51 protein-coding genes (1 of these 51 running past the window's edge) are annotated in these 57,671 nt (G+C 37.9%); 30 read left to right on the forward strand and 21 right to left on the reverse strand.

All coding sequences use genetic code 11. The annotated features are described in order from the left end of the window. Positions 1-681: 681 nt before the first annotated feature. A complete protein-coding gene (locus AC07UV_RS12840; RefSeq protein ID WP_495184048.1) occupies positions 682-1,068 on the reverse strand; it encodes an SRPBCC domain-containing protein in 387 nt (128 codons plus the stop codon). Positions 1,069-1,156: 88 nt separating this feature from the next. Between AC07UV_RS12840 and AC07UV_RS12845 the strand changes: the two genes are divergently transcribed. Continuing rightward, positions 1,157-2,524: a methyltransferase RsmF C-terminal domain-like protein gene (locus tag AC07UV_RS12845; RefSeq protein WP_495184049.1), complete on the forward strand. Its 1,368-nt coding sequence runs from the start codon at positions 1,157-1,159 to the stop codon at positions 2,522-2,524. Positions 2,525-2,567: 43 nt separating this feature from the next. Here the strand turns inward: AC07UV_RS12845 and coaBC are convergent, their stop codons facing one another. Genes coaBC through AC07UV_RS12860 form a run of 3 tightly spaced genes read right to left on the reverse strand, consistent with a single transcriptional unit; the run spans position 2,568 to position 5,033 of the window. Continuing rightward, entirely contained in the window at positions 2,568-3,776 is a 1,209-nt protein-coding gene (coaBC, locus tag AC07UV_RS12850; protein WP_495184050.1) for a bifunctional phosphopantothenoylcysteine decarboxylase/phosphopantothenate--cysteine ligase CoaBC, read from the reverse strand. 14 nt (positions 3,777-3,790) lie between these two features. After that, on the reverse strand, positions 3,791-4,120 hold the full coding sequence (locus AC07UV_RS12855; RefSeq protein WP_075990346.1) for a DNA-directed RNA polymerase subunit omega: 330 nt from the start codon (positions 4,118-4,120) through the stop codon (positions 3,791-3,793). After that, positions 4,104-5,033: an outer membrane protein assembly factor BamD gene (locus AC07UV_RS12860; protein WP_282251540.1), complete on the reverse strand. Its 930-nt coding sequence runs from the start codon at positions 5,031-5,033 to the stop codon at positions 4,104-4,106. The genes AC07UV_RS12855 and AC07UV_RS12860 overlap by 17 nt, the downstream gene beginning before the upstream one ends. Before the next feature lie 241 nt (positions 5,034-5,274). Between AC07UV_RS12860 and AC07UV_RS12865 the strand changes: the two genes are divergently transcribed. Both AC07UV_RS12865 and AC07UV_RS12870 read left to right on the forward strand, forming a co-directional pair. Then, positions 5,275-5,550: a NifU family protein gene (locus AC07UV_RS12865; protein WP_028070934.1), complete on the forward strand. Its 276-nt coding sequence runs from the start codon at positions 5,275-5,277 to the stop codon at positions 5,548-5,550. Positions 5,551-5,607: 57 nt separating this feature from the next. Further along, complete coding sequence (locus AC07UV_RS12870; RefSeq protein ID WP_282251542.1) at positions 5,608-6,258, forward strand: hypothetical protein; 651 nt, start codon at positions 5,608-5,610, stop codon at positions 6,256-6,258. Here AC07UV_RS12870 and AC07UV_RS12875 read toward each other — a convergent pair. The 11 genes from AC07UV_RS12875 to polA form a co-directional block, all read right to left on the reverse strand. Then, the gene (locus AC07UV_RS12875) at positions 6,255-7,484 is read right to left on the reverse strand and encodes an FtsX-like permease family protein (RefSeq protein WP_495184051.1); all 1,230 of its coding nucleotides are present in this window, start codon (positions 7,482-7,484) and stop codon (positions 6,255-6,257) included. The genes AC07UV_RS12870 and AC07UV_RS12875 overlap by 4 nt on opposite strands. A gap of 3 nt (positions 7,485-7,487) precedes the next feature. Beyond that, the gene (locus AC07UV_RS12880) at positions 7,488-8,129 is read right to left on the reverse strand and encodes an MBL fold metallo-hydrolase (protein WP_282251544.1); all 642 of its coding nucleotides are present in this window, start codon (positions 8,127-8,129) and stop codon (positions 7,488-7,490) included. A 43-nt stretch (positions 8,130-8,172) separates the two neighbouring features. Then, entirely contained in the window at positions 8,173-8,916 is a 744-nt protein-coding gene (locus AC07UV_RS12885; protein ID WP_495184052.1) for a shikimate dehydrogenase family protein, read from the reverse strand. Positions 8,917-9,024: 108 nt separating this feature from the next. Next, entirely contained in the window at positions 9,025-10,437 is a 1,413-nt protein-coding gene (locus AC07UV_RS12890; RefSeq protein ID WP_495184053.1) for a tetratricopeptide repeat protein, read from the reverse strand. Positions 10,438-10,618: 181 nt separating this feature from the next. Next, complete coding sequence (locus AC07UV_RS12895) at positions 10,619-12,052, reverse strand: OmpA family protein (RefSeq protein ID WP_495184054.1); 1,434 nt, start codon at positions 12,050-12,052, stop codon at positions 10,619-10,621. 198 nt (positions 12,053-12,250) lie between these two features. Continuing rightward, positions 12,251-13,261 (reverse strand): inorganic phosphate transporter, encoded by a 1,011-nt coding sequence (locus tag AC07UV_RS12900; protein ID WP_282251549.1) that lies wholly within the window; start codon positions 13,259-13,261, stop codon positions 12,251-12,253. Positions 13,262-13,298: 37 nt separating this feature from the next. Further along, positions 13,299-13,946, reverse strand: a complete 648-nt coding sequence (locus tag AC07UV_RS12905) for a DUF47 domain-containing protein (RefSeq protein WP_104383452.1) — start codon at positions 13,944-13,946, stop codon at positions 13,299-13,301. Positions 13,947-14,036: 90 nt separating this feature from the next. Further along, positions 14,037-15,074, reverse strand: coding sequence for a sensor histidine kinase (locus AC07UV_RS12910; protein WP_495184055.1), 1,038 nt, complete (start codon positions 15,072-15,074; stop codon positions 14,037-14,039). A gap of 62 nt (positions 15,075-15,136) precedes the next feature. Next, on the reverse strand, positions 15,137-15,790 hold the full coding sequence (locus tag AC07UV_RS12915; RefSeq protein ID WP_257096212.1) for a phosphatidylserine decarboxylase family protein: 654 nt from the start codon (positions 15,788-15,790) through the stop codon (positions 15,137-15,139). A 24-nt stretch (positions 15,791-15,814) separates the two neighbouring features. Next, positions 15,815-16,945 carry a toxin-antitoxin system YwqK family antitoxin gene (locus AC07UV_RS12920; RefSeq protein WP_495184056.1) on the reverse strand — a complete coding sequence of 377 codons (1,131 nt, stop codon included), beginning with the start codon at positions 16,943-16,945 and terminating at the stop codon, positions 15,815-15,817. An 8-nt stretch (positions 16,946-16,953) separates the two neighbouring features. Further along, entirely contained in the window at positions 16,954-19,752 is a 2,799-nt protein-coding gene (gene polA / locus AC07UV_RS12925) for a DNA polymerase I (RefSeq protein ID WP_495184057.1), read from the reverse strand. Positions 19,753-19,858: 106 nt separating this feature from the next. Here polA and rsgA point away from each other — a divergent pair, with 106 nt between their 5' ends. After that, on the forward strand, positions 19,859-20,779 hold the full coding sequence (gene rsgA / locus AC07UV_RS12930) for a ribosome small subunit-dependent GTPase A (protein WP_282251563.1): 921 nt from the start codon (positions 19,859-19,861) through the stop codon (positions 20,777-20,779). Between the two features lie 55 nt (positions 20,780-20,834). On the opposite strand, the gene AC07UV_RS12935 is transcribed toward rsgA, so the two are convergent. Beyond that, on the reverse strand, positions 20,835-23,291 hold the full coding sequence (locus AC07UV_RS12935; RefSeq protein ID WP_495184058.1) for a hypothetical protein: 2,457 nt from the start codon (positions 23,289-23,291) through the stop codon (positions 20,835-20,837). Continuing rightward, positions 23,251-24,108 carry a hypothetical protein gene (locus tag AC07UV_RS12940; RefSeq protein WP_495184059.1) on the reverse strand — a complete coding sequence of 286 codons (858 nt, stop codon included), beginning with the start codon at positions 24,106-24,108 and terminating at the stop codon, positions 23,251-23,253. The genes AC07UV_RS12935 and AC07UV_RS12940 overlap by 41 nt, the downstream gene beginning before the upstream one ends. Before the next feature lie 275 nt (positions 24,109-24,383). Between AC07UV_RS12940 and AC07UV_RS12945 the strand changes: the two genes are divergently transcribed. The 5 genes from AC07UV_RS12945 (at position 24,384) to AC07UV_RS12965 (ending at position 32,042) form a co-directional block, all read left to right on the forward strand. Next, complete coding sequence (locus tag AC07UV_RS12945) at positions 24,384-26,279, forward strand: hypothetical protein (protein WP_495184060.1); 1,896 nt, start codon at positions 24,384-24,386, stop codon at positions 26,277-26,279. Between the two features lie 124 nt (positions 26,280-26,403). After that, a complete protein-coding gene (locus AC07UV_RS12950; RefSeq protein ID WP_495184061.1) occupies positions 26,404-28,194 on the forward strand; it encodes a TrkH family potassium uptake protein in 1,791 nt (596 codons plus the stop codon). 109 nt (positions 28,195-28,303) lie between these two features. Beyond that, a complete protein-coding gene (locus AC07UV_RS12955; protein WP_495184062.1) occupies positions 28,304-28,990 on the forward strand; it encodes a potassium channel family protein in 687 nt (228 codons plus the stop codon). Between the two features lie 4 nt (positions 28,991-28,994). After that, the gene (locus AC07UV_RS12960) at positions 28,995-29,312 is read left to right on the forward strand and encodes a YbjQ family protein (RefSeq protein ID WP_077437339.1); all 318 of its coding nucleotides are present in this window, start codon (positions 28,995-28,997) and stop codon (positions 29,310-29,312) included. Positions 29,313-29,561: 249 nt separating this feature from the next. After that, entirely contained in the window at positions 29,562-32,042 is a 2,481-nt protein-coding gene (locus AC07UV_RS12965) for a YfhO family protein (protein WP_495184063.1), read from the forward strand. A 30-nt stretch (positions 32,043-32,072) separates the two neighbouring features. Here the strand turns inward: AC07UV_RS12965 and rnhB are convergent, their stop codons facing one another. Beyond that, the gene (gene rnhB, locus AC07UV_RS12970; protein ID WP_282251575.1) at positions 32,073-32,669 is read right to left on the reverse strand and encodes a ribonuclease HII; all 597 of its coding nucleotides are present in this window, start codon (positions 32,667-32,669) and stop codon (positions 32,073-32,075) included. Positions 32,670-32,894: 225 nt separating this feature from the next. On the opposite strand from rnhB, the gene AC07UV_RS12975 reads away from it, so the two are divergent. The 3 genes from AC07UV_RS12975 to fabD all read left to right on the forward strand — a co-directional run bounded on the left by AC07UV_RS12975 (position 32,895) and on the right by fabD (position 38,235). Next, the gene (locus AC07UV_RS12975) at positions 32,895-35,732 is read left to right on the forward strand and encodes an outer membrane beta-barrel protein (RefSeq protein WP_495184064.1); all 2,838 of its coding nucleotides are present in this window, start codon (positions 32,895-32,897) and stop codon (positions 35,730-35,732) included. A 283-nt stretch (positions 35,733-36,015) separates the two neighbouring features. After that, entirely contained in the window at positions 36,016-37,245 is a 1,230-nt protein-coding gene (locus AC07UV_RS12980) for a M16 family metallopeptidase (protein ID WP_495184065.1), read from the forward strand. A 99-nt stretch (positions 37,246-37,344) separates the two neighbouring features. Next, entirely contained in the window at positions 37,345-38,235 is an 891-nt protein-coding gene (fabD, locus tag AC07UV_RS12985; RefSeq protein ID WP_495184066.1) for an ACP S-malonyltransferase, read from the forward strand. A gap of 221 nt (positions 38,236-38,456) precedes the next feature. Here fabD and AC07UV_RS12990 read toward each other — a convergent pair whose 3' ends face one another. Further along, on the reverse strand, positions 38,457-39,188 hold the full coding sequence (locus AC07UV_RS12990) for an RDD family protein (protein WP_282251579.1): 732 nt from the start codon (positions 39,186-39,188) through the stop codon (positions 38,457-38,459). A 29-nt stretch (positions 39,189-39,217) separates the two neighbouring features. On the opposite strand from AC07UV_RS12990, the gene AC07UV_RS12995 reads away from it, so the two are divergent. Genes AC07UV_RS12995 through AC07UV_RS13020 form a run of 6 tightly spaced genes read left to right on the forward strand, consistent with a single transcriptional unit; the run spans position 39,218 to position 45,460 of the window. Then, positions 39,218-40,180: a stage II sporulation protein M gene (locus tag AC07UV_RS12995; protein ID WP_495184067.1), complete on the forward strand. Its 963-nt coding sequence runs from the start codon at positions 39,218-39,220 to the stop codon at positions 40,178-40,180. Continuing rightward, positions 40,171-41,082, forward strand: a complete 912-nt coding sequence (locus tag AC07UV_RS13000) for an ABC transporter permease (RefSeq protein WP_495184068.1) — start codon at positions 40,171-40,173, stop codon at positions 41,080-41,082. The genes AC07UV_RS12995 and AC07UV_RS13000 overlap by 10 nt, the downstream gene beginning before the upstream one ends. Continuing rightward, positions 41,075-41,956: a DUF4129 domain-containing protein gene (locus AC07UV_RS13005; protein ID WP_495184069.1), complete on the forward strand. Its 882-nt coding sequence runs from the start codon at positions 41,075-41,077 to the stop codon at positions 41,954-41,956. Before AC07UV_RS13000 ends, AC07UV_RS13005 begins: the two co-directional genes overlap by 8 nt. Then, on the forward strand, positions 41,953-43,146 hold the full coding sequence (locus tag AC07UV_RS13010) for a DUF4350 domain-containing protein (protein ID WP_495184070.1): 1,194 nt from the start codon (positions 41,953-41,955) through the stop codon (positions 43,144-43,146). Before AC07UV_RS13005 ends, AC07UV_RS13010 begins: the two co-directional genes overlap by 4 nt. Then, on the forward strand, positions 43,143-44,132 hold the full coding sequence (locus AC07UV_RS13015; protein WP_495184071.1) for an AAA family ATPase: 990 nt from the start codon (positions 43,143-43,145) through the stop codon (positions 44,130-44,132). Before AC07UV_RS13010 ends, AC07UV_RS13015 begins: the two co-directional genes overlap by 4 nt. After that, positions 44,132-45,460, forward strand: a complete 1,329-nt coding sequence (locus AC07UV_RS13020) for a DUF58 domain-containing protein (protein ID WP_495184072.1) — start codon at positions 44,132-44,134, stop codon at positions 45,458-45,460. Before AC07UV_RS13015 ends, AC07UV_RS13020 begins: the two co-directional genes overlap by 1 nt. Here AC07UV_RS13020 and AC07UV_RS13025 read toward each other — a convergent pair. Together AC07UV_RS13025 and metK are read right to left on the reverse strand one after the other, a co-directional pair. Continuing rightward, the gene (locus tag AC07UV_RS13025; RefSeq protein WP_282251588.1) at positions 45,453-45,857 is read right to left on the reverse strand and encodes a Dabb family protein; all 405 of its coding nucleotides are present in this window, start codon (positions 45,855-45,857) and stop codon (positions 45,453-45,455) included. The genes AC07UV_RS13020 and AC07UV_RS13025 overlap by 8 nt on opposite strands. 85 nt (positions 45,858-45,942) lie before the next feature. Further along, complete coding sequence (metK, locus tag AC07UV_RS13030; RefSeq protein ID WP_282251589.1) at positions 45,943-47,196, reverse strand: methionine adenosyltransferase; 1,254 nt, start codon at positions 47,194-47,196, stop codon at positions 45,943-45,945. A gap of 307 nt (positions 47,197-47,503) precedes the next feature. Here metK and AC07UV_RS13035 point away from each other — a divergent pair, with 307 nt between their 5' ends. From AC07UV_RS13035 to AC07UV_RS13090, 12 genes are all read left to right on the forward strand, one after another. Continuing rightward, the gene (locus AC07UV_RS13035; protein ID WP_495184073.1) at positions 47,504-48,382 is read left to right on the forward strand and encodes a diacylglycerol/lipid kinase family protein; all 879 of its coding nucleotides are present in this window, start codon (positions 47,504-47,506) and stop codon (positions 48,380-48,382) included. Between the two features lie 5 nt (positions 48,383-48,387). After that, positions 48,388-48,738: a translation initiation factor gene (locus AC07UV_RS13040; protein ID WP_259179496.1), complete on the forward strand. Its 351-nt coding sequence runs from the start codon at positions 48,388-48,390 to the stop codon at positions 48,736-48,738. A gap of 432 nt (positions 48,739-49,170) precedes the next feature. Continuing rightward, the gene (locus tag AC07UV_RS13045) at positions 49,171-49,995 is read left to right on the forward strand and encodes a MotA/TolQ/ExbB proton channel family protein (RefSeq protein WP_223581285.1); all 825 of its coding nucleotides are present in this window, start codon (positions 49,171-49,173) and stop codon (positions 49,993-49,995) included. A gap of 101 nt (positions 49,996-50,096) precedes the next feature. After that, the gene (locus tag AC07UV_RS13050) at positions 50,097-50,759 is read left to right on the forward strand and encodes an ExbD/TolR family protein (protein WP_120260486.1); all 663 of its coding nucleotides are present in this window, start codon (positions 50,097-50,099) and stop codon (positions 50,757-50,759) included. Positions 50,760-50,783: 24 nt separating this feature from the next. Beyond that, positions 50,784-51,341: an ExbD/TolR family protein gene (locus AC07UV_RS13055; protein ID WP_120260485.1), complete on the forward strand. Its 558-nt coding sequence runs from the start codon at positions 50,784-50,786 to the stop codon at positions 51,339-51,341. Between the two features lie 33 nt (positions 51,342-51,374). Then, a complete protein-coding gene (locus AC07UV_RS13060) occupies positions 51,375-52,265 on the forward strand; it encodes an energy transducer TonB (protein WP_495184074.1) in 891 nt (296 codons plus the stop codon). 331 nt (positions 52,266-52,596) lie between these two features. Continuing rightward, a complete protein-coding gene (locus AC07UV_RS13065; RefSeq protein ID WP_282251592.1) occupies positions 52,597-53,523 on the forward strand; it encodes a PstS family phosphate ABC transporter substrate-binding protein in 927 nt (308 codons plus the stop codon). Positions 53,524-53,548: 25 nt separating this feature from the next. Beyond that, a complete protein-coding gene (locus AC07UV_RS13070; protein WP_495184075.1) occupies positions 53,549-55,372 on the forward strand; it encodes a tetratricopeptide repeat protein in 1,824 nt (607 codons plus the stop codon). 119 nt (positions 55,373-55,491) lie between these two features. Continuing rightward, the gene (locus tag AC07UV_RS13075) at positions 55,492-55,866 is read left to right on the forward strand and encodes an NADH-quinone oxidoreductase subunit A (protein WP_120260480.1); all 375 of its coding nucleotides are present in this window, start codon (positions 55,492-55,494) and stop codon (positions 55,864-55,866) included. Positions 55,867-55,927: 61 nt separating this feature from the next. Then, the gene (locus AC07UV_RS13080; protein WP_046673075.1) at positions 55,928-56,479 is read left to right on the forward strand and encodes an NADH-quinone oxidoreductase subunit B; all 552 of its coding nucleotides are present in this window, start codon (positions 55,928-55,930) and stop codon (positions 56,477-56,479) included. A 3-nt stretch (positions 56,480-56,482) separates the two neighbouring features. Further along, positions 56,483-56,977, forward strand: coding sequence for an NADH-quinone oxidoreductase subunit C (locus AC07UV_RS13085; protein WP_495184076.1), 495 nt, complete (start codon positions 56,483-56,485; stop codon positions 56,975-56,977). Between the two features lie 11 nt (positions 56,978-56,988). Further along, positions 56,989-57,671: the 5' portion of an NADH-quinone oxidoreductase subunit D gene (locus AC07UV_RS13090; protein WP_454881895.1), read on the forward strand. Its footprint extends 553 nt past the window's final position; only the first 683 of its 1,236 coding nucleotides appear in the window; the start codon lies at positions 56,989-56,991; its stop codon lies off the right edge, out of view.

Here is a 57,671-nt window from a genome sequence, read left to right on the forward strand (position 1 = left end):
GTTTATATATTTCCCAGGGATTACTGACTCCGTAGCGAAAATGCAGTTCTGGGATCGTGCTCTATGATGACGGTGTATACCTGCTTGCCGCCTAAGCCCTATCTTAGCCATTTTTATTGCAGCTTTTACCCTAGTGATCTTAAACCGAATATACCTGCTATTATGTGAATCTTTCCTGAATAGAAGTAAACTTAGAAGGCGTCTTATTTTCTATAATAGCTAATCTTGCTATAGGCTGGAAAATTTTTGGAGCACAACTTCGAATATATTCCCAGTCACATGCTATGCGAGGATAAGGTTATAGGATATATTGTTGAGGACTAAAGATATGAGATTAAAATAGGAAATTGATAAGAACCGATAAGATTTATTGTTACAAATTATTTCTTCGAGCTTAAACCAGGCAAAAAAAATGTAACACTTAAACAATGGAAATGCATTACATTATCATATGATGTGAGGATTACTCTGCCGATATATAAATGAAAAACAGCTTCTCTAAATTGTCGTTACGTCTGGAGAAGATTTAATAAAGTTCAAAAAATCTATCATGAAAAATCCCCGAATTTAAGATATGGAATGGTTAATTCAGGGATAATTTAGGAATTCTTTGTTAAATAGCATAACGATTAAGAGCCTAGTTTCTAAAAAACTAGGCTCTCTGTTGATCTTGTATAAAAATTAATCTTCTTCAGTATAAAAATCAATAAGAGAAGATATATAGGGATCTTCCCAACCTTCAGCAATATTTTCATAATCTTCATTTGGTATATTGGTCTGTCTAATCTCTAATGAAGTTCCTTTTTTGTGTTCATGTAGCTTTAATGTAACAATGGAAGGGCTGTCAGTTTCTCCAAAATACCATTCTTGCACAATTTTGGTTGAAGGTTCCAATTCCAAGAACCGACCAGTAATTGCACCATCCCACAAAGAAAATTCACCATTTACAGTTGCATCTATTGATACAAGATCGCCAGTCCAAAGGCGGGCCGTAATTTCGGTTGTTAAGGCGAGATACAGTTCTTCTGGTGTCGCCGGGATAATAGCGTATTTCTTGAGATCTTTCATAATGCAAATTTACTCTTTCCCGTAATTTACTAGTTATTTTGACTTCATTTTTATTTATATTATTTTTAGCACAAACTATTAGGACGACATGAGTAATTTTCTGCCAAATTCATTAGTGAAAAAATTAGGTGTAAACCCATTATTCGATACCGCTGAATTTATAAAAGTACATGAGGAAGGCAAGCGAGCAACAGCGATACGGTTAAACCCTCGCAAATTGAAGGAATGTCCATTTTCCAGCGGAGGAACGGTGCCATGGTGCGAGAGCGCTTTTTATCTCAAGGAACGCCCTGTATTCACGCTTGATCCTTTATTTCATGCTGGAGGCTATTATCCCCAAGATGCTTCTTCTATGTTTATAGATCACATTATCCATAAGCTGGAAATAGGATCTAAACCAGTTTATGCATTGGATCTCTGTGCAGCTCCTGGAGGAAAGTCTACTTTGCTAAACAGTAGCTTACATCCTGACAGTCTACTTGTCGCCAATGAGATAATCAAGACCCGCGTGAATATCTTACAAGATAATTTAACAAAATGGGGAAACGTAAATACGGTGGTGACAAATAATGATCCTTCGGCTTTTGACCGATTGCCAGGATATTTTGATATCATGGTGGTAGATGCACCTTGTTCTGGATCAGGTATGTTTAGAAAGGATTCAGATGCAATAGATGAATGGTCAGAAGCAAATGTCAAACTTTGTAGCGAAAGGCAACAAAGAATATTGGCAGAAAGTGTTGCTTCATTGAAAACAGGTGGATACCTCCTTTATTCAACCTGCTCATATTCGGAGGAGGAAAATGAAGATATTGCAGATTGGCTAATAGAAATGGGAGATTTTGAATCTATTGAAATTGCCGTTGATGATAATTGGGGGATTGAGCATACAAAGTCGGGTGGACATGCGGCACATGGCTACCGCTTCTATCCACATAAGTTAGGCGGGGAGGGTTTTTTTATTACAGTTTTAAGGAAAGTTGCAGAGCAAGGTACATTTAATAGAAAAAGGATAAAACCAGAGAAATCGGATGTGCCGAAGGGAATTCTGGACACTTGGATATTGAACGTTGATGAGTTTTTTCCATTTATCCATCATGATGACCTATATATATTCCCCAAAAAGTATGAAAATGATTTGAAATACCTTCAGAATGTACTGTATCTCAAAAATGCTGGAATCAATATTGGAAAACTTAATCGAAAGGAACTCATTCCAAGCCACGCATTGGCTTTAAGTAACGTATTGAATCCTAGCTTCCAAAGCCTTGAACTTTCGCTTGAGGAAGCTCAAAACTATCTTAGAAAGGAGAATGTAATACTAGAGACTATTCCTGCTGCTATCAAAGGTTGGACACTGGCGAGATATAAAGGGCTATCATTAGGCTGGATAAAGGTCTTACCAAATAGGATCAACAATTACTATCCCAAGGAACTAAGAATAGTGAATCTCTAAGAGGTAAGAGGAATTACATACCACTTCGAATTCCAAGAATAAATTATTTTTTCGAGGGAATATGCTGTAAGATAATCGAACAAATATCTTTTGCAACATCTCCCTTCGATTTCAAAGGGAATACGTTGCTTTCGCCCGAACGATTGATAATTGTGACTTTATTTGTATCGGTAGCAAATCCTGCTCCCTGATCCTGCATGGAATTGAGAATGATAAAATCAAGATTCTTTCGGACCAATTTGTCTTTCGCATTTTCGAGCTCGTTGTTTGTTTCTAAAGCAAAACCGATCAGTAATTGTTCTTTCTTCTTTTTGCTTCCTAAAGTGGCAAGAATATCTGTCGTTTTCTTTAACGCAATAGAAAATTCATCCTCTTTCTTCTTTATCTTCTGAGATGCGACTTCAATAGGGGTATAGTCTGCAACTGCAGCACTCATGACAATTATCGTAGCATGATCAAAGTATTTTTCACAAGCTTGAAGCATCTCGGCAGCTGAAGTGACAGGAACAACAGTTATTTGATCAGGATTCGCTAGTGCAGTAGGTCCGGAAACTAATGTTACATCCGCGCCAAGATCTTTTAATTGTCGGGCAATAGCATAGCCCATTTTTCCACTAGAATGATTTCCAATAAAACGTACAGGGTCTATTGCCTCGTAAGTGGGGCCTGCTGATACAAGCGCCTTTTTACCTAATAATGGGAGCTTTTGGTTGGAATAGTTTTCCAGGAAGTGGAAAATTTCCTCTGGTTCAGCGAGACGTCCTTCCCCTATTAATCCACTAGCCAATTCACCTTTTTCAGGAGGGATGATAATGTTACCATAAGCTCCTAGTTTAGCGATATTCGATTGCGAGGAGGGATGCTTCCACATATCCAAATCCATTGCAGGGGCAAAGAAGACGGGGCATTTTGCAGATAAATATACTGCCATCAGTAAGTTATCACAAAGACCATTTGCCATCTTGGCGATGGTGTTTGCTGTTGCTGGGGCTATAAGTATATAATCTGCATTTAAAGCTATTTCCACATGGTTATTCCATTCTCCTGTATCGGGTTGATAATAGTCAACCAAAACAGGGTTTTTGGAAAGTGTAGAAAGTGTAAGCGGTGTAATAAAGGCTGTAGCTTCCGTTGACATAATCACTTTAACCTGGGCATCCGCTTTTACGAGCAGACGAATTAAAGTTGCAATCTTGTATGCGGCGATACTACCGCATACAGCAATTACAATATTTTTCCCAGCTAAAGCCATCGTTTATTTTGCGATTAGTCTTGCTCTTTCGATGGATTTCTGTAGTACACTTTATCGTGTAAAAACTCATCGATTGCTACCAAAGTAGGTTTTGGCATACGCTCGTAGTGTTTAGAAATCTCTATTTGCTCGCGGTTTTCGAATACCTCTTCTAAGTTATCGTTATTACTTGCAAACTCAGCAAGTTTTCCGTTTAGTTCTTCCTTAATATCTACTGCAATTTGATTCGCGCGTTTAGAAATAACTACAATGGATTCATAGAGATTGTCAGTTCCTTTGTCCAATTGTCTTAAGTCACGTGTAACTGTAGAATTTGGAATTGAATTATTATTTTTTTGACTCATCTTTTTGGGTATTTTCTTTTTCTTTTTTCGCCTTTTGTTCTTTGATATATGCTTCTTGCTCAGCAAGAGCTTTATTATATTCTTTCATGTGCGAAACGGCCGTCTTAATTCCTTTTTCAGAATCTTGACGAATAGATTCCGCTTCTTTTATATGTTTGCTATTGGGATAGTTACTCGCAAAGCTACGGTAGTAATCCAATGTTTCGTCATATCTGCTTTCCTGCTTTTGCAAAATACTTTTTGAAGCAAATATATATTGTGCCTTTAGCGTCAAAAATTCAATTTCTTCAGCGTATTTGGTGTCGGGATATTCTTTCAGTACATTTTGCAACGCAATTACAGCCGCTCTATAATCATCATTCAACCCCATATCATAATAGAGTCTAGCATTGGCAAAAGCCTTAAGTTCAAGTTTATCTCTTAACTTTTGAATGAGGTCTGAGGCCTCTTTAGAACGTTCTGATTCTGGATAGAGATTGACAAAAAGCTGTAGGGCATCGATTGCTTTCTTTGTATTTGCCTGATCCAAAGTTGACCGAGGTGAATCCAAATAGTAACAATAAGCATGCATAAAACGACATTCTTCTGCCCGTGGACTGTTCGGATAAACATCTGCAAAGTCCTTAAAGTGATATGCTGCTGAAGTATAATCTTTCAAACGGTAATTGGCAAATGCCAAATAGTAGTAGATATTTTCTGCCTCAGCTTGTCCGCGGAATTTCGTCCGCAAGTCATCAAACAAAACTAATGCCTTTGTATATTTCTTTTTCTCATACAGCTTTACGGCTTCTTCGTACTTTTGAGCGATATTATTGCTTGCGCGCAATTTCTCAAATTTACTCTTGCAACCAGTAAACACCAATAGAAACATCATGCCGGCACAGATAGCCGCTATACGCCTATTTAAAAACATTTTACAAAGATAAGTGAATTTGTTATACTAATCAATTAAATTTTACTGCGCAATATAGTTTAATAATTATTTGATCCCAAAAACAACATTTTTTATTAACATTCTTTAACTCGTTGGATGCAATTTTGTGGCAGTATTGTCATGGACTTGTTGTTTTTCCATTACGCAAGGAGAGGAAAAATATAGATTTTAAAATATTTGATTATCTTTACATGTACAATCATTGAATTTAATAAAGAGTATGACTTTAAAAGAAAAAGTGGAGCAAGCATTGGATACCTTGAGACCTTATTTGGAAACTGATGGCGGAAATGTAAGTGTTGAAGAGATTACTGCAGATAATGTCGTGCGATTAAAACTATTGGGCGCTTGCGCTTCATGTTCAATGAGCATTATGACTTTTAAAGCAGGATTGGAACAAGCTATAAAAAAAGCTGTGCCAGAGGTAACAGCGGTTGAAGCAATTAATCTAACTGATCCAGATTCTCCTGATGCGACCTTGCCGTCGGCCAATTAGTTTATCTATTAACACAATTTAACGGCTAACCCAGCTGCTTTTGTGTAAATTTGTTCTATGAAGTTGCTGATCCCTATATTATTAGTTTTATCTGTATTTTTTGAGTCTTCGACTTTAAAGGCGCAAGAGAGGAAGATTGTCCAATATTCCGGTATTGTAACTACTGTGGGGTCTGGGCTTCCTGTTGGTTATGCTACAGTAACCAATTTATCTTTCCGTAACGAGGCCATTGCGGCGAATAATGAAGGCTATTTTTCTTTCGTAGCTCATGTGGGAGACACACTTCGTTTTTCCTCTATAGGATTCGATCCGCTCATTGTAACTGTACCTGAAGTTGCTGGCGACAAATTTACAGCTAGTATCGTAATGCAAAATTTGGTAACTGAACTGCCAATGGTGACTCCGTATCCCTGGGCAAGTATTGAGGAATTTAATATAGCATTTATGAATTTAGATGTATCTGAGGATCATATTGTACGGGCAAAAAGAACACTTTCCAACGAGTCTTTATCAGCAATGGCTGCCGTAGTACCTCGCGATGGCAACGAGATGCGTTCGATCAATAATGCACAAAGCTTCAATACAATGAATAATAAAGTCATTAACCAACGTTATGCAAATCCGCTATTAAATCCTTTTGCATGGGGAAGTTTAATACAGCAAATAACGAAGGGAAGTCAAAGCCGTTCCAAAAGCTCCCGCTATTAATCTGTTGCTTTGAGCTTGTTCAGCTCTTTTACACTTATCTTTGCTGAAAAATAAGATACTAATCCTGAAATACTGGTAACGGTCAGGAATACCAACATGTAATCGCTCCATCTGCTCACCATAGGATAGCTGTCTAAAATTGCATTTGCACCGTCTTCAACACGTATAATACCATAAGTGGATTGGACGTAATTGAATATAGCACCAATGAATAAACCTAAAATGCAACCAATAATTGCAATCATCAACCCCTCATAGAAGAAGATGCGTTGAATTAAGCTATTGTTACCACCTAAGCTTTTTAGGACTGTCATATCCTTTTGTTTATCCAATACTAACATCGTCAATGACCCTACTATATTAAAAATTGCGATGATACTAATCAATGTTAAAATAAAAAACACAACCCATCTCTCTACACGTACATTTCTGTATAAAGTTGGATTTTGCTCCTCTCTATTTTTAACAACGTAATCTGTGCCCAGCTTGTGTTGAAGATCTTTTTCAAATAGTTTAGCGTCAGTACCTTCCTTGAGATAGAATTCAATAGCAGAAACTCTGTCATATTCGCCGAGTACTTCTTTGGCAAATGAAATTGGTGTAATAACGAAATTGTCAAAGTCCTGTTGGTATCTGAGAACACCTCCTGGACTGATAGCTCTAATATTAAATTCTTCGGCAGGATTAGATGTGTTTTTGACGCCTTTTCTTGGTGAATAAACTTGGATTAAATCGGGGGTATTCTGCATAGAAATACCGAGATTAGCCTGGACACTTGCTCCAAGTATAGCGAGATTAGTTGAATCACGTGAGAGTTGATATACTCCATCCACAAGAATACTATCACCAATACTTTTATTAAGCGATTTGGGCTCGATTCCCTTGATAGTTGAAATATACTGTCGATTTGCATATTGAAGTAATACCTTCTCTTCTAGTACTTCTGTATAATGGATAACATTAGGATTTTTTCTCAACTCATTAAAGACTGATTTATTTGTTGTAAAGAGCTTGCCTTTTTGTGGCTCTATCTTTAGTTCAGGAGCAAATTTGCTATACATAGATATAATAAGCTCCTCCATCCCATTGAAAGAGGACAGGAGTATGATTAATGCGGCACTACTTACCATAACACCTATCACACTAATTGAGGAGATGATATTAATAGCGTTGACCGATTTTTTTGAAAACAGGTATCTCTTGGCAAATAGAAAAGGTAAGTTCATATCTTATCCTTGTATAAATGGATTGGAGTTTTTTTCAAAACCTATTGTCGTTGAAGGGCCATGACCTGGGTAGACAACGGTGTCATCTGGTAAGGTATAAAGTCTTTGCTTAATATTATCTAAAAGCTGCTGATGATTTCCTCCTGGTAGATCAGTGCGGCCAATACTGTTACGGAACAAGACATCTCCACCAATTAGGAATTTTTGAGAAGCGGAGTAAAAACAGATATGCGCCGGTGAGTGGCCGGGTGCCAATATCACTTCCAATTCGTCATTGTCTATTTGTATTTTGTCTCCATCTTTTAGAAATACTTCTCCAATAGGAGAGATGTCATAGCGGAATCCCATTTGCGGAGCATAGTTCTGAACTGCAACCAGCGTAGATAGTTCTCCTTCGTGAAATTGAGGAAGTAGATCAAATTTCTCATGAATAAAATAATTGCCCAAGACATGATCAATGTGACAATGGGTATTCAGTAACAATTGTGGAGTGAGATTATGAAGATCGACAAAGGTTAAAAACTCCACCTGCTCTTTTTCCCCATACATCCCTGGGTCGATAATTAAGGCATTTCCCTCTTCATTATACAACAAATAGGTGTTTTCTTGGTATGGATTGAAAGTGAATGTTCTGATCGTTAGCATAAGGTAAAATTACATTTTTTATTGTTCTCTAAATAGAGAAAGACTAGCTATTCCAAATTTCCCAATTCTTCTCTGCCTGAAGCAGCAACATTTCATACCCATTTTTAGTTCGAGCGCCTTTTTCTTTGCCTTTCTTTAGGAATGTTGTCTCTTCTGGATTATAAATAAGATCATAGAATAGGTGCTTGGCATTGATATGTTCGTACGGTAAAGCCGGAGACTCTGCTATATTGGGAAATGTTCCCACTGGTGAACAATTGATAATTAATGTATATTCAGCTAAAATCGTTTCATCTAATTCCTCATACGTGTAGTTGTCCGTTTGTTTGGTTCTGCTGACGAGCTTGTATTTTATCCCTAATTTATCTAATGTATAGATCACTGCTTTTGCTGCTCCTCCGTTTCCAAGGATTAAAGCGTTTTTGTCATTCTGGTTCAAAAGTGGTTTCAGTGATTCTTCAAATCCATATGCATCCGTGTTATAGCCTTTCAAGTATGAAACGCCGTTTGCTAGATGCGTAATGCGGATACAGTTTACAGCTTGTATTACTTTAGCTTCTTCCGATAGTTCGCTTAAATAATCCATGACCTCTATCTTATATGGAATGGTCACATTTACCCCATAAAAGTCCTTGTTCGTAAATATAGATGGAAAATCCGATATACGTTCAATTGGATATAGGTCATAATCTACATGTTGAATATTTTCTTTCTGAAACTTTTCTAAATAATATTTCTTGGAAAAGGAGTGTCCTAACGGAAATCCTATCAGACCTAATTTTTTCATTGAATGGTTTAATACTTCTTTGGGTGAAAAGGTAAGCTTAATCTAAATGCATTTTATACTCCCAGGCAAGTCTGAAAGATTGCCTGGGAGTATAAAATGCCGTCTACTTTAATTTTTTGGTTTGGTATATTTTTTTACAATTTCAGTGATAATTTGATTTCCTTGCAACTGAGGAAGGTAATCAAAGAGAATGTGATGTTTTTCCGGATTTGTAGCTAAGCCTAGTTCTAAGAAGTTTAAAGCTTCATTGTATTGTCCATTTGCAAATAGATAGGCCACTACACGATAATATAGTTCCGCCGCTTCAGGGTTTTGCGTAATTCCATCTGACATGACATTGATGGCTTCATCAATTTTGCTCTGCTCAAATAGGATTGAAGAGTAATCGAGCCAAGCATCTATATCTGATGGATTTAATGCCACTACTTTTTTATATGCTTCTTCAGCCTGATCAATTTGCTGTAACTTATATCGAGCATCTGCGATTGCAAACCAGTAATCCGGATTTGTGTCTTCTAGTTCCAAAGCCTTTTTATAGAAATGAAGCGACTCAAAGTAACGTTCTTCAAAATCCAATGTAACACCAATACCAAACCATGCGTCTGCAAGCTCGGCGTCTAACTTTACAGCCTTTTTATAGTAGTTTCGAGCTTCTTCCATTTGTTCAAGCTTCTCGTAACACTCACCTATAGCACAATAGGTATCCGCACTGGGTTGTTCGTATTCAAAGGTCTGTTTGTATACGTCCAATGCCTCCTGATAGCGATCTAAGTTGACCAGTGCATTTCCTTTATTGAAATAAGCAGATGAGAAGTCTTCCTTGATTAATATGGCATAGTCATATGCATCTAATGCTTCTTCGAATTTGCTTATTTTATGATAGGAATTACCTAGATTATACCAAGCATAATACGAATAAGGGTCTGAGTCAATATATTTTTTATAGAAAGATATACTTTCTTCTTGCCTGTCAAGTACATCATAGCAATAAGCTAGCTCATAGAGTGCTTCTTGATAGTCCATATTGAGTTCAAGCGCCTTCTTTAAATAGACAATAGCTTTATCATAGTTCATTTGCGCTTGAAAAATCATGGCAATATGAAAATAAACCTCATCTTTATTGTCTAATAAGAGCAATGCTTTGAATAATTGATCTAATGCTTCATCAAATTGTCCTATGCTCCCCAAAATACCGCCTCTAATTAAGAATATATCTCCTTCTGAAGCTTCCAGTAGTTCTGCTTTATCCAAGGCCGCTAAAGCATTCTGATACTGTTGAATTGTTGAAAACAATTGTGCTTGCTTCAACAAAAAAGTAATATCAAAGGGATGCTGGCTGATTGCAAATTCGGTCACTTGTAGTGCCTTTACAGGGTCATTTTTTTCAGCATAGTAGTCTATTATTCCTTCGAAAGCCTTGGAGTCAAAAAAATACTGATCCTCGTTTCGAAGCATTTCCTCATATCTGTCCACCGAGATTTTTCTTTCTTCGGGGTTTTCAAATTCAAAATCCTCTTCCATTCTCAAAAGTTTAAAACCAGTATTCTGTTCCTTAAATCAAAATACTAATTTCTTATCTAATTTGCTTGAATAAATTTTCCACAAATTGGATATCATCCACAAAGTTAAGGATAAATACTGTCAAAGTAAAAAAGCCGGCTCTAGAGCCGGCTTTTAATATAATGGTATAAGTTATATACAATTATTTTTTGATCTCAACACGACGGTTTTGAACACGACCTTCTTCAGTTGAATTAGACGCGATTGGGTTTTTCTCTCCGTAACCGTTAGCAGTGATGCTTGATGAAGAAACACCAGCATTTACCAAGTATTGTTTTACAGAGTTAGCACGGTCTTTAGACAAAGTCACGTTGTAAGCTTCAGAACCTTCTGCAGATGCATAACCGTCTAAAGTTACAGATGAATTATTGTCACGTACTTCTTTAGCCAATTTATCTAAAGTTGAGTAAGAAGAAGTTTTCAATACTGAGCTATCAAATTCGAATTGAATTGGAGCATAATAACCGTTGCTGTTGTTTTCAATAACTTGAGGCTCTGGGAATTTGATTGGACATCCTGAACCATCTACTGGAGTACCAGCTGGAGTACCAGGGCATTTGTCAAATTTGTCAGATACACCGTCACCGTCAGCATCAGCGCTTAATGTGTTAACAGTACCTTCTAAAGTGCTTACGCGTTGTTTCAATGCTTCAACTTCGTTTCTCAATGAAGGATCTTTCAACTCATCATACATTGTAGCTACTGGGTTAGCAAAAGTCAAGTTTTGTTTGTCTTTTGAACCTAAAGTGAATTCTAAACCACCGTATACGTTAGAGAAACGTTGTTTTGTAGTTCCGTTTCTACCAGGTCCATACAATAATGCCTCATCAGTGAAATTCATTGTGTAACCTAAGTTCAAGGCAACAACTTCAGATAATTTGAATTTAGCACCAACACCTACAGGAACGATCATACCTAAACGGTAATCTTTGTCGCGTGGGTTAGAAGGAGAACGGTCACCAAGGATATCTTCACCCCATTTTTGATCGTAAACAACAGTTCCACCGAACTCATTGTTAGAGAATTGAGTTGGGTTATAAGCGAAAGCACCAATACCTACTTTAGCGTAGAAATTAACAGCATTTTCTCTTCTTAAGAAATCGATTGTACCCAATTGGAATACACCGTTTAAGCTAGCAGCCCAGTTTACTTTTGTTTCAGCAGATTGAGCGCGACCTAAATTTGAACCAGAACCAGCTTCGAAAGCAGGACCAGACTCGTTGTGGTTGTAAGTTTTGATCTTACCACGGTTAGCTTCAACTTCTAAACCGAAAAGGTGAGAGAATTGTTTACGTACTGTTAAACCATAGTACTCACCAACTTTGTTTTGGAAATAACCAACTTTTTGACCAAAGTTATTGTTACCACCAATTAAAGCATTAGGCGTAGTGATACCACCTTGAACTCCGATAGACCAAGTTCTGTATTGTGATCTACCACCGAATACTTGTTGAGCTTGTGCTGTATCAGCGAAACCTAAAGCGGCAACTAATGTAGCAGCAACAGCTGTTTTTTTAATTGTAGAATAGTTCATACTCTTGTTTTTAAGGTTATTATTAATTTTAATTGTTTTCAAACTTTGTTGTCTTATTTAATATCTGGAACAGTACAATTGCCGTGCCAAAGTCTTAAAATTATGTTAAATTTTTAAATTTCTGATATTTCGTACTAAATTAAGTATTTAATGTGAAACAACAAAACAAAAATTCGGTACGAAAATACCAAATTTTTGTTTTGTTTCAATAGCTTTTAGAAAAAAATTAAGAAATTCTTTCTAAAGTAAATAATGTACAATGACTAAAGAGAGTCCTCCAAGCAGAGCCGATACTGGAATTGTCAATACCCAAGCCCATAATAAACTAATCGTTACCCCCCAGCGCACTGCTGAAACACGCTTAACAACTCCGACACCAATAATGGCTCCTGTAATGGTATGTGTTGTTGAAGCTGGGATTCCGAAATGCTCAGTTATACCTAATGTTACCGCTCCTGCAGATTCCGCACAAACTCCTTCTAATGGTGTCACTTTCGTAATTTTAGTACCCATTGTCTTAACAATTTTCCAGCCTCCACTCATTGTTCCAGCTGCAATAGCTGCGTAACACGTTAAGGGAATCCATTCGGGCATATGTTCGGTATTTTGCATGTAGCCACCAGCTACCATAGCTACAAGGATAATTCCCATTACTTTTTGTGCATCATTACCACCATGCGCAAAACTCAAGGCTGCAGATGAAACCAATTGTAATACTTTAAACCATTTTTCAGCAACACTAGGCCGTGAGTTTTTAGCTAAATTGATTACAATGAGTGTAATGATAATAGATATGGTCATACCGATGATCGGTGCAAAAACGATGAAAGCAATAATTTTTAATGTTGCATCGATATTGATTGCGTGTATAGGATCCGCGCCAAGAATAAAGGCATATGCCATTCCTGATCCAGCAAAGCCTCCAATCAAGGTGTGTGAGGAACTTGATGGTACTCCATAGTACCAAGTGAATAAGTTCCAGCCAATTGCTGCGAGCAAGCCCGCAAAGATAACCTCTAAGGTAATATATTCTTCCAATACCGTTTTGGCAATGGTGTTGGCTACTTTGTGATCTGTAAAGTAGAAATAAGCAGCAAAGTTGAATATGGCAGCCCATAATACAGCCATTGCTGGTGTTAGAACTTTTGTTGATACAACTGTCGCAATAGAGTTGGCTGCATCATGGAATCCATTGATGTAGTCAAATGCAATTGCTAAGACAATCACAACAACGAGTAATGTTGACATCATAATCTCGTAGAATTTTTATGCACTTATGATCGAATGATTATGCGTTTTTAACTAGAATACTTTCTAATACATTAGCAACATCCTCGCATTTGTCTGTTGCATCTTCCATTGCGGATAACACTTCTTTGTGTTTGATCAATGAAATAGCGTCTTTTTCAAATTCAAAAAGATCGGCTACTGCCTTATCAAAAATATAGTCTGCTTTATTTTCTACACTATTGATACGCACACAAGAATCTGTGATATTGCGAATGTTTTTTAAATCCCGAAGTTCGTGGATTGCTTTTGAAACATGTTCAGTAGCTTCCACCAGTAGATCCGCGATTTCTATCATTGGTTCTGTTGCTTTTTCTACCTTGTATAAGTCCATTCTATTAGCCGCACCGTGGATAAAATCGGCTACATCGTCCAAAGAACTTGCTAAGGAGTGTATATCTTCGCGGTCAAAAGGTGTAATGAAATTTTTACCTAGCTCCAAGTGAATTTGATGTGTGATGTTGTCGCCTTTGTGCTCCAAGTCTTCCATCTTACGTGTGAACTCTTTCTTCTTTTCTGGATTGTTTGAGTTAACAATATCTTTTAACAATTGAGACATTTCGATCAAATTGTTGCCGGCTTGTTCAAACAAAGGGAAGAATTTTTTGTCCTTTGGAACGAAGTATTGAAAAATGCTATTTAAAGACATATCTTAAATTTATTTTTGCAAAAATAACACCCTAATGTTAAGTTAATGTTAACATTGGTTTTGTTTAAACACAAAAGTGTCATCAATTGTTTAATCTCCGACCTGAACTTTTTGCAAAGTAAAGCCAAAAGTGGTTCCAATGCCCTCTGTACTACGGACATTAACATTCTGTTGATGCGCTTCAACAATATGTTTGACAATCGCAAGACCTAAGCCCGATCCGCCAATATCTCTTGAGCGACTTTTATCTGTGCGGAAGAATCGCTCGAATACCCGGCTCAGATTTTTTTCTTCGATACCATAACCGTCATCCGTGATTTCTATTAAGACCTGTTCAAAAAGTGGAAAAATTTTGATTTTGGTGGTACCTCCCTCTTTTCCGTATTTGAGTGAGTTATCGATAAGGTTATACAATACTTGATGTATTTTATTGCGATCTGCTTTAACCCAATGTGGCGTGCCGGTTTTAGGTTTGAACTCGATCTTAATATTATGATGTTTGGCTTTGTCTTCCAATGAATATGAGGTGTCTTTGATAAGATCTACAATGTCAAATTTTTCAATATTCAATACCATTTTACCTGATTCCAGTTTGGATATTTCATCTAAATCTTGAATGAGGTAATTCAATCTGTCAAGGTTTCGAGCAGCTTTGTCTAAGAAATTCTTTGCCATTTCCATGTCTTCTTCCATTAGCCCATCTTGTAATGTCTCGATATACCCTTGGGTAGCAAAGAGGGGTGTTTTGAATTCATGGGATATATTGGAAAGGAATTCACGCCTAAATTTTTCCTGCGATTTCAGTTGTTCAATTTCATTTTTTTTATCTTTTGCCCAAGCCTTTACGTCGTTTTCTGCATCTGTAATGGGATCTTCACTGACATGTTCACCAATCGCATCTTTAAGATCCTTACCGAGTTTTAGATTGTGAATCAATTTATACATGGTATTAAGACGGCGGTAGATGTATTTCTCGAACAGGTAGTTGAATAGAAGAAAACAAATGACCAAGGCTACAAAAAAAATAATCAGTGCAGTCTGAAGGTCATGTTTATAATAAAAGCTGATAGTGGATATTGCAATGCCAACACCAGCGGAGTTTGCTAATAATAATTGTCTAAAATTCATTTGTTGAATAAAAAAGGCCCCTAATTGGAGCCTAAGTTACTTATAATGATATTAATAAATTGTTAAAATTTTCCGATAACGGTTTTGGCTCCGGTAACTTTATCACCAATATTCACATTGATCTCTGTTCCCAGAGGCAGGAATAGATCCACACGTGAGCCAAATTTGATAAAGCCGAACTCGTTGCCCTGAACAACCTGATCATTTTCCTTTACATACCAAACAATACGACGGGCCAACGCGCCAGCAATTTGACGGAAAAGAACTTCCCTGCCTGTTTTGTCTTTTACGACAACAGTGGTTCTTTCATTGTCTGTCGATGATTTTGGATGCCAAGCAACCAAGAATTTCCCAGGATGATATTTGAAGAAAGTCACCAAACCACTGATTGGATTTCGGTTCACATGCACATTGATGGGTGACATGAAAATAGAGACCTGTATCCTTCTGTCATGAAAATATTCATTTTCTTCGGTTTCTTCGATGACTACAACTTTTCCGTCAGCAGGACATAAGATTGTGCCATCTTGTGGAATCACTACTTTCTTAGGACTTCTAAAAAACTGAACAACTGTAATGAATAGGAATGCTGAAAGGGCATAAATAAACCATTTTACAAACTGCGGTGCATCATAATAGTCCGCAACGGCATTGATGATAAAGATAAAAAGTACAGCAATCGCTAATGTGGTATATCCTTCTTTATGGAATTTCATATCTATTTATTTCTGCAAAGATAATTATTTACTCGAATTGTCTATTTGTCTTTCGATTTTAATTGAATGGGTATAGACTTTTCCATCACTTCCTGTGGCAATACTCCCAGAAACTTTAATCGTATCGTCTTGAGGTTGATCTTGTTTGTAGGTTGGAAAATAAAAATCTACACTTTTAGCAATTCGATTCAAAATGGTGAGATCATTTTCATTATTGGAGTCTACATTCAATTTAAGGCTTCGCAAATTGGCTAAGCCCGTTTTTTTGACTTCAACTTCATAGGAGAAATTTAGTTGAGTTGCGACTTCGAATCCGCTTTTATTGATCCTATCGGTAAACCGTTTAGCAAGAAACGCATAGAAGTTTGAAAAGTCATCAAAACTACAAGATTTGCTGTTTAATAGTTCAGCTCGGATAAAATAATCGTAGGGTAAAACGCTTAAAGCCTGAAAATCTTCACTTGGAAGCTCTCCATTATCATCATAAGTAGCAACGATTTTTCCATCAACAAAGCGTTGTGTCATCGCGTAAATGGGTTGCTGTCCAACATTGTAAAAGTAGGTGTTCCAGTTTCCCTGTGGTTTACCACTTTTTACTTTGCCTTTACGTAGATAAAAATCATACCCGAATTCTGTGAACCCTTCGAATGGAATAGCGAATTCATAGTTTCCTTCACCGCCAACGATTTCCTGTTTTCCTCGATTATCCCAATAATCTTTAATGAAATAACCGTAATCACCATAGGCCACCGTTAATAACGGTTTACCATCGGGATAATAATATTTGCAATCACCGACAGGATAGTTATCCTTAAAATTTATTTCCCATTTCAACACACCATTCGGATGAAAAGCTTGAAATAGACCTTCTTTTTTACCATCCTTATAATTGCCGACCAGTATACGATTGCCATTGGGCGCGAAATCACGAAACTCTCCTTCGAAAATTTGCTTTGTGAAATCAAATTTGCTTACACGTTCAATTGATTTGAATTCGCAATCTTTTGCCGCCAGATAATAATACTTATCAAAATAGAAACGAATTAAGCCTTGATCTAATTTCTCGTAAAATACAGGTTTACCGTCTTGTGCCTGAATAGATTGGCAGCAAAACGAGGATAACAACAACAGTATAGAAATGAATTTTTTAGTCATAACAAAAATTAATGTGCTTCAAGCCAGTTTTTACCTTCTCCGATTTCAACAACCAACGGAACATTTGTTTTTATAGCATTTGTCATTTTGTCCAGAATAATGGTTTTGAATGCTTCGACCTCTTGTTTCGGAACATCAAACACCAGCTCATCGTGTACTTGCATAATCATTTTACCTACCAATCCCTGATGCTCGATTTCCTTTTGTATTGCAATCATGGCAATCTTGATTAAATCAGCTGCCGAACCTTGAATAGGGGCATTGATCGCATTTCGTTCAGCAAATCCCCGAACAGTCATGTTTGCTGAATTAATGTCTCTCAAATAACGTCTACGCTTTAAAATTGTTTCAACGTAGCCTTTCTCTTTAGCAGATTCAACGGCGTCGCTCATATACTTCTTTATACCGGTATATTGGTTGAAATATTCGTTGATGATGTCAGCAGCTTCTTTACGCGAGATACCTAGATTTTGAGATAAACCAAAGGCGGATTGACCGTATATAATACCAAAATTTACTGCTTTCGCGTTGCGACGCTGTTCTGATGTAACCTCCTCAAAAGCCATATTATACACTTTGGCAGCGGTGGCACGATGAATATCATGTCCTTGAGTAAAGGCTTCTAACATATTTTGATCTTTGCTCAACTCCGCTATTAAGCGTAATTCGATCTGTGAATAATCGGCGGATAAGATCACATGATCTTTCGAACGTGGGATAAATGCTTTCCTCACTTCACGGCCTCTTTCCGTACGGATCGGAATATTCTGCAGATTAGGATTTGTAGAGCTCAAGCGGCCTGTTGCGGCGACAGCTTGATTATAGGAAGTATGGATCAACCCCGTTTCTGGATTGATCAATTCAGGTAATGAATCTACGTAAGTTGACTTTAATTTCTGTAACTGCCTAAAATTCAAGATGTCCTGGACAATATCTGATTTGTGCGCCAGCGCCAATAAAACATCTTCACCGGTTTTGTACTGCCCTGTTTTTGTTTTCTTTGCTTTCGGATCCAGTTGGAGCTTGTCGAATAAGACTTCGCCTAACTGTTTTGGTGAGGCAATATTAAAGTTCACTCCAGCTTTTTCAAATATGGCATTCTCTAGATCCTTGATGTCCTGTTCCAATGTTTTGGAAAATTCGCCAAGAGCGGGGACATCCACTTTTACTCCATTTCGTTCTATTTCAGCAAGTACATACACAAGTGGAAATTCGACCTCCTGGGCCAATTGTAATGTATCCGTTTCTACCAAAAGGGGGTGGAATATATTTTTTAGCTGTAATGTAATATCAGCATCTTCAGCAGCGTATTCTTTGATTTTTTCGAAATCAACATCCCGCATATTTCCTTGTTTTTTCCCTTTTTCTCCAATGAGTTCTGTAATGGAGACTGGCGTGTAATTCAGATAGTTCTCCGCAAGGACATCCATGCCATGTCGCGTATCAGGGTCAATGAGGTAATGCGCTAACATGGTATCGAATAAGGCTCCCTGCACCTTAACACCATATCTTGCCAATAAGAGGATATCGTACTTGATATTCTGACCGATCTTTTCAATTGCTGGATTTTCCAGTACAGACTTAAAGATATCGACGATGCGTTGGGCTTCTTCCCGATTTGCTGGTGTAGGGATATAGTATGCTTTCCCAGTTTCAAACGAAAATGAAAGTCCGACAATATCAGCAAGATTCGCGTCTAACCCTGTTGTTTCTGTGTCGAAACAAAAGCTGCGTTTTGAGTTGAGTTCCTTGGCGAGTTTTTCTTGTTCTTCGGTTGTATCTACCAGTGTGTATTCGTGTGTTGTATTTTGAATATTTTTTAGAACAATATTTTCATTTGAAACTTCTATTGCTGTACTTGTTGTATTTGCTGTTATCTCTGTAGCAAATAAATCCATCTGTCCATTTACAGGTGAATTCTTTTCAAGTATGGAGAAATCATCTCCAAAAACTCTTTTTCCCAATGTTCTAAATTCCAATTCAGCAAAGAGGGGTTCGAGCATGTCTTTATTTGGATCCTCAAGTTCTAGCGCTTTTTCGTTAAACTCAACGGGCACATCCAACAAAATTGTTGCTAATTTTTTTGAAATTAACCCCTGTTCTGCGAAATTTTCAACGTTTTCGCGCATTTTTCCTTTTAGCTGATCCGCATTGGCAATAATTCCTTCGACTGACCCAAATTCCTGAACAAGTTTTTTTGCGGTTTTCTCACCAATACCTGGAATTCCTGGGATATTATCTACAGCATCACCCCATAAGCCCAAAATATCGATGACCTGGCACACGTCTGTTACCTCCCACTTTTCGAGAATTTCTTTGACTCCTTGTACTTCAGCCCCATTACCCATACGGGCTGGTTTGTAAATAAAAATATTGTCTGAGACAAGCTGACCAAAATCTTTATCCGGTGTCATACAATAGACTTGGAAGTTTTCTTGTTCTGCTTTTTTCGCTAATGTTCCGATGATATCATCCGCTTCATAACCGTCCATTGTAATAATAGGGATATTGAATCCCTCAATCAGACGGTAGATATATGGAATAGAAGCAGAAAGGTCTTCGGGCATTTTTTCACGATGTGCTTTATAGGCTTCAAATTCAATATGGCGTGCTGTAGGAGCTGCCGTGTCGAACACTACTGCTATATGAGAAGGTTGTTGATTTTTCAATACCTCCAACAATGTATTGGTAAAACCCATGATTGCCCCAGTATTCAACCCTGTCGAGGTGATCCTTGGGGTCTTGCTCAAAGCAAAATATGCTCTATATATGAGAGCCATGCCATCTAAAAGAAATAGTTTTTTCACAAAATTGAATTTTAGTCTCCTTACAAAGGTAAGAAATTCATCAAACCGTAAGTTTAATAAATTTTTCCGATTTTTGTGCTATGACACATTTAATGCAACAGGTTCTATGAGAGGATTGGTAACAAAGTCCACAGGTAGTTGGTATCAGGTTTTGGGCGAAGATGACAAGAGATATGATTGCCGGATCAAAGGAAAATTTCGTACCAAGGGAATTAAAACGACCAACCCGGTGGCTGTAGGAGACTGGGTGCATTTTGATGTGGAGCCGGATCTTGAAAGTGCTGTCATTCGTGAATTGGAACCGCGTCGTAATTATATTATTCGAAAGTCGGTAAACCTCTCCAAACAAACACAGATTATCGGGGCAAACCTAGATCAGGCTTTTTTGGTGGTTACGTTGGCTTCTCCGCCAACATCTTTGGGTTTTATTGACCGTTTTTTGGTGACGACCGAAGCTTATGGAATACCTGCGGTACTTATTTTTAATAAACTCGATCTTTTCAGTGATGAAGGTTTGGAAATATTGGCCGACTATAAGGCCATTTATGAACGAATCGGCTATCCATGCTATGAGGTATCGGCTTTGACGGGAAAGAATATAGATGTTGTCAAGGAGCTACTTCAGGATAAAATTACATTAGTGTCAGGTCATTCTGGTGTTGGTAAATCTACTTTGATTAATGCTATTGTACCTGAATATGGTTTGAAGACAGGAGAAATTTCGGATTGGTCAGATAAGGGGAAGCACACCACTACATTTGCAGAGATGTTTGACTTACCTTTTGCGGGTAAACTGATTGATACACCCGGTATTCGCGAGTTGGGAATTGTGGATATTGAAAAACAGGAACTGTCCCACTTTTTCCCTGAGATGCGTGCATTGATGAACCAATGCCGGTTCAATAATTGTCGGCATATCAACGAGCCCGGGTGTGTGATTATGGAAGCCGTTGAGGAGGGAGAAATTGAATCTTCACGTTACGATAGTTATCTCAGTATGTATCATAATGAAGATAGCAGAGCTTAATACAGAAAGGCCTCCATTTATGGAAGCCTTTCTGTATTTAAAAGGAAGAGAGCGTTTATTTTATGGCTTGTGTTAGATTCATGTAGTCCCTTAGATAGGTACATTCCTTTGAAGCCATATTGAAAAAAGGCGTGTCCTTATATTGTGTATTTAGTTCTTTAAAGTACCTATTCTGCAGCGAAAAGCGGTAGAACGGATTTTTCAAGGGGGAATCATAATATTGCCAGCGAGTGTCCTCAGTATAAACAAAGTCTTTCTGTTCACATTTTGCGAGCATGAAGGTACATTTGGCCTTAAACTCTTTATCTGAACTTAGTGACCGGGCTTTGTTATACCATTCTTTTGCTGATTTTGTCTGTACGTAATTCCGTTGCCAGTGAATTGTTGTGCCAGCATGATTGTCTGAGGATGACCAATCGTACGACACCAAAGACCAGGCGTTTCCGTAGGTGCTGGTCTGATAAATGCCTGTGGCCATCTGAAAGTAATAGTCGGCTTTTTTCTGATTGTTTTTTTCGCTTTTTATGGCATTCTCCAATCGGGCCATGCGTTCTGCATATTTTAGTTTGGTCGTATTCTCTTTTCCGTATTTCTTTGGATAGTCATTGATGGTGACGATAAACGGACTGGGGATAATATCCGTTTCATCTTCATTGTACGAATTCCTTATTTCTTTTATTTTGTGATCTTTAGGAAGTGCCTGTAATGTTGTCGCCGCTTTTTGAAAATCAAGCTCCCGTAGATATGCTGTGCCTAGCAGTTCTGTCAAATAATCTCTATTGAAATGCTTGATATCTTGCAATAAAAAACGGGATAATGTATTTTGTTGCGTGTTGTCAGACAGTAGTGCCCTTATTTTTAATAATGTTTTAGGTGTGAGACTATTTTCCCAAAAATGCATGGTGGACCATTGCATGTTGTCTTCAAGAGAATCCTTGGCGATACCGTAATTATAGAAGATATCGGCTTTTACAGCGGCTAAACTCGCCATAGCTGTATCTTGTGTGCTGAGGTAATGTTTGACGACAAGGTTCTGGAGGATATTTCTAGCAATCAGACTGTAATTGCTATATTCAAAAGCACTATAGCTCCATTCCTTTTTGTTACTTGAATTTTTGCCATCCTGTTTGGCTTTCTGCTCCAGCCACGCTAATGTTTTGACCAGCTTGGGCTGATCAATCTGTTTACTGGTTTGCCAATCGGCTAATTGCGTAAGCAGCACTGTAATCTGATATTGATCGCCCAACCTAGGATTCAATTCATTTTCTTTTACCTGGGCAAGATATTTTTTTGCTAGATCATTTTCTCTATTCATCCAGCTTAAATAAGCTGCTGTAATCAAACCAAGCCGTGGCTGAACGTATTTTTTGTCTTGATAGAGGTTTAATGCGAAATCGCGAAGGGAATCCAAATGTTGTTTAATGGTGCTTTTGTCTTCGTTTCTAGCGTAATAGTTGTAGTTCTCGCCATAACCAATATAAAAAGACTCATTCATATCGCCTTCTATTTTGTTGACTTCCCTTCCCAACAAAACTGCATTTACGGTATTGGCTGGATCAAGCTTGTAACAGGCGTTTAGATATTTCATAGTACGGTCTCCAGTGCCGAATCCAATAATGGCATTAATGTTAAAGTTGTCTGCATCAGTGCTGGCATATTGAAAAATCTCTGTGTCAGAAGCTGTGATATAATGAAAATTAGCGTACGCCAAAACCCGTCTTTCGGGGCTTGCTGTAAATAACCTGGAGAAAAGGTATGCCGCTTTAGCCCCATCACCATTTTTACGGACAGCACCAGCGTAGTTGGAAAGTGCCCAATTTAAAATAGCTTCATTCCCTTTTATAGGCTGTAAGTATTTCTCATAGACAGCAATACTTTTGGCATATTCCTGACCGAATAGATATAAGCGTGCGGCCTGATAAGCGTAACGGACAAAAAGGAAACTGTTTTTTTTATGCTTGTTGATCTGTGCTTCGGCCAGTTCGGCATATTGTACAATCTCTTTAAAATTCCGCGTATTGGGATCCCAATAATTGTGTTGAACATTTGTAATGGGCTCTTGCTTTTTTGTGAAAATAAAGTAAGCTCGCTCAGGTTCATGTTTACCATCAATTAAGGTTTGTAAAAATGTATTTCCTTTGATGGAATCCGGAAGATTGCTCCAGGATGATTTTTTTTGGTTACTGACCAAATCAGACGTCGCCGAGTCGCTGTAGTACATCAATTGTTCGATATCTTTTATATTTACATCCGACCCTAGGTGTTTTGCCCAAGCTTCACTGTTGACAATGCTTTCCTTGACTGGAGCTTCTTCGGTATAAAGAAATTGATAGGGGATGTATTGAAATGCAGAAAACCCGTTGTCTTCGAGATTCGGAAGATAGTAAGTTGTTTGGTTGTCATAGGGATCCATTTCGGGTCCACAAGCGATATTTGTTGCAATCTCTCCAAAAAAGAAAGCGATCGTGGTGCTAGAAAGCACGAATAATTTCTTGTAACTCAGCATTGTCATGATTTGCTAATGTAGCTTGATCTAAATGATAAAAAATAATCTGATGTTTTTTTCCGTTCAGTTCTCCCCTCAAAAATTTTGCCGTTTGCAAAAGATCATCGTGAGTCACCTGCTCAAATCGGATAACATCTCCTTTTTTGAGATTTGCTTTTGGAAGATCGGTAATTAAAATGTATAAGTTACTTTTTGGGTTGCGTGTAAATAGGGCTTTATTATTGATATCCTGTTCACTAATATATTTCGAAATACCAATGTAACTATTGTTTCTAAAAACCACAAACCATTGAAATAAAGGAAGTGCAATATCCATTTGCATTGGATAATTGCGTAATGTACCACCTAAATAGACCTTTAGATCCTGTTGATTCAGAATGGAATTCTGGTTTCCAAACTGGCGTAAATTGCCCATGTTGTAGCACATTAAAGTCACTTTTTTTACGGGTGGAATACCGCTTGTAACAGTATTCTTAACTTGATGTAATCTTAAGGTTGAGCTAATAATAACATCTTTTAAATCAGGTAATTCTTGTAGGTAATTGAGCAAGTAGAAGAATTTGTCGCGTGATGTCTGTGTCCAGTCACAGTCCAATTGCAATTCGTTGAATTTTTCTTTACCAGCCTGCTTAATTTTTGCAGAGACAAATGGAACAATCTTATTGGCTAATGCTCTTATTTGTAAACTGTCCATTTCTGAAAAGATACGCTGATTGATAAATACGACTGGTATTAAAGTCTGTTCTTTAGGTACAGGCTGGGAGAAGGTAATGGGGCTAATGGGGACAGCCTGAACACCCGAGGGATCAAAGTCTATATCCATAATTCGTGTATATATGGACTTAGCAGCCACTTCTTTTAAAGCACGATGTTCTATAGTATCGAGTTGAAAGACTGTTTTCCAAAAATAGAAGCCTGTTTCGGGTTTGGAATTTGAACAAGAATTGAATATAAGTAGCCAAAACGGTACAAGAAATAAAAAAAGTCGTATTCGGAGCTGCATATTTTCTTTATTTAGTAGTATTTGAAACAAAAGGGGAATTGATCTTGTTTGCTATTCAATAAATAAAGACTAAATTACAAAGAGATTGTGACTTTATGAAGCCTATTTTTAAGTGGATCATTGGGATTGTTGTGTTTATTCTCCTGGCTTTGACTGGGGGCATTATGTATTTTAGCAATAAATTGAAACCGCTGTTGGATACCAAAATAAAACAGCTGGTTTTGCAGGCGACAGATAGTCTGTACACTGTTCACTACGATGATATTCATGTTAATCTTGCACTGGGAAATCTAACCATAGATAATCTTCATTTAATTCCGGATAGTGTTGTGTATAAAAAATTAGAGCTTATGAAAAAGGCTCCAGACAATCGATATGCAATAATCATCAACAAGCTTAAGATTAAAAGCTTTGGCATTCGTAAGGTACTAATGGATAAAGAGCTTTTCCTACACGATGTCACCGTAAATACGCCAATGATACATGTTATCAATGAGGTGCATAGTTATAACGATACTGTAAGCCAAGGGCCTAAGAAACCCTTGTACGAAAAAATAAAAGATAATTTAAAGAAGATTCATGTTGAAGCTGTCAATTTGAATAATATTGATTTTAAATATACGCAGGTACAAAAGGGTGTACATCAGGATTTTGAGATAAAAAAAGTGAAAGTGCGGATTGATGATGTCTTTATTGATTCGACTTCGGAGCAAGACAGACAACGTTTTTATCATACGAAGATGATCGATATCGAAGTGCCGGGCTTTACTTATAAAACTCCGGATGGTTTTTATAAAATCAATTTTGATAAACTTAAGATCAATAGTAAAGACAGGAATGTCCTCCTGACCAAGATCGCTTATCAGCCGACTTTAAACAAAGCCGCCTATTATAAGAAAAAAAGGGAAGGCGGAAGTTATGTTGTCTTTAAAATGGACACCTTGCAACTGACTGGGTTCAATTTTGGGCAACTTTCCAGAGATAAAAAGGTTTATGCACAAAAAGCATTCTTAAAAAACGGGCAACTTTCCATCTATAGCGATAAGTACTATAAGAGTCCTGCTACCCGACAAATTGGAAATGCACCGCACATGAAATTGATGCAAATGTCAACTAGAATGGGAATTGATTCGCTGATTCTGGATAATATTGGTATTGCTTATTCGGAGATGAGTGATCAATATAGCCAGATAGGAACCATTACTTTTGATCATACCTATGGTACCATATTGAATGTGACAAATGATTCGACAAAGTTACTCAAGCAAAAGCTTATGCGTGCTAATCTGAGCACTAATTTTATGAACTCAGGAAAGCTATTGACTAACTTTGTCTTTGATATGACCTCCAAAGTTGGGGCTTATACCTATAAGGGTAGTCTTGGACAGATGGATTTAACCGCTGTCAATAAAATGATTCGGCCATTGCTGAATGTTGAGGTTAAATCCGGTAATCTAAAACAAATCGTATTTGATGTCTGGGCTAATGACTACAGGAGTAAGGGGACGTTTAAAATGGATTACAACGATTTGAAAGTTAACATACTCTCTGAAACAGGTGAGGACGGACGTCGAGAAAAGAAGGGCTTCCTTTCATTTATGGTCAATCAGGTTTTATTTAATCCTGGAAACCCAGACCTTTATGGTAAATATACTGTGGGGCATATCAACAAGCATCGAGACCCCTATCATCCTTTCTTTAAGGCAATGTGGCAAAGTTTGCTGATGGGAATTAAACAATGTGTCGGTTTAGGGCCAGAGCGCGAGGCAAAATTGATGAATACAGCAGATCGTGTTGAGAAGGTCGTGAGTGGAGTGGAGAAAGCGAAGAAATTATTCTCAGGGATATTCAAAAAACATAAAACCGCTGAAGAGCTGCTAAAAGAAGAGAAGGAGGAAGAGGCAAAAGCGGCTGCCAAAATAGAGGAAAAGCGAAAACGGGATCGAGAGAAGGCTGAAAAGGAATTAGAGAAAGAAAAACCTGGGGATTAAAAAAGTGGAGATGTAGCGAAAGACACTGGTAGATTCCGTTTCACGTGAAAATAAAGTGCTTTTAGGGGATAGATGTTGGTAGATTTTTGAATAAAGGCAAATTTACCTTAGTTTGCGGTTTATAATGGTAGATTCTATATTAAGTTTTATTCGATTTGTTTTCAAATATAAAAACGGTCTTGTAGATAAGATCATGTTCTATGCGAGCATGATTTGTGCTGCGATAGTTATTTTCAATGTTGGTTATGTAACAGATCCAACTTTGGGTATTTTGCTAGGTAAAACAATCCACTACCTATTTTTCGTGCTTTTCTTTATGATCGCATTGCGGGAATCTTCATCTATCTATGCACTGAAGAAGATTGCTGTTGAACATTATTCAGGCTTGTTTATCCTGATTTATTTTATTTTTATTTTGATTGCTCGTTTCGCTGGGATTGATGCGCTATCGGTCTTTTCACGCGAACAGTGGATTTATTTAGGGATTTATATTATTTTTATCGCCGAATTATCGAAAAGCACGCTCTTTTTCGATAATTTTTATTTTAATCCCACCATACTATTTGTTATCAGCTTTCTTGTGCTTATCCTGATAGGGACAGTCCTATTGATGCTTCCGCGAACAACGATTGAAGCTCCGCTCAGTTTTGTTGATGCCTTGTTTATGGCTACTAGTGCTGTTTGTATAACAGGACTGTCCGTATCAGATATTTCAACCAACTTTAGCATGTTTGGTCAGACCGTTATTATTGTATTGATACAGGTCGGTGGATTGGGAATTATGACATTTACAGGGTTTTTTGGATATTTTTTCTCCGGTGGATTTTCATTCAAAAACCAACTGATGTTTGGTGAGATATTGGGTGAAAATAAAGTGGCTTCAGTCATTAAGACATTGTTGACCATGATATTTATTACACTGTTGTTTGAATTTCTTGGTGCATTATTGATTTTTAGTACCTTGGAAAGGACTAACTTCCCGAATATGGGGAGTATGATTTTCTTCTCAATTTTTCATTCCATTTCTTCTTTCTGTAATGCCGGATTTTCTATTTTGTCTGGGGGTATCACCAATGAGGCATATAAGTTCAACTATCCATTTCAATTGGCTCTTTCCTCATTGTTTATTCTTGGGGGATTAGGTTTTGGAATTGTGCTCAACTTTTATACCTACATAAAGGAGTCTATATTACTGTGGTACCACCGTTTGATCACGAAGAAAAATTACAAACATAAAGCTTGGAGTTTTAGCTTCAACTCCAAGTTAGTTCTACTTTGTAATGCGATTATTATTGTTGCGGCAACACTTTTCTTTTACTTTTTGGAACGGAAGAATACGCTTTCTTTAGAAAAAGGCTTAGATGGCGAATGGGCCACGTCTTTTTTTATGGCAAATGCTGCGCGTTCTGCAGGTTACAATAGTATTGATTTAAGTTTCGTCGGAGCCCCAACTATTTTTCTGATCATGTTGCTGATGTGGATAGGGGCCTCCCCAGGGTCTACTGGAGGCGGAGTTAAAGTGACAACAGTAGCACTTTCTTTTATAAATATTATTTCTTTAGCAAAGGGTAAGGAATATATTGAAATTTTTAAACGAAGAATAGCAAGTGAATCCGTCAATAAAGCTTTTGCAATCATTTTATTGTCGTTTATAGTCGTTGGGCTCAGTTTTTTTGTCCTTATTTTTACTGATCCAGATAAAAGTATGAAAGATTTGTTGTTTGAATCGTTATCGGCATATACGACCTGCGGCTTGAGTTTGGGTATTACCCCTTCCTTAAGTATGGGTGGAAAACTGATCATTGTGGTGACCATGCTGGTCGGTCGTGTGGGTATGTTAACATTATTGGTTGCGTTTATCAAAAATACGACACGCCGGAATATTATATTTCCGGAGGAAAAGATCTTGTTTTAAATGCATTCTTTTTTACACGTGAATTTGGAAATGAAGAGAAAAAAGGTTGATTAATAGTATAGGGTGTAATTATGCTTGTAAATACAATAAATTTATCTTAGTTTGAGTTATGAAGTATATTGTTTTAGGGTTAGGACATTTTGGGCGTTCATTGGGTGTTCATCTTACTGAACTCGGTCATGAAGTGATTGGAGCAGATAAAAGTCTAACTATAGTGGAGCAGCTCAAAGATAAGATCACGCATACCGTATGTTTGGATACAACAGATCGGGAGGCTGTATCTTCACTACCTTTGAAAGATGCGCATGCTGTAATTGTAGCTATTGGGGAAGATGAAGGAGCGTCTCTTATGACTGTAGCACTCCTAAAACAATTAAAAGTAAAGCGTATAATCGGCCGTATCGTATCTGATTTGCAGAAGACAGTTTTGGAAGCGATGGAGATCAATGAGTATATTATGCCAGAAGAAGAGGCGGCTGAGCGCTTGGCGATGCGGTTGGACAATATCGATATCGTTGATTCCTTTAAGGTTTCAGATCGGTATTCTATTGTCGAAACAAAGGTTCCACAGCGTTATGTTGGTATGACGCTACGCGAGGCTAATCTGACGAATCTATATAAAATTATTGTATTGACGACAGTAAAAATTACAGAAACGAAAAAAGACGGAATTACCAAAGAACAAAAGGAAGCATCTGGTATCGCCACGTCTGAAACAGTCATGGCGGAAGGGGATATCTTAGTTGTTTTTGGCGAATTATCCGACATCAATAAGTTAATTCAAAAAGGAGAATAAAATTATGTTATTAACAACAACAAGTGTTATCGAGGGACACCAGATCGATCGTTATTTGGGGATTGTTTCTTCAGAGGTTGTTTTGGGAGCGAATGCCATTAAGGATATGATGGCTGGATTTAGAGATTTTTTTGGTGGTCGATCCAATTCCTACGAGCGGGCGTTTCAGGAGACTCGTGAGGCTGCATTGCGTGAGCTAGAAGATCGCGCGAAAGCATTGGGAGCTGACGCAGTCGTTGGTGTACGATTGGATTTCCAAACTGTTGGAACAGGGGGAATGATGATGGTAGGAGCAACGGGGACAGCCGTTAAAATGAAATAAACTCAAGATAGCCCTAATTATAATTAGGGCATTTTTTTTATAAATAAGACGGGAGTGAATCCATCATTATTCATTTCCCCTGCATTTTTAGGCTAAACTGTCTTTGATGAATCATAGCAATTTGAGGTTTATTTCTTTTCATCATCTAAGAGAACTGTATTTAATAGATTGCGCATAATTATAATTGTATATAAAAACAAATTTATCTAAGTTTGGCTTTTAAGACTTTTAAACAACCTAAGAGGATAAATGAAAAATTGGTTTAAGGCGAATTCAGCACATTTGATCGTTATTGCGGTATTTATTGCGCTCGTATTTTTTTATTTCACACCTGTTTGGCAGGGAAAGACACTTGCCCAATCAGATGTTGTACAGGCGCAAGCTGGACAAAAGGAATTATTTGATTATAAAGCCAAAGATGGAAAGGCACCTTTATGGACGAATTCTATGTTTGGAGGAATGCCTACCTATCAAATCTGGCAGGCAAATGAAAATAATATAGGTACCTACTTGTTGAAAGCGGTGAAATTTGCCTTTCCAAGTCCGATGGATACAGTGTTGTTTTATCTATTGGGGGCCTACTTTCTTTTTAGCGTATTACGCATCAAACCCTGGCTTGCTGCGGTGGGCGCAGTTGCAATAGCCTTTACTTCCTACAACTTTATTTATATTGAAGCTGGACATATTACCAGGGCAAATGCAATCGCCTTTATACCGCCTGTTATTGCTGCGGTGATTATGTGTTATCGTGGGAGTAAGTTATGGGGGCCAGTACTGCTGGCGTTATTTCTTTCCTTGGAAATACGTGTCAATCACCTACAGACGACTTATTACTTGTTAATGGCGTTGATGGTATACGTTATTTTTACCTTAGTCGATGCGATCAAACAAAAACAATTAAAGGAATTCTTTATCGCCTCCGGCAGACAGGTGATTGCGGTTATCATTGCTTTAATGGTCAATGCATCCATTTTATTGCCTACTTGGGAGTACAGTAAGCTAAGTACACGTGGCCATGCTAATATTACGAAGGTTGACAATAATAACACAAAAGCAAAAGGACTTGATAAAGAATATGCTTATGAATGGAGCCAAGGTGTTGGCGAGACCATGACCTTTATGATTCCTAATGCTTATGGCGGAGCTAGTGGTGGTCAATTGGACGAAAAATCGCATGTTGCCAAATTCTTTATGGAAAAAGGAAGAGTGTCTGAAGTTCAAGCAGGGCAGATGGCACAAGGTATGCCAACCTATTGGGGGGACAAACGCTTTACATCAGGACCATGGTATTTTGGGGCCGGTGTTTTCTTCTTGTTTATATTGGGACTTGTCATTGTCAAAAACCGTTTCAAATGGTGGATATTGACGACTACTATATTAGCATTGCTTTTGTCATTTGGAAAGAATTTCACATTGGTTTCTGATTTATTCTTTGATTATTTTCCGATGTACAACAAGTTTAGGGCTGTTGAATCCATCTTGGTTCTTGTTTCAATCACAGTGCCTCTGTTGGCTATTATGACGGTGAATGAATTGCTGACACGGGCCAAAGAAATTCCAAACCTGGATAAGAAAGTGCTTTATACTTTTGCCGGTGTGGGGGGCGTTTGCCTACTGATTGGTTTAATGCCTGATCTATTCTTGAATTTTAGAAATGGGGAACATAATAATTTAATAGAATCGTTCACACAGCAAATTGGTGATAAATCTTTTGCTACGGAACTGGCAAATCAACTGGTTTTGGATCGTAAGGATATCGCGAGTAAAGATGCTTACCGCTCCTTTTTGATTGTCTTGCTTACATTCGGACTGGTTTGGTTTTACCTTAAGAAAAAGCTTAATGAAGGTGTTTTATTGGGGACCTTGCTTATCTTGTTTTTATTCGATTTGTGGAGTGTAGATAAACGCTTTTTGAATGATAAATCTTTTATGGAGAAAGGTGCGACTGCACAGCAGGTGTTTCAGCAACGCGAAGTTGATCAATTGATTTTGATGGATAAGGATCCAAGTTATCGCGTCCTTGATTTGACGACTGATCCATTCTCTGATGCCCATCCTTCGTATTTTCATAAATCGTTAGGAGGCTACCATGCTGCTAAATTAATGCGTTTTCAGGAGATTTTAGAGAACCAATTCAATGGAGCGCTTAATGAAGATGTATTGGATATGTTCAATGTGCGTTATTTAATTACAACAGATCCGCAGAATCAATCGCAGCGTATTGTGAGACGGAGTACTGCCGCTGGAAATGCTTGGTTTGTAGACAAGGTGACTTTTGTAAAAGGAAACGCGGAGGAAATGCAGGCGATCAGCTCTTTTGATCCACTTAAAGAAGCATTTGTGAATCAACAGTACCAGAATGAAATCAAAGCAAAAACTTCGAGCGCGACTACAACAGGAGAAATTAAATTGACTTCCTATCATCCTGATAAAATGCAGTACGAATATACTACTGCTAATGACGCTTTTGCGGTATTCTCCGAGATATTCTACGATAAGGGCTGGAAGGCTTATGTTGATGGAAAGGAAACGCCAATTATCCGTGCAGATTATTTGCTGAGAGCGTTGCAGTTGCCAGCGGGAACACATAAAGTCGAATTTATCTTTGATCCAGAATCACATAAGATGGGTAATTTACTGACTTTAATAGCGTCGATTATCCTTGGATTAGGAGTAGCGGCTGCTGCATATTTCTCATTACGGGATACAAAAAAAGAAACAGTTGCATAGCAAGCTGTTTCTTTTTTAAAGGTTGAAGCTTTAGAATAATTTGAGCTGTGGGTCAGTTATTCTAAAGCTTTTTCTATGATGCGGTGTAGAACCATATTCTAGCACTGCAGTCCGATGCTTTACGGTCGGATAGCCTTTATTATTAAGCCAATCATAAGCGGGGTAATCCGAAGCCAGATTGTCCATGTATTCGTCACGGTAGGTTTTGGCCAAGATGGAGGCTGCTGCGATAGAAAGGTATTTTCCATCACCTTTTATGATGCACGAATGGGGAGTTTCTTGGTAAGGAATAAATCTGTTCCCGTCCACAATGATATATTCCGCTTTTATTTGTAGCATATCTAAGGCTTTATGCATGGCAAGATAACTGGCATTGTGAATATTTATGCGGTCAATTTCTTCCGCTGAAACACTCGCTACAGCATAGGCAAGTGCTTCCCGTTCAATTATCGGCCGTAATGCCATCCTTTTTTTTTCGCTTAATTTTTTCGAATCGTTGAGCAGCTCATGATGATAATCAGCGGGGAAAATTACCGCTGCTGCAAAGACTGGTCCTGCCAAACAACCTCTGCCAGCCTCGTCACATCCCGCTTCAACCTGTTGATCTTGATAATATGATAATAGCATTTTTCTAGTTCTGTAAATGAACGAAAGTACAAATAAAATTAGAGTTATGCATTGTAACTTCTGTGTGAATAATGCCCTTTTACATTAATTAACACTAATAATGTCTTCTTTTGTAAAGATTTAGAATGCGCTGTTGTGAATAGAAAAGAGAGGAGTTGGTTAAACTTAAACGGGGGCATTCGGTCAAAAATTTGTCAATTATAGAGATATAAAAAAATAGGTATTATGAGAGGCTTCATGCTTTTTTTATTGAGTATGTTAACAGGATGGACAGTATATGGCCAGACGAGAAGCGTACAAGGAATGTTAAAGGACGACAAGAACCGAGTTGTCGCAGGAGCAACTGTTAAGTTGACTTCAAAATTGGATTCTATGGTAGCAGGTTCAAATATGGCCGGTATTTTTATATTTGATAGGATCAAGGCGGATACGTTTAAGATTACCGTTTCTAATTTAGGGTTTGAACGTTTTGAAAAGGAGTTTGATTTTCCTAAGGGAGAGGTAAAATACATTATCCCAAGTTTGACCTTGCAACAGAATTCGCAGATGCTTGAGGAGGTTGTTGTGGATGGGGTACCTACCGTGGTTGTGAAAAGTGATACGCTGGAGTACACTATGAAGGATCTGAAGTTACGTGATGGGGCTGTAGCGGAGGATGCGTTGAAAAAATTACAAGGCGTTGAAGTGGATAAAGATGGGAATGTTACCGCGCAGGGTGAATCTGTAAAAAGGGTCAGAATTAATGGCAAAGACTTCTTTGGAGGCGATGTTAAGACAGCAACTCAGAATCTTCCAGCCAATATTGTGCAAAAAATGCAGATTATTGATGATTATGGGGACATGGCTAACATTACAGGTAACAAGAACGGTGATTCCGAAAAAGTACTGAACATTCAGATCGATCCCAAATATAACCAAGGTCATATGACAACGCTCCGTGCTGGCTATGGAACAGAGGATCGTTATCAGGCAACAGGAATGTGGATGGGGATGCGCGAAGGAGAGCAGATTTCTGTACTAGGAAACTTAAACAATACCAATGCACCCTTGTTTGATTTCAATACAACAGGTGGTGGCGCCCGACGTGGTCAAGGTGGTGGTGGACGCCGTGGTGGCGGTATGTTTGGTGGTTCAGATGGCCTTACTAAGATAGGTTCCATTGGTCTTAATTTTCGCAAGGATTTTTCTGATAAGCTGACTGCTTATGGTAGCTATAGTTATAGCCATAGTAACAATACGACATTATCACAGCGATTTCAGGAAAACACGCTTCCCAATATCATGCAAACGGATAGTGTTACATCTAATAGCAACACGATTGGCGGTAGTCATCGCTTCGAGGCAAATGTGGAGTGGAAACCCTCAGCCAATGACTATATTAAAATCTCACCACAATTTGGTTATGATAAAAGTGATGTAACAACATTTTCGGAATCAACTACCTATCGCAACAACGCATTTAACAATTCACAAAAACAGGATATAATCGCTAATTCGACAGCTCCTCGATTTGGTGTCAGCGGATTATACAATCGTAAATTGAATGATAAAGGCAGAAATGTTTTTGTAAACATGAACTTCAATAATGCAAAAACAGAAAAGGACCAAAACGCAATCTTGGATAGGTTATTGGCAGATCCTAATAATGCAGATGCTCCTTTAAGTTCGATTTATGAGAAAACGATTTTAGAGGCCAGTAATAAAAGCTGGAACGCAGGTGCTTCATTGAACTATACAGAGCCACTTTCAGAAAAAGGAAGATTAGAGTTTACCTATGATTTCAACAAGAATAAATATGATAATTCCAATAGACAGGAAGGTCGTAATATGGCTGGGGAGCTGATTGCTGATGATCCTAAATTGAATTTTGACTATAATTATGATTATTCTTTCTCAACACATAAAGTAGGTGCTAATTATCTATATAATGGCGATAAAATCACCTATTCTATTGGGGCAGCTGCACAACCGTCTCAATTGCGGGGAGATGCAATCAGTTCGGGATTAATTGTTCCGATACATCGAAACAATATGAATTGGATGCCAATTGCGCGATTTGAGTATAAGTTCTCCCGCCAATCCAATATTTCTGTGAACTATTCCGGCACGCCAAATGAACCGTCAGTTACCCAGATTCTACCCTTTGATATGAGTACAAATCGTACGAGTATAGTAATCGGTAATGCAAATCTAAATCCCGAGTTTAGCCACCAATTGAATATGCGTTTTCGCAAAAATGATTTTCAGAAAGGAAATAACTTCTTCGCTTTTGTCAATGCTGGCCTGACAAATAATAAAATTGTGAGCCTTAGCAAGAGTTATTTTGATGATTTAATAGATTATCAGACAGGACAAACAAATTCCACCTTAATTTCCGAAACACGGTATTTGAATGAAACTAATGACAAACCATTTAATGTTAGTTCTTTTTATCATTATGGGAAATCACTGAAAGAAAAAACCTACAATATTATGTTGATGGGAGGAGTTTCTTATAACAAAAACATAGGTTATGTTTCTACGGAGAAAGATGATAATATTGGTCAAAAAAATATTGCCAGTAATATTGTATTTAATCAGGGCTTGATGTTTAGGTATAACCCTTCCGAAAATCTAGAAATAAATCCTGGTGTTCGTTATCAATACAATCATACGGAAAATTCATTGACAAATCGAACAACCAATGTTTCTTCTTGGACACCGACTTTGATTGGTTCAATAAATATTACACCGACAACAATTTTTGGGGCAGATCTTTCAAAACAGTTTAATAGTGGTTATGGTGCGGGAATTAATGCAAATCCGTTTGTTATCAATACTTATGTTGAGCAAAAGTTCTTAAAGGAACAACGTGCTACTATACGCCTACAGGCATTTGATTTGTTGAACGAACAGACCAATGTATCTAGAACAGTGAACGAATCTATGATCATGGATAGTCGTACAAATCGCCTCGGGCGCTATTTTATGCTTTTATTCACCTATAAATTCCAGAAGTTTGCAATGGGGACCCCACAGGGGGGAGATGACTTTCATGGAGGTATGAGAAGACCTCGTATGTAAGCCGAACAAAAAAGCTAGCTAAAAAACGGTTATAGTGATTTCGCTATGACCGTTTTGCGTTTAAAAATCCCTAGTTTTGCTGAAAATGCACCAAAATGGTTAAGTTTGATCGGTGGTATTCAATATGTTCGAGCTATTGTTGCAATAATGGCTGGACTGTAAAACATATATTTTGGCGATCTTTTCGCTAATTATCGTAAATAAAGGAAGCTTGGTCGGTTTGTGAGGAGGAAATGCGTTAGGGAAGTGAGAATAGATCAATTAAAGAAATTTCATAAACTGAATGGAGTACGAAATCATTAGACTTTCAAATGGAATCCGTGTGGTATTCCAATATCAAAATTTGCCAATAACCCATGTGTGTATGGTTATTAATGCTGGGTCACGGGACGAATCCGAGGGTAAGTTTGGTGTCGCTCATTTTATTGAACATCTTTTATTTAAACGAACCGAGAAACGTTCAACGCAACAGATTATTGATTATCTGGAGTCTGTCGGAGGAGACCTAAACGCTTATACAACAAAAGAGTATACTTGTGTTCATGCCTCTATACTACAGCCTTATCTCAATCGAGCGCTAGATCTATTTGAGGATATTTTCTTTCATTCTACTTTTCCTGAGGTGGAAATGGACAAGGAAAAATCGGTTATTGTTGATGAAATGGCATCTTACCTGGATAGCCCAGAAGAATCTATCGTCGATGATTTCGAAGATCTTATATTTAAAGGATCGGGGTTGGGGCATAACATCCTAGGGCTTGAAGATCAGCTTTTAGCATTGCAAAAAAACGATATTACGGATTTTATGCAATCTAATTATGATACTCACGAAATGGTTATCGGTATTACAGGTAATTATAAGTTGAAAGAGGTCGAAAAGTTGCTGTATAAAGTCTTTGGAGGAATAACACAAAATACTATTTCGCGTACGAGAAATGATGTTAGTCCAATTATAGAACAACATATTGAGATTCCCAAACCAATCAATCAAGTGCACTATATGCTCGGCTCATTGGCCTATGATTATCGTGACGAGCGTAAAACAGGATTGTTGCTTCTGAATAATATGTTGGGAGGAATGGGTATGGGATCTATCCTTAATCTATCCATCCGGGAAAAATATGGAATTGCCTATACCATCGAATCTAATTACACGATCTTTTCGGATACAGGGTTATTTAGCATCTATCTCGGAACTGATGAAGAAAAGGTTGAAAAAGCAAAAAAGTTGGTGTTTAAAGAGCTATCTAAAATGTGCGATCAATCCCTATCCGATATCAAGTTGAAGAAAGCAAAACAGAAGTTTGTTGGTCAAATTGCTTTAACTGAAGAGAATCGGATGAGTATGATTATTTCAGCAGCTAAAAATGTGATGGATTACGATCGTGTTATATTATTGGATGAAGTGATCGAAAAAATCCAGCATTTAAATAACACTAATCTCCTGGCCATTGCGCAGGATGTATTTGACCCTAGGAAGATGCTGTCGTTGAGTTTTGTTCCAGAAGATTAATATTTGATAGAATTCTATATATTTGTGGTTACAGTAATTCTTAAATATGAAACCGAGCTTGCGAGCTCTCATCAGCCATTAAAGAAAAAAATATAACAGATGAAAACAGCATATGTATTTCCTGGTCAGGGAGCCCAATTTGTTGGGATGGGACAAGACCTGTATAACTTAAATGAAGAAACAAAAGCTTTGTTTGAAAAGGCTAATGATATTTTAGGATTTCGTATCACGGATATTATGTTTTCCGGTACGGACGAGGAGTTGAAACAAACTAATGTAACACAGCCTGCAATTTTTCTGCATTCTGTTATTTTGGCTAAAGCTTTAGGGGACTCATTTCAGCCAGATATGGTGGCTGGGCACTCCTTAGGTGAGTTTTCAGCATTGGTTGCAGCGGGAGCTTTGAGTTTCGAAGATGGACTGAAATTGGTATCCCAACGCGCGAATGCCATGCAAAAAGCATGTGAATTGCAACCTTCAACAATGGCCGCAATTTTGGGCTTAGAAGATGCTGTTGTAGAAGAAATTTGCGCTAAAGTGGATGAAGTGGTTGTAGCGGCGAATTACAATTGTCCGGGACAATTAGTTATTTCGGGATCAATAGAAGGTGTAGATAAAGCCTGTGCTTTGTTGACTGAGGCTGGAGCGAAAAGAGCTTTAAAATTAAATGTTGGCGGTGCATTCCATTCGCCATTGATGGAATCTGCTAAAGTTGAATTACAAGCTGCCATTGAAGCGACTGATATTTTATCTCCAAGATGCCTTATTTATCAAAATATTGATGCACAACCACAAACGGAACCCGCTATTATTAAGCAAAATCTGATTGCACAATTGACCGGGGCTGTGCGTTGGACACAGACTGTACAAAATATGCTTGCGGATGGTGCTACTGCATTTGTAGAGGTTGGGCCAGGAAATGTCTTGCAAGGTTTAGTTAAGAAAGTAGATCGTCAGGTACAAACTTCAGCGGCTTCGGTAACAGCTTAAGAATTGTCTTAACTACAAGAGATCAAGGGCCGATTATTCGGCCCTTTTCTTATACATAAAATCTCATGGTATCTTCTTTACAAAACGCGAATTTAGGGCATATAAACCTTTTGCCTTCTAACGGTGCTGATTCGGTTGCTAGCGTTTAAAAGCTGTAACACTTCTGGCTGATATCCATTGCTTAACCAAATAAATGCAAGGCCTAATAGCGAATTATTAGTCTATTTGTCCTTAAACATGCTATAATGATCTTTCATGACCTGTAAAACGAAATCATTAGGTGTCATTTTTTCAGGGTGTTTAACTTCCATAACCGCCTCGAGACGTTGCACCAAGGCTGTCAGTATTCCTACATCTCTCCTGTCAAATGCCGTTTGATAAACCTCTTTGATCGCATTTGCATCTTTGTCGCTCAACTTAATGACTTGGGGGAATAAAATGGGATGATTTTCAAAGGTCTCTTCATAAATCGTATCACTGAGCTTCAAACTAGGTTTCAAACTAATGACAGATGTTTCTCCGGCGATATCTCCAATGCGTTGACCATTTTTGGATAGAACAATAGCGGTAATCGCAATACCACCCATGGTCATCCATATATCTACTATTGATAATGTCCATCGTGATAGATACTGATAAAAGTCGGCACGAGAGCCATCGAGCTTTACTACTTTTATTTTCATGATCTTTTTACCAATGGTCTGACCACCAAATGCCGTTTCGGTAATCAAGGTATAAAAAAATGCAGGTAACGTCATCCCCATAATAATACCGTAGAAAAGATAAGGGTCTCTACTCGTGATATCTAATGCATCCAACAGAAACATACAAAAGAAAAAGTAACACACGATAATAAAATAGTCTATTGCAAATGCGATCATCCTCGAACCTAGGCTAGCAAGATTATACTGGATTTTTACATTTTGTGCTGTGTTTATCTCAAGCTTATTCATATATTTGGTTTAGCCAGTTAAAAAAATTAATGAGAGAAGCATCATTTGTAGAACGAAATAAAGAAAAATGGACGTTAATTGAAAATAATTTGTCAATTAATATGCAGGTTGATCCGGACGAACTGGCTTCAAATTATATTGAGCTGACAAATGATCTGGCTTACGCACAAACATTTTATCCAGATAGTAAGGTTCGCAGTTACTTAAATGAACTTGCAGTAACCGCGCATCAAAAAATCTATAAAGATCGAAAAGCCTCTAACAATAAATTCAAATCTTTTATTAACGAAGAGATTCCGCAGGCTATTTGGTCAATCCGTCGGCAACTTTTTTATTCGCTCTTGATTTTTGTACTTGCCTCGGCTATTGGCTTTCTTTCGGCGGTGTATGATATAGATTTCATTCGGCTTATCTTAGGCGATTTTTATGTTGATTCAACAATAGAGAGCATTAAAGCCGGTGATCCTGCTGCGGTCTATGGAAAAGGAAGTAATTTTGGTTCGGCGATCTGGATTACGATCAATAATGTTCGGGTGGCTTTTATGGCTTTTGCATTTGGATTGTTTCTGAGTATTGGCACGGGTTATATATTGTTTAGCAATGGTATTATGCTGGGTGCTTTTCATCAGATGTTCTTCCAATATGGTGTAATGGGAAAAGCGATGTCGGCTATTTGGATCCATGGAACTATCGAAATCTCGGTGATCATTGTTGCGGGAGGCTGTGGACTTGCGATCGGAAATAGCATCTTGTTCCCAAGATCTTATACCCGGATGGCTTCTTTTGTTCAGACAGCAAAGATTGCCATGAAAGTACTGGTTAGTACAATACCATTTTTTATTGTCGCAGGTACATTGGAGGGCTTTGTAACTAGATATTATGATGTGTCGATATGGCTTAGTCTATTCATCATACTCCTATCGTTGGCCGCCATCTTATTTTTTTATGTTATTAACCCCTATCGATTAGCAAAACGGTTTCAATGGAAGTAGAATTTGAATTTCAGAAAGAGCGAAAAATAGGGGATTTTGTCCAGAACTTTATAGACCTTTTCAAACTGATCTATAAACATTTTGTGACAACAATATTTGGGCTGTCGGCATTACCGCTAGCTGGAATAGCATTAGTATATTATTTCCTCTCAACAAAAATCACCTTTTCTGCAAGCAGTAGCTCATTCGAAGATATTGATGGATTCACTTGGGCCGGATTACTGATTTTAGCATTAATTGGACTAGGTTTATATGTTTATGGTATTTCGATTGAGTATTTTCTTCTTCTGAAAGAACGTAAAAACACACTATTTACAGGAAAAGAAGTCCTACAAAATTTTAGAGCAAATATAGGTCGCTATTTTATGTTCTTATTTGCGATGGTTCTGGCGTTAATCGTTGTTTTTATACCCCTTGCGATTGTTGCTGCCCTCTCCGTCTTTATTCCGTTTATTGGAAGTTTTGCGATTGGTATACTGATGTCAATCGTGGGAATTTGGTTATTTAGTTCATTCTTATTCTACCGTGAGGGGTATTCCGATCTGGGAAGTTGTTTTACTGATTCCTATGTTATGCTAAGCAAAAAATTGATCCAATATGGTATTGCAACGTATATCGTCAATTTTATCTTCCAAATGGCCGTTATGATGATCTCGATAATTCCCATAATAATTATTTCCCTTATATCTTACAATTTTTTGGGATTGGACGCAGCTTTCTTTGATTCATCCTGGGGAAAATTGTTAATGACTTTGGGAGGGATGTTTATTACATTGTTTACCCTTTTCTTATATATGGCAGGTGTACTGGCCAATGGTATAATTTATGAAACGGCAAAGGATCTCAAGTTTGGTGAACGCATTTATGGTATAATTGATCAGATTGGAGGCAAGAATGAATAGAATATTATTCGTTGTTTCTTTTGTATTTATGCTGTCACTAAGCGCCTGCGATCCGAAACCGCGAACCGAAGATGCGGAAACCTATAGTGCGGACTCAGTAGCAGTTGACTCTATTGCCCCCTTGTTGGATTCTGTGGGTCTTGCCGTAGATTCTGCCGCAATGGATTCTGTTGCAATGACAAAAGCTGACAATAGTGACAATGCACTTTGGGATCCCTACTTATTTGATTCTATTCCTAAATATAGCCAGAAACGAGTGTTTAAGATGGATCCCTATCCAGAAATTATCAAACGATATGAACGGGATGATTTTGTGTATTCCGAGAATATCAAAAATAAGATAAGTGTATTGCAACGTATTTTATCCCGCATTTCGGAATGGGTGGGTGATATAATGCCTGATAATCCGTATAAATTTAACGAAGAATTTGGTTATGTGTTTGCTTTTTTGGCGTTAATCGCGTTGGCTTTTATTCTCTATAAAGTGCTATATAATAAAAATCAATATTTCATTAAACATGAGCGGGAAGAAGATGCCTTGGATACATTGGCTTATGTCGAGAGAAACTTGATGAACAGCGATATCAGACAATATATTAATGATGCTGTTGAACGGAAAAATTATGCTCTGGGCGTTCGCTATCTACAATTATTGAATATTCAAAAACTAGCGCAAACAGGTCACATAAAGTGGAAGCACAGTAAAACAAATGCTGAATTTGCTAATGAGATACAGAATAATATCCTACGTGAAGGATTCGAGGAATGTACCAGAATATTTGACTATGTCTGGTTTGGGCAATTTGAATTAAATGCATCAGATTTTGGTCAGTATGAACAATTGTTTAACCAATATCAAAATCAAATTACATGAAGGGATCAGTAAAATTTGGGTTGATATTATTGGGAATCGTCCTGTTACTGATTGGTATCATCGACATGACGAGCAAGAAACCGATTATTTGGGATCGGACTTTCGATGTGAAAGATAAAAATCCTTTTGGAGCTTACGTGGTCAGAAATGAATTAAAACATATTATTGATAGGCATAATGAGGATGTCAAGCGTCCATTATACCAATATCTGGATAGTATGAAAGGAACGGATAAGAACCTTCTATTTTACACGTCGTATTTTTCCTTGGGTGAAGCAGCGGAAAATAAATTACTTGACTATGTGTCTCGAGGAGGAAAGGCGATGATTATTGCCGAAACGATTGATTATTATCTTTTGGATTCCTTGGCCATTAAGGTATTTGATTTCTATGGTTATAAAAAGGGCGTTGATATTAAAAGCCATTTAAGAGTCAAGCTGACTAACGATAATAGTAAAATTCATTATGCGAAATCAGATTTAAGTACAGTCTTTAGTAAGCTGCCTAAGAATGCTACTATTTTGGGAGGGATCACTTATCAGGAATATTTACTACCTAATTTTGTTGAGGTACAGATTGGCAAGGGCAGACTTTATTTGCACCTGACCCCCGATTTATTTGGAAATTATTACCTGCTGAATTCAGCCTCTCAATATGCCTATGCTGCAAAATCATTATCTTATTTAAATGATAAACCTATTGCATGGTATGATTTTAAGGCAAACACTGCTCAGTACAGTACCCCATTACGGGTTCTGTTGACCAATTCGGGATTAAGGCAAGCATGGTATGTACTTTTGGGGGGACTTGTTCTTTTGCTTGTGTTTAAGAGTAAAAGGGAGCAGCGTGCAATGGAAATTGCTAAACCGGAACCCAATCTTTCCAAAGAATTTTGTGAGACAATTGCAACATTATATTACGAAAACGGCACACCAGGTAATATGGTTGATAAGAAAATAGACTATTTCTTGCACGATATACGAAACCGTTTTCATATGGATACCTTAGCGTTAAGAGAAGAGAACTTTTGTGAAGAATTGGCAGAAAGGTCTGGTGTCTCACTGGCTGAAACGCAACAGCTAATCAGATTAATAATTCGAATGCAAGGAACACAGCAGAATGATGTGGCCGGATTAAGGCAGATTAATGAAACTATAGAAGATTTTAAACATAAAGCAAAAATGATATGAGTGACTTCGATAAATATATATCTTTTGAAAACCGAATTGATATTTCGGTTTTGTATGATAAAATGGCTCAAGTAAAGTCGGAGGTAAAAAAGGTTATTGTCGGACAGGATCAATTGATTGATATGTTACTGATTTCGATTTTAGCTTCTGGACACTCGCTAATAGAAGGGTTACCTGGTGTTGCGAAGACCTTATCAGCAAAATTGATAGCCAAGACAATTAGCAGTGACTTTAAACGAATTCAGTTCACCCCAGATTTGATGCCTTCAGATGTGACGGGATCATCTATCTTGGATCTAAAAAGCAACGAATTTGAATTTCGAAAAGGGCCTATTTTTGCCAATATTGTTTTGATAGACGAGATCAATCGTGCTCCTGCAAAAACACAGGCTGCACTTTTTGAAAGTATGGCTGAGCATCAAGTTTCTGTTGATGGAAATACCTATATTTTGCCAGTTCCATTTATTGTGTTTGCTACGCAGAACCCGATCGAACATGAAGGAACCTATCGATTACCTGAAGCACAACTAGATCGTTTTCTTTTTAAGATCAATGTGAATTATCCAGAACTTGAGCAAGAGTTAGAGATTTTGAAAGAGCATCATGCACAGAAAGCATCGAATAAAGAGGATCAAGTAAACAGTGTGGTTTCAGCGGAAGAAATTTTTTCATTTCAGCGACTTATCAAATCAATTTTTGTACACGAAGAATTGTTAAGCTATATCGCTCAAGTGATCATAAAGACGCGTACCAATCCAAGCTTAACTTTAGGGGCCTCACCGCGGGCTTCTATTGCATTATTGGAATCTGCCAAAGCGTCTGCAGCATTGAGTGGAAGAGATTTTGTAACACCTGAAGATATTAGAAGGATTGCTTCTGCGGTCTTGGGACATCGTGTCATGCTGACTCCTGAACGAGAAATGGAGGGTTTTACAACTTCTTATGTTATTGATCAAATCATTAATACGGTAGAAATTCCAAGATAATGAAAAAATTAAAGCAGCTTTTTCTAACCAATCAGTTTTTCTATTCTCTATTAGGGATAGCAACACTCTTTTCAATTTCTTTTTTTATTAAGGGATTGTTTACTGTTGCATGGATTGTATTTTGGCTATGGTTGGCTGTGTTGATTTTTGATTTCGTTGTCTTATTTGCAGGCAAGGGGCGTATTGAAATTGCAAGGGTCTATCCCGAGAAGCTGTCCAATGGTGATGAAAATCCGATGAAGCTAATCGTCAATTCCTTCTATCCATTTCCAACTATTATAGAAATCCTAGAGGAATTTCCGATACAACTTCAAATTCGAAACAACGAATTTTCTACCCGTTTGTCTGCGTATCAAAGTTCGGAAATCTCTTATTTGATGCGGCCAACACAAAGGGGGATATACCAGTTTGGTCGATGTATGGCACTGGTGAAACGTTTTGGATTTTTCAAAAGGAGATTTGTGACCAACCAGGTTCAGGAAATTCCATGTTATCCATCGTATATTCAATTGAGAAAGTATCAGCTCTTAGCAACGAGCAATAGGTTAAATGAATTGGGTATAAAGCGAATACGCCGTATTGGTTCTGCGATGGAGTTTGACCATGTTAGGGAGTATGTTCAAGGCGATGATTATCGTCATATGAATTGGAAGGCAACAGCAAAAGCCAGAAAGCTAATGGTCAATCAGTATGAGGATGAGAAGTCACAGCCGATCTATTCATTTATTGATTTGGGACGAGCGATGCGGATGCCCTTCGAGGGTCTGACATTATTGGATTATGCAATCAATGCCTCCTTGGTTCTTTCAAATGCAACAATATTAAAGCAAGATCGAGCTGGATTATTGACCTTTTCAAAAGATGTGAACGTTTTTATTCCTGCTGAAAAAAGAAATAATCAGATGCTCAAGATTTCGGAAGCTTTATATCAAGTTGTTACAAATTTTGACGAACCTGAATATGGTAAACTTTATAGTTATGCAAATGCACATATTAATAAACGTTCGCTGATCTTTCTCTATACAAATTTTGAAACGCTAGACTCGCTAAGAAGGCAGATGAATTATCTCTCGATGTTAAACCGGAGTCATCTCATTGTTGTGGTAGTCTTCAAAAATGTTGAAGTTGAAGATTTAGCTAAAAGCTCGCCTAAAAAGACCATTGAGATCTACAATCAAATCATTGCCGAGAAATTTATCTATGAGAAGCAACTTATTGTGCAGGAACTGATACGTAATGGATTTCAAACCATCTACACTGCTCCAGAAAATTTGACGATAAATTCCATCAATAAATATCTAGAAATAAAAGCGCGAGGACTTATTTAATAATGGTTGTGTCTTTCACCATGACTTTTGTCCAAAAGTGTTTGTATTTCTCAATGGCTTTTAAATGGATCGGATGTGTTTCATAAATGGTTATATCTTTAAGATCTTTGAAGGTGACAATCAATGTATAATCGAAGCTATTGTCAACAACATCCCGCGCATTTGTTGGTGCTGGAACGCCATAACTAAGTGTTTTGATGACGTCGATCTTGCGAAGCTCCTCAAAGAATCCAACGAAATTCTTTTTGTCTTTTTCACTGACATCGTCTTTAAGCCAGAAATTCACGACATGGACAATTGTGTTGGGGTGCAGGTCATTACCTAACTGCGCCGGATTTGCCCACGTGGGTGTAGCGGCGAGAACCATAGGTGCGAGTAAAAAATTGCGTCTTTTCATTTATGATGCGGTTTAGAGATCGTAAGGTACAAAAAAAGGGATACATTTGCTGTATCCCTTTTATTATTTTGGTAGGTGAGTTCCTTTATAGACCAAATTCTTCTTTCACCTTTTCGATGTAATCTAACTTTTCCCAAGTGAATAACTCCACCTCGATTTGTTTCTTTTCTCCAGTTGAACTTTCGAATTCTTTGGTTACTTTTCGTGGTGTTCTTCCCATGTGGCCATAAGCAGCGGTTTCAGAGTAGATCGGGTTTCTAAGACCAAGACGAGTTTCAATGCCATAAGGAGTCATATCAAATAATTGGGCTATTTTATCCGCAATCTGGCCGTCTGTCAGGTTTACTTTGCTTGTGCCGTAGGTATTTACATAAATTCCCATAGGATCTTTTACACCAATTGCATAGGATATCTGAACGAGGAGTTCGTCCGCCACACCCGCAGCTACCAAGTTTTTGGCAATGTGACGGGTTGCATAAGCTGCTGAACGATCTACTTTCGACGGATCTTTTCCAGAGAAAGCCCCACCGCCATGTGCACCCTTACCTCCATAAGTATCTACAATGATCTTACGGCCGGTAAGCCCTGTATCTCCGTGTGGGCCGCCGATAACAAATTTTCCAGTAGGGTTGATATGGAATTTAATTTCATCATTAAATAACAACTGAAGCTCTGGTTTCAATTGTGCTTTAACACGTGGAATTAAAATTCTTTTTATATCCTGTGTGATTTTATCTAACATGACCGGTTCACTGTCGAAGTCATCATGTTGTGTCGAAATTACGATCGTATCAATCCTTTTTGGTTTATGGTCGTCGCCATATTCCAATGTTACCTGTGACTTTGCATCTGGTCGTAGGTACTGTATTTCATTGTTTTCTCTACGTAATTCAGCTAGTTCATATAAAAGACGATGGGAAAGGTCTAATGCTAAAGGCATGAAGTTTTCAGTTTCATTATTTGCATAACCAAACATGATGCCTTGGTCTCCAGCTCCCTGCTCTTGTCTTGTTTTGCGGTCTACACCCTGATTGATATCTGCAGATTGCTCATGGATTGCAGATAACACACCACAAGAATTTGCTTCAAACATATATTCAGACTTGGTATAACCAATTTTTTGGATAACAGAGCGGGCTATTTTCTGAACATCTAAGTAGATGTTTGATTTAACCTCCCCAGCAAGAACAACCTGTCCAGTCGTTACCAAAGTCTCAATAGCAACACGTGAGTCTTCATCCCATGCTAAAAAATTGTCGATTAATGCATCTGAAATTTGATCCGCAACTTTGTCCGGATGCCCTTCAGAAACAGATTCTGACGTAAATAAATAAGCCATGCCTTACGTAATTTTAATATTGGATTTGCGCTAGAAATGAAATAACAGCAAAGTGATAAGAGCCGTGATAGCGAAGGGTTTTTAGCACTTTTTTACTGTGGTTGCAATCTCCTTGTCGTTGCTTTGTGTATGCAACAGCACGCAAATCAGTCCACATTCTATTTTTTGTTGCGACAAAGCTACGATACTTTGTGGGATATTTAAAATCAAATTTGTCTTTTAATTTTAAAAAGCATAGAAAGCGATGCTAAAACGGTATAAAGATTACATTATTTTAAGAAATTGGTAATTTCCGCTATCTTTGGATATGTCAGAACGTAAACAAATATTGTTTGTTATTAACCCTATTTCAGGAGGAAAACGTAAAACGTCCTTTAAAAAGCAGGTATTGGATGTGCTGGATTTGCAGAAATTTGATCCTACATTTCAGCAAACAGCGAGACCCAATCATGCCTACGAAATTGGATTAAAGGCTATTCAGGAGGGGTATGATGCGGTAATTGCTGTTGGGGGAGATGGGACGATAAATGAATTGGGATCTGCTTTGGTTGGCTCAGGCATACCTTTGGGCATTATTCCTGAAGGCTCAGGTAACGGTCTGGCACTTTATTTAGGTATTCCGATGAATGAGGCTGCGGCTATCCGCCGTATAAATCGTTTTGAATCCATTGAAGTTGATTGTGGTGTAATTAATGAGCGTCGTTTTTTTAATATCGCGGGACTGGGGTTCGACGCATCAGTAAGTGAGAATTTTGCCAACGAAAATATCCGTGGCCCACTGGGTTATATGAAATCTGTTTTTAATGTGCTAAGCAAATATCAATCAGCGCATTATAAATTAACGATAGATGGCCAGGTTTATGAAAGGCAGGCCTTTATGATCAGTGTTGCCAATTCACCCCAGTATGGAAATAATGCGTATATAGCACCTCAGGCTTCGGTTAATGACGGTATACTCGATGTTTGTATTGTGCATAAGTTCCCTTTATATATCTTGCCTAAGATGATTTTTCATTTGTTTAATAAATCCGCTGACCAATCAAGCTATGTGGAGATTATACCAGGTAGGAATATTGGAATTGAAGTAGACTCTATTTCACCAGTACATGTAGATGGTGAACCAATTGAGCTTGGTGATAAGCTTAATATTTCCATCATTCCAAAAGCGATAAAAATTATTTGTTAAAAATCATGAGTAAAAATAAGAAACAGTCTTACGAAGGCGTTGTATATTCAACGGATGACAGTTATAATTATCAACTTGCTGATTCTTTTCAGGAATTAGAGACATTACCAGTGAACCAGCAAAACCTTAAAGTACAACTCGACCGCAAAATGCGAAAAGGTAAAGTTGTTACCTTAATCACTGGATTTGTTGGACAAATAGAAGATCTGGAAGCCTTGGGTAAATTATTGAAACAGAAGTGTGGAGTAGGAGGGACGGTTAAAGATGGGGAGATTGTGATCCAAGGTGAATTTAAGCAAAAGATCTATGAGTTGTTACTTAAAGAGGGGTATCGCGTGAAATTGGTTGGTGGTTAAACAACTATATCTGTGCTAATCGTAGTAAATCTAATGAATTGTTTATTAGATAAATATGATATAAAAAAGAGATGAGAAGGGGATGAGAAACATGAGTAATCACTTACTTTTTGTCGCTTAAAATCCTCGTTTTTCTTGCATATCAAAAAAAAAATGGTTTTCATTGTAAAATAATTATTGCTAATAAGCGATTTAGCTCAAGGTAATAAGGATTATATAACGGGAACTGCTGAGAAAAATAACACTATGAATGGTGTGTTCAGTTTGAAAAAACAAATTTGATTTTTTTTATATATTTGAGATGAATATTTTAAATTTGACATTAAATATTAAATTTGCTTTGCAAAATTGATTTCGAAAGCGAATAAGAGTGCATATAATTTAAACAACATTATATATTTAAACAACAGTAAAAAACTAAAAATTAGAAAAATGGCAAACGCACCTAAAACTGCTGCAAAACAAGAAAGCAACAACGGAGGATCTTTCTTCGCTCAAGCTGCAATCATCATCTGTTTCATCGTTGGTTTCTGTTTATGGAAATTTGTAATGGGTAATCCAACTAACTTCGTTGATAACAATCCTGAAAATGCTCCTAATCCTGGTAACTATTTAGGAATGGTTTACCACGCTGGGGCTATCGTACCTGTTTTGCTTGGTTTATTCTTGATGGTATGGGTTTTCTCCGTAGAACGTTTTATCGTTATTAACAAAGCTTCTGGTACAGGAAACGTTGGAAACTTTGTTAGAAAAATCCAATCTTTGATTAATGGTGGAAACATCGATTCAGCTATTGCTGAGTGTGACAAACAAAAAGGTTCAGTTGCAAACGTAGTAAAAGCTGGTTTATTGAAATACAAAGCCGTATCAGCAGACCCTGAAGTGAATACTGAAAAAGCGACTATTGCAATTCAAAAAGAAATCGAAGAAACTACAGCATTAGAAATGCCAATGTTAGAGAAAAACTTAAACGTAATCGCAACATTAGTTTCTATCGGTACATTATGTGGTCTATTAGGTACAGTAACAGGTATGATTAAAGCCTTCTCGGCATTAGCAACCGGTGGCGCTCCAGATTCAGCTAAATTAGCGAACGGTATCTCTGAGGCCTTGATCAATACTGCAACAGGTATCGCGACTTCTACATTCGCTATCGTATTGTATAACATCTTTACTGCAAAAATCGATAAATTAACTTACTCTATCGACGAAGCTGGTTTCTCAATCGTACAAACATACGCTGCAAACCACAAATAAGAACTATGATGAAAATTTTTGATTTTATTTTATGGAAATCAAAAATCTAAAGCATCATAGGATAGAAGATTGAGTTTTTAATTTAAAAAGAAGAATTTAAAATGGGTAAAGCAAAAGTAAAAAGAGCCAGTACGTCAATCGACATGACAGCGATGTGTGACGTATCGTTCTTGCTGCTTACGTTCTTCGTATTAACGGCGACAGCGCGCCAACCGGAAGCATTGACGGTGGATACCCCAGCATCAACTACGAAAGATAAATTACCTGACTCTAATGTGGGTATGATTACGATCGGTGATGGTGGAAAAGTTTTCTTCGGAACGACAGATCAGCAAGTTCGCGTGAAAGCATTAGAAAGAATGTCTGCAAAATATGGCATTGGCTTTTCACAAGAAGACTATGATCATTTCAAACTGATGGAAAACTTCGGTGTACCAATGTCTAAGTTGAAAGGATTGTTGGCTTTGGATGGTAGCAAGCGTACTGAAAAAGGTGTACAGACTGGTATTCCAATTGATAGTACAGAAAACACCTCGAATGAGTTGTATTACTGGGTTCAAAATGCACGTTTAGCTGCTGAGGAAGTAAATAAAGAAAAAGAGTCTTCGGATAAGAACTTTGTTCACCCAGGACCTTTGAAAATTGCGATCAAAGCTGATGCAAACGAGAAATATCCTTCTGTAAACCAGGTGATTGAAACATTGCGTAATCAAAAGCAAAACAAATTTAGTTTCATCACTGGCATGCGTGCTGAGGAAAAATAATTGACGATTTAATAAGAACAAAAAATGGCAGAATTAAATCAGGATAGTGGTAAAAAAGGCAAAGGCGGGAAAGTACGGTCTAAGAAGAATGGTGGTAAGGTCGACCTTACAGCCATGGTGGATTTGGCCTTCCTATTGATTACCTTTTTCATGTTAACCACATCTTTAAATAAACCACAAGCGATGGACGTGGCGATGCCAGATAAAAATAAAGTTAAGGATGAGCCTCAGCCAGATTTATTGACAGCTGATAACCGTTCATTGACAGTTTTATTGGGATCTGATAACAAAGTCTCTGTGATTTACGGACAAGTAAAAAATCCTATCGAAGGACCAACTACAGTTGGTTTCGGAGCTGATGGTATTCGCAAGGTATTGATGGAGAAAAAAGCCTATGTACCACGCGTTGCTGGTGGCAAGGATTTGATCGTTATCATTAGACCGAGTGATAAAAGCACGCAACGTAACCTAGTTGATATTCTTGATGAAATGAAAATCGTGGATATTAAACGTTACATGATTGCTAAAATCAGTCCAGAAGAAGTGGAGGTTTTAAAACGTGATAATATCTACAATGATTAATCATTATTAGATAGCACGATAAAGTATAAAAATATGATAGGGTCAAAATTAGATATTTTTAAGAAAGAATGGCTTGAGGTCGTTTTTCAGGGACGTAACAAGGAATACGGAGCGTATGAGCTACGTAAACTTGCCCCTAAAGCGACCAATAGAGGGCTTGTTGTCGTTATCGGCATCGTAGTCATAGCCAGTCTCCTTAGTGTTTATGGAAATAAGCTTTTTCCAAAGAAACCTGTTGAAGCACCTCCAGCGGTAACAGAAGTTACCTTGGAAGACCTTGAAGAGATCAAACCACCAGAACCACCAGAAGAGGAGCCACTTCCGCAAGAACCGGAAGAGAAACCTCAGCAAGTGGCAATGGATGTGCCGAAAGAAGATTTGATTCGTTTTCCTGAGCCAAAAGTAGCTCCTGCAAATAAAGTTGTAGAAGAAGTTGCATCGCAGGATGAGTTGAAGGATCCAAATAAAACTCCGGCGCGTATTACTTTGAAAGGTAGTCCGACAGGTACTTCGGTAGCACGTGGTGAGTTTGGTTCAAAGAAACAAGACGGTGGAATCACTGGCGTTTCAAAAGGAGATCCAAATGGGGATCCAAATGGGGATAAAATCTTTACTGCGGTAGAGGTTAATCCTGAACCAATCGGTGGTATGAAGGCGTTTATGTCATGGGTGTCTTCTAACTATGATTATCCGCAAGCGGCGCAGGAAAGTGGAGTTAATGGTGTGGTGGAAGTTTCCTTTGTCGTAGAAAGAGATGGTAGTTTGACAGATATCAGTGTAAAACGCGATTTGAAATATGGTACAGGAGATGCAGCTGTTAAGCTGTTGAAGAAAGCTAAAAAATGGAAACCGGGTATTCAAAATGGTCGTCCAGTTCGTGTAGCTTACACCTTGCCAATTCGTTTGAATCTTCAGACACAATAGAATGACAGATTTTAATTCGAATAATAATTCTAATTATAGACAGAAATCGCCTTTAAAGCGATTTCTGTCTATTTTAGGACTATTTATGTTTGGTTTTTATTTTGTTTTGGGCCTGCTGATTATTTTTTGGGACAATTTTCCCATTGAAATTAATTCAGCTTACAAGACAGTTTTTGGTGTTGTACTGATTCTTTATTCTTTTATGCGGTTTGTACGACTTTGGCAAAACAATTTTTAATTAGCTGCTAGCGGTCTTTTTAAATTTCATTCAACTCTCTTCAAAAATTAAACTATTCTTTTATTTTAATTGTCTTATTATATGATGTATCGTATGAGAAAATATAGTGTAATTCTTGTGATGCTTAGCCTTTGTGTGGGACTGTTGTTATCCTGCAAAGATCGAGCAAAGAACAATAAAGGGAGCGAGGATATTCTAACCGGTAAATTGCCTGTTTTGGTTGATCAGACATTATTGCCGATCATTAAGGAATCTGCTGATGTGTTTGAGAGTTCCTATCCGAATTCCAGTCTTGAAATTATGGCGAGACCAGAGATCAAAGCTGTTAATGCTTTATTGTCAGACTCAGCTTATGTGGTTGTATTAACAAGGAAATTAAATAGCCAAGAAGAAGACTATTTTAAGAAGCGTGGGATTCAGCCTAAAATATTCCAGATGGCTTCCGATGCCGTAGTATTAATTAATAATCGTAACAGTGCTGATACTATAATGTCTCAAAAGAACGTTAAGTCTTTGTTGGAGGGTAACTTAAGTGGTCAACGTTTGATTTTTGACAATGCTAATTCAAGTACCTTGCGCTTTTTAAAGGACTACTTCAAAATTGAGAAAATTGATCCGAAGGCTGTTTCAGCGATGAGAGATAGTGAGGATGTAATGAAGTATATTAGTGAAAATGCTAATGCAGTGGGGGTTATCGGTTATAATTGGTACTTGAAAGCGGTTGAAAAAAATTCGCAATTATTGGATAAAATTCGTACATTGAGCATCGAAAATGTTAGTGCGGGGGCAGACAAGGCACATTTTTATAAGCCATCACAGTCAACCATAGCCGACGGAGTGTATCCGTTCATCAGACCGGTTTACATCATGAATTACCAACCGAACATGGGGCTAGGCTTGGGCTTTAGTGCTTTTTTGACAGGAGATCGCGGGCAACGGATCGTGTTAAAAGCGGGATTAGTCCCTGTGACAATGCCGGGTCGCGAGATCATTATTAGAGATGAGAGTTATATTAAATAGATAATAAATAGTACAAAAATAGATTATGACAAACAGTAAATTATTATTTAGTCTTTTATTGGCTGGATCTGTGGGCACAGTAAGTGCGCAAAGTTTGAAAGATGCTAGAGCAGCTATCGAGGCTGAAAACTATGGTAAAGCGAAAACTATTCTTCAACAATTAGTGACTAAGCAACCTAAGAATGGAGATAATTATTTCTATTTGGGTCAAGTTTATTTGGTAAACGACAGAGCGGACTCTGCCGCTGCGATTTTCAACCAAGGTTTGACTGCTGATCCAAAAGCGACTATCAACAACGTAGGTTTGGGTTATGTTGACTTATTGAAAAAAGATAAAGCTGGCGCTGAGTCCAAGTTTGCTTTGGCAACAGCAAAATTAGGTAAAAAAGATTACGAGCCATTATTGGAAATCGGTCGTGCATATATTGAAACGCCGGAGCCGGATTATGCGAAAGCTTTAGAATATTTGACACAAGCGAAAGCAAAAAATACAAAAGATATTGCGATTCCTTTAGCTTTAGGTGACGCGTACCGTGGCTTGAGAGAAGGTTCATTGGCGTATACCAGCTATGGTGATGCGATGGATATTGATCAAAACTCCGTTAAAGCGAAAGTTGGTCAGGCAATTATTGTTCGTGGAGCACAAGCTTACGACGAAGCTGTAACACAATTGGAAGCTATTGCAGCCGAAACTCCAGCTTACGCGCCGACTTATCGTGAGTTAGCTGAAACATACTACCAATGGTCAAGAATGCCTGGAACTACGGATGAGAAATACCTTGAGTTAAACAAAAAAGGTGTTGCGCAATACAAGAAGTATTTAGAGGCAGCTGGTGATAATTCATTGGAAGCAAAAATTCGTTATGCAGATTTCTTGGTTTATTCGCGTCAATATGATGAGCTAAAGACGGTTTCAGAAGAATTGGCAAAAAACCCATCTGTAGATCCTAAGATCTATCGTTATTTAGGATATATTGCCTTCCAAAAATCGAAGGATTATCCGAAAGCATTGGAATATTTAAATCAAATGTTCAGCAAGATGGAGAAAGACCGTGTAATTCCTTTGGATTATATGTACTTAGGTATGGCTCAGATTGCTGCTAATAGTCCGAAACCTGCCGCTCCAGCCGTTGGTGCGGATAGTACAGCTACAGATAGTACTGCAACTGTTGCTGCTCCTGTTTTGACTCCTGAAAATACGGCTAATATCCAAAAAGGAATTGCGGATATCAAAAAAGCAATTGATGGTGATAAGGAGTTGTTGGGTGAGGTAGCTGAATTAGCATTTGCTAAGTACCAAGAGCAAGAACTGCAAACTGCAGCTTCTCTATTTGAGTTAGTTGGTCAATATAAAGACAATCCAACTTACTTATATGATGCGAACTACTATGCTGGTGAGGCTTATTTCCAAATAGGGTCTAAAGAGGAAGCGGCTAGTAAAAATGCAGAGGGCGCAATTGTTGATCAAGCGCAAAAAGATAAAGCAATTGCAACACTGAATAAGGCTATTGGGTTCTTAACGGTGATTGAGACAACAGATAATAAAGAAGCGCAAGATAAGTATTTGGTTAATGCCCTTTATTATAAAGCTTTCTCAGCGTTAACTGCTGATAATTTGGAAAGTCCAAAAGGTGATTTCGTACCGATGTTCCAAAAATTGATTGATACGATCAACCAACGTGGTACGCAAGAAAAAAACAAAAGCTATTTAGTTGATGCGTATACCTATATTGGTCTTTACCATTATATGAAGCAAGATATGCCAAAAGCGAAGCAAAATTTGCAGAAAGTATTGGAAATCGATCCGACGAATGAAGGAGCGAAAGCATATTTGGATGCTATCAAATAAGCTTAAGTAAAATGATTCTAAATTAGGCGCAGATCGTACGATCTGCGCCTTTTTTGTTTTGATTTTAGTCTTGGAATCTCTATATTTAAAGACAGTTACCAATATAAATTTTGATTGAGATGGAGCACGCCAATAGTATGCCGATAGACTACTTACCTATATTCATACAGCTTATCGTAGCGGTAGGATTCGGAGTAGGTACCATAATTATTACACACCTTATCGGACCGAAAGTCAGGACGGAAAATAAACTCGGAGCATTTGAATCCGGTATTGAAGTCATCGGGAACGCGAGGCAACCTTTTTCAATTAAATATTTTCTGGTAGCAATATTGTTTGTCATTTTCGATGTTGAAGTTATTTTCATGTATCCATGGGCTGTCAACTTTAGAGAAATGGGCTTTCAAGGCTTGATCGAGATGTTTATTTTCATGGGAATGCTCTTGTTGGGCTTTATCTATGTTATTAAGAAAAAAGCATTAAACTGGGACTAAGTTGTCCTGTAACATTGGCCGTAATGGCCGATTGTACTTAAACCTTATAAATCGTCTTTTCATGAGTGATATAAAATTGGCAGAAGCTCCTCCGGGAGTAGAAGGCGCAGGTTTCTTTGCGACAAGCTTGGATAAAGCGATCGGGTTGGCGCGCGCAAATTCATTGTGGCCCTTGCCTTTTGCGACATCCTGTTGTGGTATAGAATTTATGGCCACGATGGGTTCTACCTACGATTTGGCCAGATTCGGTGCAGAACGACCAAGTTTTTCTCCGCGTCAGGCTGATATGTTATTGGTCATGGGAACTATTGCAAAGAAGATGGCTCCTGTCTTGAGGCAGGTCTATGTGCAGATGGCAGAACCCCGTTGGGTGATTGCTGTGGGAGCCTGTGCTTCCAGTGGTGGGATCTTTGATACCTATTCTGTATTACAGGGTATCGATGAGATTATTCCTGTGGACGTTTATGTACCCGGTTGTCCTCCGCGTCCAGAAGCAATTTTGGATGGCGTATTGCGTTTGCAGGATATTGTCAAAAATGAATCGTTAAATAGACGAAACACACCAGAATATAAGGCACTATTAGAAAAATACGGTATACATACTAATAAATAGAGGATGGAGAACGGTTTTTTATTGGAGAAACTCCAGGGAAATTTTCCCGCCAAAATTGTAGAAGTTCCAGATGCACATGATTTACTAACTATTCTTGTAAATGTGGATGATATAATCGATGTGCTGCGTTTTCTAAAGACAGATAAGGAATTGCAGTTTATTCATTTAACTGATATTACTGCTGTGCACTATCCTCATCTGGAGAAAGAATTTGCTGTTGTATATCATATTCATAGTTTGATTCACAATATACGTATACGCGTAAAAGTGTTTTTGTATGGTCCAAATCCCGAAATTCCGACCGCAACAGTTGTTTGGAAGGGTGCAAACTGGATGGAACGTGAGACATTTGATTTTTTTGGTGTAAACTTTATAGGGCATCCGGATTTAAGAAGAATTCTGAATGTTGACGATATGGACGTGTTTCCAATGCGAAAAGAATATCCTTTGGAGGATCCAAATCGAGTAGATAAAAAAGATTTGTATTTCGGCCGTTAATTTTATACGATATGAGCGAGTTTATAAGCAAGATAACACCTAATCAACCTGTTTTCGATGATAACGATCCACAGGATGAGCTAATCACCCTGAATATTGGCCCCACACACCCTGCAACGCATGGTGTATTCCAGAACGTCGTGCAGATAGATGGGGAGCGTATCGTAAGTGGTGTTTCCACCATTGGCTATATTCATCGTGCTTTTGAGAAAATTGCTGAACACAGACCTTTTTATCAGATCACTCCACTGACGGATCGCTTAAATTATTGTTCGGCACCTATCAATAATATGGGCTGGCATATGACAGTTGAAAAACTGTTAAAAATCGAAATCCCGAAGCGTGTACAATATATGCGTGTCATTGTGATGGAGCTTGCACGCATAGCTGATCATATCATTTGTAATGGAATCTTGGGCGTTGATACTGGAGCCTTTTCGGGATTCTTGTATGTCATGCAGGAACGCGAATTTATATATGAGATCTTCGAAGAAATCTGTGGAGCACGCCTGACAACAAATATTGGGCGTATCGGTGGATTTGAGCGCGACTTTAATGCAGTTGCATTTGAGAAAATTCGCGAATTTCTAAAACGCTATCCGCCCGTATTGAAAGAATTTGAGGAGATGTTTGTGCGAAACAGAATCTTTATTGAGCGAACTTCTGGGGTTGCTGCCGTTACTCCAGAGGAGGC

It is taken from the genome of Sphingobacterium sp. GW821-FHT03E03 (assembly GCF_059420745.1).

Bases quoted from the DNA above. Each gene is read 5' to 3' on its own strand.
- AC07UV_RS12840 (WP_495184048.1), bottom strand. From the start codon at position 1,068: ATGAAAGATCTCAAGAAATACGCTATTATCCCGGCGACACCAGAAGAA.
- AC07UV_RS12845 (WP_495184049.1), top strand. From the start codon at position 1,157: ATGAGTAATTTTCTGCCAAATTCATTAGTGAAAAAATTAGGTGTAAAC.
- coaBC (WP_495184050.1), bottom strand. From the start codon at position 3,776: ATGGCTTTAGCTGGGAAAAATATTGTAATTGCTGTATGCGGTAGTATC.
- AC07UV_RS12855 (WP_075990346.1), bottom strand. From the start codon at position 4,120: ATGAGTCAAAAAAATAATAATTCAATTCCAAATTCTACAGTTACACGT.
- AC07UV_RS12860 (WP_282251540.1), bottom strand. From the start codon at position 5,033: ATGTTTTTAAATAGGCGTATAGCGGCTATCTGTGCCGGCATGATGTTT.
- AC07UV_RS12865 (WP_028070934.1), top strand. From the start codon at position 5,275: ATGACTTTAAAAGAAAAAGTGGAGCAAGCATTGGATACCTTGAGACCT.
- AC07UV_RS12870 (WP_282251542.1), top strand. From the start codon at position 5,608: ATGAAGTTGCTGATCCCTATATTATTAGTTTTATCTGTATTTTTTGAG.
- AC07UV_RS12875 (WP_495184051.1), bottom strand. From the start codon at position 7,484: ATGAACTTACCTTTTCTATTTGCCAAGAGATACCTGTTTTCAAAAAAA.
- AC07UV_RS12880 (WP_282251544.1), bottom strand. From the start codon at position 8,129: ATGCTAACGATCAGAACATTCACTTTCAATCCATACCAAGAAAACACC.
- AC07UV_RS12885 (WP_495184052.1), bottom strand. From the start codon at position 8,916: ATGAAAAAATTAGGTCTGATAGGATTTCCGTTAGGACACTCCTTTTCC.
- AC07UV_RS12890 (WP_495184053.1), bottom strand. From the start codon at position 10,437: ATGGAAGAGGATTTTGAATTTGAAAACCCCGAAGAAAGAAAAATCTCG.
- AC07UV_RS12900 (WP_282251549.1), bottom strand. From the start codon at position 13,261: ATGATGTCAACATTACTCGTTGTTGTGATTGTCTTAGCAATTGCATTT.
- AC07UV_RS12905 (WP_104383452.1), bottom strand. From the start codon at position 13,946: ATGTCTTTAAATAGCATTTTTCAATACTTCGTTCCAAAGGACAAAAAA.
- AC07UV_RS12910 (WP_495184055.1), bottom strand. From the start codon at position 15,074: ATGAATTTTAGACAATTATTATTAGCAAACTCCGCTGGTGTTGGCATT.
- AC07UV_RS12915 (WP_257096212.1), bottom strand. From the start codon at position 15,790: ATGAAATTCCATAAAGAAGGATATACCACATTAGCGATTGCTGTACTT.
- AC07UV_RS12920 (WP_495184056.1), bottom strand. From the start codon at position 16,945: ATGACTAAAAAATTCATTTCTATACTGTTGTTGTTATCCTCGTTTTGC.
- rsgA (WP_282251563.1), top strand. From the start codon at position 19,859: ATGAGAGGATTGGTAACAAAGTCCACAGGTAGTTGGTATCAGGTTTTG.
- AC07UV_RS12935 (WP_495184058.1), bottom strand. From the start codon at position 23,291: ATGACAATGCTGAGTTACAAGAAATTATTCGTGCTTTCTAGCACCACG.
- AC07UV_RS12940 (WP_495184059.1), bottom strand. From the start codon at position 24,108: ATGGATATAGACTTTGATCCCTCGGGTGTTCAGGCTGTCCCCATTAGC.
- AC07UV_RS12945 (WP_495184060.1), top strand. From the start codon at position 24,384: ATGAAGCCTATTTTTAAGTGGATCATTGGGATTGTTGTGTTTATTCTC.
- AC07UV_RS12950 (WP_495184061.1), top strand. From the start codon at position 26,404: ATGGTAGATTCTATATTAAGTTTTATTCGATTTGTTTTCAAATATAAA.
- AC07UV_RS12955 (WP_495184062.1), top strand. From the start codon at position 28,304: ATGAAGTATATTGTTTTAGGGTTAGGACATTTTGGGCGTTCATTGGGT.
- AC07UV_RS12960 (WP_077437339.1), top strand. From the start codon at position 28,995: ATGTTATTAACAACAACAAGTGTTATCGAGGGACACCAGATCGATCGT.
- AC07UV_RS12965 (WP_495184063.1), top strand. From the start codon at position 29,562: ATGAAAAATTGGTTTAAGGCGAATTCAGCACATTTGATCGTTATTGCG.
- rnhB (WP_282251575.1), bottom strand. From the start codon at position 32,669: ATGCTATTATCATATTATCAAGATCAACAGGTTGAAGCGGGATGTGAC.
- AC07UV_RS12975 (WP_495184064.1), top strand. From the start codon at position 32,895: ATGAGAGGCTTCATGCTTTTTTTATTGAGTATGTTAACAGGATGGACA.
- AC07UV_RS12980 (WP_495184065.1), top strand. From the start codon at position 36,016: ATGGAGTACGAAATCATTAGACTTTCAAATGGAATCCGTGTGGTATTC.
- fabD (WP_495184066.1), top strand. From the start codon at position 37,345: ATGAAAACAGCATATGTATTTCCTGGTCAGGGAGCCCAATTTGTTGGG.
- AC07UV_RS12990 (WP_282251579.1), bottom strand. From the start codon at position 39,188: ATGAATAAGCTTGAGATAAACACAGCACAAAATGTAAAAATCCAGTAT.
- AC07UV_RS12995 (WP_495184067.1), top strand. From the start codon at position 39,218: ATGAGAGAAGCATCATTTGTAGAACGAAATAAAGAAAAATGGACGTTA.
- AC07UV_RS13000 (WP_495184068.1), top strand. From the start codon at position 40,171: ATGGAAGTAGAATTTGAATTTCAGAAAGAGCGAAAAATAGGGGATTTT.
- AC07UV_RS13005 (WP_495184069.1), top strand. From the start codon at position 41,075: ATGAATAGAATATTATTCGTTGTTTCTTTTGTATTTATGCTGTCACTA.
- AC07UV_RS13010 (WP_495184070.1), top strand. From the start codon at position 41,953: ATGAAGGGATCAGTAAAATTTGGGTTGATATTATTGGGAATCGTCCTG.
- AC07UV_RS13015 (WP_495184071.1), top strand. From the start codon at position 43,143: ATGAGTGACTTCGATAAATATATATCTTTTGAAAACCGAATTGATATT.
- AC07UV_RS13020 (WP_495184072.1), top strand. From the start codon at position 44,132: ATGAAAAAATTAAAGCAGCTTTTTCTAACCAATCAGTTTTTCTATTCT.
- AC07UV_RS13025 (WP_282251588.1), bottom strand. From the start codon at position 45,857: ATGAAAAGACGCAATTTTTTACTCGCACCTATGGTTCTCGCCGCTACA.
- metK (WP_282251589.1), bottom strand. From the start codon at position 47,196: ATGGCTTATTTATTTACGTCAGAATCTGTTTCTGAAGGGCATCCGGAC.
- AC07UV_RS13035 (WP_495184073.1), top strand. From the start codon at position 47,504: ATGTCAGAACGTAAACAAATATTGTTTGTTATTAACCCTATTTCAGGA.
- AC07UV_RS13040 (WP_259179496.1), top strand. From the start codon at position 48,388: ATGAGTAAAAATAAGAAACAGTCTTACGAAGGCGTTGTATATTCAACG.
- AC07UV_RS13045 (WP_223581285.1), top strand. From the start codon at position 49,171: ATGGCAAACGCACCTAAAACTGCTGCAAAACAAGAAAGCAACAACGGA.
- AC07UV_RS13050 (WP_120260486.1), top strand. From the start codon at position 50,097: ATGGGTAAAGCAAAAGTAAAAAGAGCCAGTACGTCAATCGACATGACA.
- AC07UV_RS13055 (WP_120260485.1), top strand. From the start codon at position 50,784: ATGGCAGAATTAAATCAGGATAGTGGTAAAAAAGGCAAAGGCGGGAAA.
- AC07UV_RS13060 (WP_495184074.1), top strand. From the start codon at position 51,375: ATGATAGGGTCAAAATTAGATATTTTTAAGAAAGAATGGCTTGAGGTC.
- AC07UV_RS13065 (WP_282251592.1), top strand. From the start codon at position 52,597: ATGAGAAAATATAGTGTAATTCTTGTGATGCTTAGCCTTTGTGTGGGA.
- AC07UV_RS13070 (WP_495184075.1), top strand. From the start codon at position 53,549: ATGACAAACAGTAAATTATTATTTAGTCTTTTATTGGCTGGATCTGTG.
- AC07UV_RS13075 (WP_120260480.1), top strand. From the start codon at position 55,492: ATGGAGCACGCCAATAGTATGCCGATAGACTACTTACCTATATTCATA.
- AC07UV_RS13080 (WP_046673075.1), top strand. From the start codon at position 55,928: ATGAGTGATATAAAATTGGCAGAAGCTCCTCCGGGAGTAGAAGGCGCA.
- AC07UV_RS13085 (WP_495184076.1), top strand. From the start codon at position 56,483: ATGGAGAACGGTTTTTTATTGGAGAAACTCCAGGGAAATTTTCCCGCC.